General features: G+C 61.5%; 54 protein-coding genes. 25 read left to right on the plus strand and 29 right to left on the minus strand.

Annotated elements, in window-relative coordinates; genetic code table 11:
* Positions 1-153: 153 nt before the first annotated feature.
* From KEM60_RS16495 to KEM60_RS05935, 9 genes are all read right to left on the minus strand, one after another.
* Positions 154-330, minus strand: coding sequence for a transposase (locus tag KEM60_RS16495; RefSeq protein ID WP_255574364.1), 177 nt, complete (start codon positions 328-330; stop codon positions 154-156).
* Between the two features lie 284 nt (positions 331-614).
* Positions 615-1,139, minus strand: a complete 525-nt coding sequence (locus tag KEM60_RS16500; protein WP_255574315.1) for a transposase family protein — start codon at positions 1,137-1,139, stop codon at positions 615-617.
* An 11-nt stretch (positions 1,140-1,150) separates the two neighbouring features.
* On the minus strand, positions 1,151-1,540 hold the full coding sequence (locus KEM60_RS16865) for an RHS repeat-associated core domain-containing protein (RefSeq protein ID WP_219106906.1): 390 nt from the start codon (positions 1,538-1,540) through the stop codon (positions 1,151-1,153).
* Between the two features lie 309 nt (positions 1,541-1,849).
* A complete protein-coding gene (locus tag KEM60_RS05910; protein WP_219106611.1) occupies positions 1,850-2,356 on the minus strand; it encodes an RHS repeat-associated core domain-containing protein in 507 nt (168 codons plus the stop codon).
* Positions 2,357-2,423: 67 nt separating this feature from the next.
* On the minus strand, positions 2,424-2,663 hold the full coding sequence (locus tag KEM60_RS05915) for a hypothetical protein (protein ID WP_219106612.1): 240 nt from the start codon (positions 2,661-2,663) through the stop codon (positions 2,424-2,426).
* A 159-nt stretch (positions 2,664-2,822) separates the two neighbouring features.
* Positions 2,823-3,836, minus strand: a complete 1,014-nt coding sequence (locus tag KEM60_RS05920) for an IS30 family transposase (RefSeq protein WP_255574316.1) — start codon at positions 3,834-3,836, stop codon at positions 2,823-2,825.
* A gap of 690 nt (positions 3,837-4,526) precedes the next feature.
* Complete coding sequence (clpB, locus tag KEM60_RS05925; protein ID WP_219106614.1) at positions 4,527-7,160, minus strand: ATP-dependent chaperone ClpB; 2,634 nt, start codon at positions 7,158-7,160, stop codon at positions 4,527-4,529.
* 120 nt (positions 7,161-7,280) lie between these two features.
* Positions 7,281-8,351: a hypothetical protein gene (locus tag KEM60_RS05930; RefSeq protein WP_219106615.1), complete on the minus strand. Its 1,071-nt coding sequence runs from the start codon at positions 8,349-8,351 to the stop codon at positions 7,281-7,283.
* A 36-nt stretch (positions 8,352-8,387) separates the two neighbouring features.
* Positions 8,388-8,738 carry a hypothetical protein gene (locus KEM60_RS05935; RefSeq protein ID WP_219106616.1) on the minus strand — a complete coding sequence of 117 codons (351 nt, stop codon included), beginning with the start codon at positions 8,736-8,738 and terminating at the stop codon, positions 8,388-8,390.
* 601 nt (positions 8,739-9,339) lie between these two features.
* Here KEM60_RS05935 and KEM60_RS05940 point away from each other — a divergent pair.
* Positions 9,340-10,650 (plus strand): MFS transporter, encoded by a 1,311-nt coding sequence (locus KEM60_RS05940; RefSeq protein ID WP_219106617.1) that lies wholly within the window; start codon positions 9,340-9,342, stop codon positions 10,648-10,650.
* Between the two features lie 20 nt (positions 10,651-10,670).
* On the opposite strand, the gene KEM60_RS05945 is transcribed toward KEM60_RS05940, so the two are convergent.
* Entirely contained in the window at positions 10,671-11,408 is a 738-nt protein-coding gene (locus tag KEM60_RS05945) for a L,D-transpeptidase (RefSeq protein ID WP_219106618.1), read from the minus strand.
* Positions 11,409-11,534: 126 nt separating this feature from the next.
* On the opposite strand from KEM60_RS05945, the gene KEM60_RS05950 reads away from it, so the two are divergent.
* Positions 11,535-12,311, plus strand: a complete 777-nt coding sequence (locus tag KEM60_RS05950; RefSeq protein WP_219106619.1) for a carbon-nitrogen hydrolase family protein — start codon at positions 11,535-11,537, stop codon at positions 12,309-12,311.
* A gap of 94 nt (positions 12,312-12,405) precedes the next feature.
* On the plus strand, positions 12,406-13,818 hold the full coding sequence (locus tag KEM60_RS05955; RefSeq protein WP_219106620.1) for a methyl-accepting chemotaxis protein: 1,413 nt from the start codon (positions 12,406-12,408) through the stop codon (positions 13,816-13,818).
* Here KEM60_RS05955 and KEM60_RS05960 read toward each other — a convergent pair.
* Complete coding sequence (locus tag KEM60_RS05960; protein WP_219106621.1) at positions 13,808-15,538, minus strand: hypothetical protein; 1,731 nt, start codon at positions 15,536-15,538, stop codon at positions 13,808-13,810. The two genes, KEM60_RS05955 and KEM60_RS05960, sit on opposite strands and share 11 nt — an antisense overlap.
* Positions 15,539-15,732: 194 nt before the next feature.
* Here KEM60_RS05960 and KEM60_RS05965 point away from each other — a divergent pair, with 194 nt between their 5' ends.
* From KEM60_RS05965 to KEM60_RS05975, 3 genes are all read left to right on the plus strand, one after another.
* A complete protein-coding gene (locus KEM60_RS05965) occupies positions 15,733-16,929 on the plus strand; it encodes a pyridoxal phosphate-dependent aminotransferase (RefSeq protein WP_219106622.1) in 1,197 nt (398 codons plus the stop codon).
* Entirely contained in the window at positions 16,926-17,900 is a 975-nt protein-coding gene (locus KEM60_RS05970) for a D-glycerate dehydrogenase (RefSeq protein WP_219106623.1), read from the plus strand. Before KEM60_RS05965 ends, KEM60_RS05970 begins: the two co-directional genes overlap by 4 nt.
* A 154-nt stretch (positions 17,901-18,054) precedes the next feature.
* Positions 18,055-18,567, plus strand: a complete 513-nt coding sequence (locus KEM60_RS05975) for a hypothetical protein (protein WP_219106624.1) — start codon at positions 18,055-18,057, stop codon at positions 18,565-18,567.
* A 25-nt stretch (positions 18,568-18,592) separates the two neighbouring features.
* On the opposite strand, the gene KEM60_RS05980 is transcribed toward KEM60_RS05975, so the two are convergent.
* Positions 18,593-19,333: a dienelactone hydrolase family protein gene (locus KEM60_RS05980; RefSeq protein WP_219106625.1), complete on the minus strand. Its 741-nt coding sequence runs from the start codon at positions 19,331-19,333 to the stop codon at positions 18,593-18,595.
* A gap of 183 nt (positions 19,334-19,516) precedes the next feature.
* Between KEM60_RS05980 and KEM60_RS05985 the strand changes: the two genes are divergently transcribed.
* Together KEM60_RS05985 and KEM60_RS05990 are read left to right on the plus strand one after the other, a co-directional pair.
* The gene (locus KEM60_RS05985) at positions 19,517-20,248 is read left to right on the plus strand and encodes a response regulator transcription factor (RefSeq protein WP_219106626.1); all 732 of its coding nucleotides are present in this window, start codon (positions 19,517-19,519) and stop codon (positions 20,246-20,248) included.
* Positions 20,245-21,195, plus strand: a complete 951-nt coding sequence (locus KEM60_RS05990) for a HAMP domain-containing sensor histidine kinase (RefSeq protein ID WP_219106627.1) — start codon at positions 20,245-20,247, stop codon at positions 21,193-21,195. The genes KEM60_RS05985 and KEM60_RS05990 overlap by 4 nt, the downstream gene beginning before the upstream one ends.
* Here KEM60_RS05990 and KEM60_RS05995 read toward each other — a convergent pair.
* From KEM60_RS05995 to dnaK, 5 genes are all read right to left on the minus strand, one after another.
* The gene (locus tag KEM60_RS05995) at positions 21,185-21,628 is read right to left on the minus strand and encodes a hypothetical protein (protein ID WP_219106628.1); all 444 of its coding nucleotides are present in this window, start codon (positions 21,626-21,628) and stop codon (positions 21,185-21,187) included. The two genes, KEM60_RS05990 and KEM60_RS05995, sit on opposite strands and share 11 nt — an antisense overlap.
* Before the next feature lie 120 nt (positions 21,629-21,748).
* Positions 21,749-22,243, minus strand: a complete 495-nt coding sequence (locus KEM60_RS06000; protein ID WP_370626306.1) for a heat shock protein transcriptional repressor HspR — start codon at positions 22,241-22,243, stop codon at positions 21,749-21,751.
* 32 nt (positions 22,244-22,275) lie between these two features.
* Positions 22,276-23,352 (minus strand): DnaJ C-terminal domain-containing protein, encoded by a 1,077-nt coding sequence (locus tag KEM60_RS06005; protein WP_219106629.1) that lies wholly within the window; start codon positions 23,350-23,352, stop codon positions 22,276-22,278.
* A 125-nt stretch (positions 23,353-23,477) separates the two neighbouring features.
* The gene (gene grpE, locus KEM60_RS06010) at positions 23,478-24,212 is read right to left on the minus strand and encodes a nucleotide exchange factor GrpE (RefSeq protein WP_255574318.1); all 735 of its coding nucleotides are present in this window, start codon (positions 24,210-24,212) and stop codon (positions 23,478-23,480) included.
* Positions 24,213-24,291: 79 nt separating this feature from the next.
* On the minus strand, positions 24,292-26,214 hold the full coding sequence (dnaK, locus tag KEM60_RS06015) for a molecular chaperone DnaK (protein ID WP_219106630.1): 1,923 nt from the start codon (positions 26,212-26,214) through the stop codon (positions 24,292-24,294).
* A gap of 560 nt (positions 26,215-26,774) precedes the next feature.
* Between dnaK and KEM60_RS06020 the strand changes: the two genes are divergently transcribed.
* From KEM60_RS06020 to KEM60_RS06035, 4 genes are all read left to right on the plus strand, one after another.
* Positions 26,775-27,374, plus strand: a complete 600-nt coding sequence (locus KEM60_RS06020) for an AAA family ATPase (protein ID WP_219106631.1) — start codon at positions 26,775-26,777, stop codon at positions 27,372-27,374.
* Positions 27,371-27,796: a GNAT family N-acetyltransferase gene (locus tag KEM60_RS06025; RefSeq protein WP_219106632.1), complete on the plus strand. Its 426-nt coding sequence runs from the start codon at positions 27,371-27,373 to the stop codon at positions 27,794-27,796. Before KEM60_RS06020 ends, KEM60_RS06025 begins: the two co-directional genes overlap by 4 nt.
* Before the next feature lie 142 nt (positions 27,797-27,938).
* Complete coding sequence (locus tag KEM60_RS06030) at positions 27,939-28,505, plus strand: hemerythrin domain-containing protein (RefSeq protein WP_219106633.1); 567 nt, start codon at positions 27,939-27,941, stop codon at positions 28,503-28,505.
* Between the two features lie 117 nt (positions 28,506-28,622).
* The gene (locus tag KEM60_RS06035) at positions 28,623-29,297 is read left to right on the plus strand and encodes an MOSC domain-containing protein (protein WP_219106634.1); all 675 of its coding nucleotides are present in this window, start codon (positions 28,623-28,625) and stop codon (positions 29,295-29,297) included.
* Between the two features lie 40 nt (positions 29,298-29,337).
* On the opposite strand, the gene KEM60_RS06040 is transcribed toward KEM60_RS06035, so the two are convergent.
* The gene (locus tag KEM60_RS06040) at positions 29,338-29,994 is read right to left on the minus strand and encodes a hypothetical protein (protein WP_219106635.1); all 657 of its coding nucleotides are present in this window, start codon (positions 29,992-29,994) and stop codon (positions 29,338-29,340) included.
* Positions 29,995-30,180: 186 nt separating this feature from the next.
* On the minus strand, positions 30,181-31,212 hold the full coding sequence (locus KEM60_RS06045) for an ABC transporter permease (RefSeq protein WP_219106636.1): 1,032 nt from the start codon (positions 31,210-31,212) through the stop codon (positions 30,181-30,183).
* Positions 31,213-31,314: 102 nt separating this feature from the next.
* On the opposite strand from KEM60_RS06045, the gene KEM60_RS06050 reads away from it, so the two are divergent.
* The 4 genes from KEM60_RS06050 to KEM60_RS06065 all read left to right on the plus strand — a co-directional run bounded on the left by KEM60_RS06050 (position 31,315) and on the right by KEM60_RS06065 (position 34,581).
* The gene (locus KEM60_RS06050) at positions 31,315-31,914 is read left to right on the plus strand and encodes a TetR/AcrR family transcriptional regulator (RefSeq protein WP_219106637.1); all 600 of its coding nucleotides are present in this window, start codon (positions 31,315-31,317) and stop codon (positions 31,912-31,914) included.
* A gap of 137 nt (positions 31,915-32,051) precedes the next feature.
* Entirely contained in the window at positions 32,052-32,435 is a 384-nt protein-coding gene (locus tag KEM60_RS06055) for a VOC family protein (RefSeq protein ID WP_219106638.1), read from the plus strand.
* A gap of 323 nt (positions 32,436-32,758) precedes the next feature.
* Positions 32,759-33,496, plus strand: a complete 738-nt coding sequence (locus KEM60_RS06060) for a GntR family transcriptional regulator (RefSeq protein WP_219106639.1) — start codon at positions 32,759-32,761, stop codon at positions 33,494-33,496.
* A gap of 32 nt (positions 33,497-33,528) precedes the next feature.
* A complete protein-coding gene (locus KEM60_RS06065; protein WP_219106640.1) occupies positions 33,529-34,581 on the plus strand; it encodes a 1-aminocyclopropane-1-carboxylate deaminase in 1,053 nt (350 codons plus the stop codon).
* 147 nt (positions 34,582-34,728) lie between these two features.
* Here KEM60_RS06065 and KEM60_RS06070 read toward each other — a convergent pair whose 3' ends face one another.
* Positions 34,729-35,508, minus strand: coding sequence for an alpha/beta fold hydrolase (locus KEM60_RS06070; protein ID WP_255574321.1), 780 nt, complete (start codon positions 35,506-35,508; stop codon positions 34,729-34,731).
* A 131-nt stretch (positions 35,509-35,639) separates the two neighbouring features.
* On the opposite strand from KEM60_RS06070, the gene KEM60_RS06075 reads away from it, so the two are divergent.
* Together KEM60_RS06075 and KEM60_RS06080 are read left to right on the plus strand one after the other, a co-directional pair.
* A complete protein-coding gene (locus tag KEM60_RS06075) occupies positions 35,640-36,404 on the plus strand; it encodes a DUF2470 domain-containing protein (RefSeq protein WP_219106641.1) in 765 nt (254 codons plus the stop codon).
* 158 nt (positions 36,405-36,562) lie between these two features.
* Complete coding sequence (locus tag KEM60_RS06080) at positions 36,563-37,747, plus strand: PTS transporter subunit IIC (protein WP_255574322.1); 1,185 nt, start codon at positions 36,563-36,565, stop codon at positions 37,745-37,747.
* 78 nt (positions 37,748-37,825) lie between these two features.
* Here the strand turns inward: KEM60_RS06080 and KEM60_RS06085 are convergent, their stop codons facing one another.
* The 5 genes from KEM60_RS06085 to KEM60_RS06105 all read right to left on the minus strand — a co-directional run bounded on the left by KEM60_RS06085 (position 37,826) and on the right by KEM60_RS06105 (position 42,060).
* On the minus strand, positions 37,826-38,524 hold the full coding sequence (locus KEM60_RS06085) for a DUF1345 domain-containing protein (protein WP_219106642.1): 699 nt from the start codon (positions 38,522-38,524) through the stop codon (positions 37,826-37,828).
* 266 nt (positions 38,525-38,790) lie between these two features.
* Positions 38,791-39,864, minus strand: a complete 1,074-nt coding sequence (locus KEM60_RS06090) for an alkene reductase (RefSeq protein ID WP_219106643.1) — start codon at positions 39,862-39,864, stop codon at positions 38,791-38,793.
* A gap of 58 nt (positions 39,865-39,922) precedes the next feature.
* The gene (locus tag KEM60_RS06095) at positions 39,923-40,930 is read right to left on the minus strand and encodes an NADP-dependent oxidoreductase (protein ID WP_219106644.1); all 1,008 of its coding nucleotides are present in this window, start codon (positions 40,928-40,930) and stop codon (positions 39,923-39,925) included.
* 118 nt (positions 40,931-41,048) lie between these two features.
* Positions 41,049-41,471, minus strand: a complete 423-nt coding sequence (locus KEM60_RS06100) for an organic hydroperoxide resistance protein (RefSeq protein ID WP_219106645.1) — start codon at positions 41,469-41,471, stop codon at positions 41,049-41,051.
* A 130-nt stretch (positions 41,472-41,601) separates the two neighbouring features.
* Entirely contained in the window at positions 41,602-42,060 is a 459-nt protein-coding gene (locus KEM60_RS06105) for a MarR family winged helix-turn-helix transcriptional regulator (protein ID WP_219106646.1), read from the minus strand.
* A gap of 170 nt (positions 42,061-42,230) precedes the next feature.
* Here KEM60_RS06105 and KEM60_RS06110 point away from each other — a divergent pair, with 170 nt between their 5' ends.
* The 4 genes from KEM60_RS06110 (at position 42,231) to metA (ending at position 45,844) form a co-directional block, all read left to right on the plus strand.
* Positions 42,231-42,581 (plus strand): metalloregulator ArsR/SmtB family transcription factor, encoded by a 351-nt coding sequence (locus KEM60_RS06110; protein ID WP_219106647.1) that lies wholly within the window; start codon positions 42,231-42,233, stop codon positions 42,579-42,581.
* Complete coding sequence (locus KEM60_RS06115) at positions 42,578-43,546, plus strand: cation diffusion facilitator family transporter (protein WP_219106648.1); 969 nt, start codon at positions 42,578-42,580, stop codon at positions 43,544-43,546. Before KEM60_RS06110 ends, KEM60_RS06115 begins: the two co-directional genes overlap by 4 nt.
* Positions 43,547-43,607: 61 nt before the next feature.
* Positions 43,608-44,774, plus strand: coding sequence for a methyltransferase domain-containing protein (locus KEM60_RS06120; RefSeq protein WP_219106649.1), 1,167 nt, complete (start codon positions 43,608-43,610; stop codon positions 44,772-44,774).
* A 143-nt stretch (positions 44,775-44,917) separates the two neighbouring features.
* On the plus strand, positions 44,918-45,844 hold the full coding sequence (gene metA / locus KEM60_RS06125; RefSeq protein ID WP_219106911.1) for a homoserine O-succinyltransferase: 927 nt from the start codon (positions 44,918-44,920) through the stop codon (positions 45,842-45,844).
* Positions 45,845-45,876: 32 nt separating this feature from the next.
* Here metA and KEM60_RS06130 read toward each other — a convergent pair whose 3' ends face one another.
* The 4 genes from KEM60_RS06130 to KEM60_RS06145 form a co-directional block, all read right to left on the minus strand.
* A complete protein-coding gene (locus KEM60_RS06130) occupies positions 45,877-47,112 on the minus strand; it encodes a S8 family serine peptidase (protein WP_370626308.1) in 1,236 nt (411 codons plus the stop codon).
* A 3-nt stretch (positions 47,113-47,115) separates the two neighbouring features.
* The gene (locus tag KEM60_RS06135) at positions 47,116-48,351 is read right to left on the minus strand and encodes a S8 family serine peptidase (RefSeq protein WP_370626309.1); all 1,236 of its coding nucleotides are present in this window, start codon (positions 48,349-48,351) and stop codon (positions 47,116-47,118) included.
* 122 nt (positions 48,352-48,473) lie between these two features.
* Positions 48,474-48,812: a hypothetical protein gene (locus KEM60_RS06140; protein WP_219106652.1), complete on the minus strand. Its 339-nt coding sequence runs from the start codon at positions 48,810-48,812 to the stop codon at positions 48,474-48,476.
* Between the two features lie 14 nt (positions 48,813-48,826).
* Positions 48,827-50,197 (minus strand): hypothetical protein, encoded by a 1,371-nt coding sequence (locus tag KEM60_RS06145; protein ID WP_219106653.1) that lies wholly within the window; start codon positions 50,195-50,197, stop codon positions 48,827-48,829.
* A gap of 238 nt (positions 50,198-50,435) precedes the next feature.
* Between KEM60_RS06145 and KEM60_RS06150 the strand changes: the two genes are divergently transcribed.
* From KEM60_RS06150 to KEM60_RS06160, 3 genes are read left to right on the plus strand one after another with little or no spacing between them, the layout of a single operon-like run.
* The gene (locus KEM60_RS06150; protein ID WP_219106654.1) at positions 50,436-51,143 is read left to right on the plus strand and encodes a hypothetical protein; all 708 of its coding nucleotides are present in this window, start codon (positions 50,436-50,438) and stop codon (positions 51,141-51,143) included.
* 14 nt (positions 51,144-51,157) lie between these two features.
* Complete coding sequence (locus KEM60_RS06155) at positions 51,158-51,454, plus strand: hypothetical protein (RefSeq protein ID WP_219106655.1); 297 nt, start codon at positions 51,158-51,160, stop codon at positions 51,452-51,454.
* A 7-nt stretch (positions 51,455-51,461) separates the two neighbouring features.
* On the plus strand, positions 51,462-53,396 hold the full coding sequence (locus KEM60_RS06160; protein ID WP_219106656.1) for an alpha/beta hydrolase: 1,935 nt from the start codon (positions 51,462-51,464) through the stop codon (positions 53,394-53,396).
* Positions 53,397-53,769: the final 373 nt, after the last annotated feature.

Consider the following 53,769-nt stretch of genomic DNA (forward strand, 5'->3'; position numbering starts at 1 on the left):
CCGTACCCAACCCCACCACCTGGACCGACCCCTGGGGACTCACAGAATACAAACAAGCCAAGATTCTCAAACTCCCAGAGATTGGGGAATCGCCTAGAAAATTCGTAAATAGCAACATTGGGCATATTGGGCTCTTGGGACTTGAGTGTGGGTTCATGGGGTGAGTCCGTCGGCGATGAGCAGGCAGCGTAGGCGGTTGTTGTCGCGGTTGTGGAAGCCTCGGGCGATGTGGCGGTGGAGTTCGATGAGGCCGTTTACTGCTTCGGTGCCGCCGTTGGATGCGCTGTTGGTGTCGAAGTGCGCTTGGAGGGGTTCGGCCCACTGGTTCAGTGTGCGCCCGAGGCGGTTGGCTTCGGAGGGGACAGGTCGCCAGGATGGTCAGGAGCTGGCGGGTCGCGGCTTGCTCGTGTGTGGGGGTGGGTGTGTGGAAGAGGGCGCGGATGCTTGGGGTGATCTGCCACGTGATCTCGACTTCGGCATGGGCATCGTGCGTGGTGGATGCGTTGTCCAGGCGGGCGTGCACGGTGCCGTGCTCGTCGCGGGTCAGGTCGACCATCCCGGTGAGCATCCTTGGGCCGCGAACACGCTGGTCGACGTGCTGCCACACATGCTCGTCAACACCCAGCATGGCCACGCCATCGAAACGTGCCGGGGTCCGCGGCCAACTGCCCGAGCCAGGCGCGCACGGCGCGACACACGCTCTTCCAGACCAGTCCCAGCTGACGGGCCACCCCACTAATCGAGGCGTTCTCGCGGCATAGCTGCGGCACCGCCCACGAGACCGCGCGAGCCGTCAACAGCGCCCGCAGCGCCGCGACCGGCTCGTCCTGCTCGACGAACGTCCCGCCCGCACACGAAGACTCGAGACAGACATACCGCCGCTTGACCCACACCAAGGCCACCGGGCGGCCGAACGATAGCGCATCGACCAGCCTGACCTGGGCACGGTCACGGACGTAGACCACGACACCACAGACCGGGCAGCCGACCACATCCAGGACCGGATCCACCCGGACCACCAGCCGACCTTGCCCCTCGTCCTCGACAACCTCAAGCACACGCACCCCGGACAGACCCAACCAGGCGTCACACGACGAGCACGAACCAGACGCAGGGCACAGCGAAGTAGAGTCAGTCACAGTCGAGGTCCTTAGCGAACAGAGGGGGTAGAAGTCCTCTGATCCTGCCAGGGGCCTCGACCCTTACCCCCACCCGAGCACCGAGCACACCGCCGAACCCAACCCACACTCAAGTCCCAAGAGCCGGTAAGCACCGCGTCAGCCCCCCATCCTGCCAGGATCCCCATAACTGCCCCACCAAAATTGCACCCATAGTTCGTCCCGGAAGTCTCTTCAGTTGGATCGACCCGGTTGCAGGTGTTTCCGCCTGTGTAGAGGTGGTTGTTCTTCTCCTTGCCGGACGGGTCGGGGGTGTCAAACCGTCCGGTGTTGGGGTTGTACCAGCGGACCCCGAACCTAGTCAGACCTGCGCCGGTGGCGGTTTTGATCTGACCACCCGCATGAAAACGCAGGTCCCCCAGTCAGTCTGGATCCCGCATCAGTCATCTGCCTTGAGAGACCTTGTAGGCGAGAAGGGTGCCGAAACATAAAGCACTCAGCCCGCCGAAAATATAGCCGACGAACAAGTATCCAAGAATGAACCCTACAAGGCAGGCCGCCATACTCAAGATGCCACCAATTGTGCAGGATATGACTAGCCCTCGAGCGGCGCCCCACCTAAACTGCATCCGCCATTCTTCCACTTCTTCATCCCGTGACATATCGCTCATATTCAACCAAACCTTTCCAGTGCAAGTTCCCCTAAGCAACCTGCTAGCGAGGTCAAGGTATTAAGAATCAAGTGTGCAGGCCAGTCCTCCGATGCTGAGGCCCAGGCCCATGACAGACGTAATTAACCCACCCATCGTGGCTACACCTGCGGCCTCTGTACCAACCGCAGCAATGCCCGCTAGGCCCGCGACTCCCACGCCTGCGACAACGACTCCCACAACCCCGACGACGATCCCGGTAACACCGAGAGCTATCGCCTGGTCACGTGTGCATTCTTCCCCACTGGGGTCCGTCCTATTACATGCATTCCCGCTGGCGTAGAGGTAGTTGTTCTTCTCCTTCCCCGACGGGTCAGGAGTGGTAAACCGACCAGTGGCCGGGTTATACCAACGCACCCCGAACCTGGTCAGACCAGTAGCCGGTTCATAAATCCCGCCGACGTAACGATGAACATTCCGCGCAGCCAGGACACCACCCGGCCCAGGCGGCGCAGAAATCTCGTTGCCGTTCTTGTCATACGTCAAGGCACTCGCCGCGCCGCCACCGAGCTTGATCGAGGTCAGCATGGAGGCCGCGTTGTACCTATGTGCCGACGCATTGCAGGCACACCATCGTTAGACACGACGCAGCCCTTCACCGCGAATCGCCGCCAGGCGACTCCCTCTTGAAAGATACCCGCCACGGAATCACCGCCACGGCTATGAGAGAGACAGCAAAGAGCACGGAAGGCCCCTGGTCGCGCCAGAACACAGCAGCTACTACCGTCGCACCGATGCCCGCCAAGACAAGCGTCGAGGCCCTGGATATCCATTGCTTCCTGCGCACATACCTAAGAGCGAGGCCGATACAGAGCGCAGCGATCACGTCATTCATCAGTTGCACCAAGCCTGCCCCGTCGACCCGCTGACATAGCAGCCAATGCTCGGGCTCGATATATCTGAATAGCTATTTTGGTACGGAGCACCAGAGCACACGACGTCGTACCCATAAACGCCGATCAAAAAAGCAATATCCAGCCAACGACTGGCGGATTCATCCGGTCAGTGCCTCGCCTGCTTCGGTGAGTAGTTTATCGAGGCGTTCGGTGGGGGTGTCGAAGTCCAGGGTTTGACGGGGCCTGCCGTTGAGGAGGTAGGCGACGTTGTCGAGGTCGGTTTGTGAGTGGATAGACAGGTCGGTCCCTTTGGGGAAGAACTCGCGTAGGAGACCGTTGGTGTTTTCGTTGCTGCCGCGCTGCCAGGGCGAGTGGGGGTCGGCGAAGAACACCGGGATGCCGGTAGCGATGGTGAACCGGGCATGACGGGCCATCTCGCGGCCCTGGTCCCAGGTCAAGGATCGCCGCAGCAGGTGCGGTAAGCGCCCCATCGCCTGGGTGAGGAGCAAGGCGACCCGGTCGGCGTTGTGGTCGTAGGGCACTCGCTGCAAGATGACGAACCGCGTGGTCCGTTCGACCAGGGTGATGATGGCCGACCGGTTCCTAGCGCCCATGATCAGGTCACCTTCCCAATGGCCGGGCACAGCACGCTCATCGGCCTCGGGTGGGCGCTGGCTGATCATGATCTTGTCCGGGATCGCTTCGCGCTTGGCAATGATCACTGCCCGCTGCGCCCGCGACAGGCGCATGGTGCCACCCCGTCGCAGTACCCCCTTCAGCTCGGCACGCAGGGCGCCGCGGGCCTGGCAGTACAACGCCTGGTAGATCGCTTCGTGAGACACCCGTAACCATGGCTCGTGTAGGTGGTCCTTGGCCAGTCGAGCAGAAATCTGACGCGGCGACCACCGCTGCTGAAACCCCGCGTTCACCATCGCCAACAGCTGCGCGCACGACTCCAGCTTGCGCCGCTTCGGACGCGCCCGCTGCACCACCGCCCGCTCATGGGCCACGTAAGCACGGTACCCCTGGCGGCCACCACACCGAGCGATCTCGCGGTTCACCACACCATAATCACGCCCCAACCCCGCCGCGATCACCCGCCCCGAACAACCCGCCGCGATACCCCGCGAAATATCCTCACGCTCAGCCAACGTCAACCCGCGACCACGCATCAACACTCTCCCTCACCTGGAACCACACATCATCCCAAGCGAGGCACTGACCCCTTTACCCCAAGGGTCTTATCGCGGTTAACAACCTCTCCCCTCTACAGGATTATGTCACTTCCTCCATTACGGCTATATCACTTACTTTCGCAGCACTTATCTTCCTGGGTCAGGTAGTTAAATTTGCACTCCCAAAATGTTTACAGCAAAAACAAGGTGATCGATCATCCTGCCATTCTTCATCACGTGATTCTATGGTTGAGATAGACAGAGAGCGTCAGTAAGGGACGTGGCGTCCTGAAGGCATGGGTCTGTCAGACTCATGAGCCCGGGTCTTTCATCGCCGGTATGGAAGTCCCGTCCATGAGAGCAGAAAATCTCCACGACAGGGTCGTTTTAAGGTCTGCGAGGAGTTCGGTTTCGGCGGGTGGAATGTGGGCTGGGATGGTGATGACATCGCCGTTGACGTGCGTGACCGCTGCTTGCCGGGGGCCGCAAGGTGCGGATGACATGACAAGGTGTGATCGTGTCGTTGAACTGCCCGTCAGTGAAAGCGTCAGCGACCACGACGTGCGTGTGCCACCCCGGCGTTCCTTAACCCGATTCAGCAAGAGATACAGCCCAGGGCATGGCTGATCGTGACCGGACCAGGACATGGCCACGATCCGCCATGCCCTGGTCTGATCTCGCGCACGGTCAGCCTTCGAGCGCCTGCGGTTCGATGATCTCAGCGTCGACGATGTCCTCAGGTGCGCGCTCGCCGGGGCGCAAGACCGGCAGCAGCCGCAGCGCGTCTTCCTGGGGGTCGCGGTCGATGATGACGTGGTCGCCGTCCCGGACGTGCCCGGCGAGTAGCGCCGTGGCGAGTCGGTCACCGATCTGCACCTGAACGAGTCGACGTAGGGGCCGGGCGCCGTACGCCGGGTCATATCCGGTGAGCGCCAACCATTCTCGAGCGGCGTCGGTGACTTCGAGGGTGATTCGCCGGTCGGTGAGTCGGCGGGTCAGGGCAGTGACCTGAAGATCGACGATGCGAGATAGTTCGTCGAGGGTGAGTGCTTCAAAAATGACTGTCTCGTCGAGGCGGTTGAGGAATTCAGGTTTGAAAGCGGCTCGCACTGCCGTCATCACGGCGTCGCGGCGGGCATGCTCGTCCAGGGTGGGGTCGATGAGGTATGTCGATCCGAGGTTGGAGGTCATCACGAGGATGACGTTGCGGAAGTCGACGGTGCGTCCTTGACCGTCGGTGAGACGGCCGTCGTCGAGGACTTGCAGCAAAATGTCGAAGGTCTCGGGGTGTGCTTTTTCGACTTCGTCGAGCAGGACCACGGAGTAGGGGCGACGCCGGACAGCTTCGGTGAGCTGGCCCCCTTCGTCGTATCCGACATAGCCGGGAGGCGCCCCGATCAGCCGCGCGACGGCGTGTCGTTCGCTGTATTCGGACATGTCGATGCGGACCATGGCGCGTTCGTCGTCGAAGAGGAAATCAGCCAACGACTTGGCTAGCTCGGTCTTGCCCACCCCGGTGGGTCCGAGGAAGAGGAATGATCCGGTCGGCCGGTCGGGGTCGGCGATGCCCGCGCGGGTACGACGTACCGCGTCGGAAACAGCTCGTACGGCGGCGTTTTGTCCGATGAGGCGGCGGCCGAGCCATTCCTCCATGTGCAGCAGCTTCTCGGTCTCCCCTTCGAGGAGCCGACCTGCGGGGATGCCAGTCCACGAGGAGATGACATCGGCAATGTCGTCAGGTCCGACGTCTTCCTTGACCATCGCGTCAGATCGCTGGTCACCTTCGGCAGCGCTGGCTTCGGCGAGTTCACGCTCCAGGGCGGGGATCTCGCCGTACAACAGTCGAGATGCCCCCGCGAAGTCTCCTTCGCGTTGGAGCTTTTCGCTGGCGATGCGCAGCTCATCGAGGGAGGCTTTGAGATCACCGACCCGGTTGAGCCCTGCTTTTTCCATTTCCCAGCGGGCGGTGAGTTCGGCCAGCTCGGTTTCACGCAAGTGCAAGTCGTCACGCAGTCGAGCGAGACGGGCCCGAGAGGCGTCGTCGGTTTCTCGGGACAGATGGAGTTCTTCCATTTTGAGGCGGTCAACGGCGCGGCGCAGCGTGTCTATTTCCACTGGTGAGGAGTCAATTTCCATCCGCAACCGGGAAGCAGCTTCGTCGATGAGGTCGATGGCCTTGTCGGGGAGCTGCCGCGCGGGAATATACCGGTCAGACAGGGTAGCGGCGGCCACGAGAGCCGAGTCGGCGATGGCGACTTTGTGGTGAGCTTCATAGCGTTCTTTCAAGCCGCGCAGGATGGCGATGGTGTCTTCCACCGAGGGTTCACCGACGTACACCTGTTGGAAGCGGCGCTCCAATGCGGCGTCTTTCTCGACGTGTTTGCGATATTCATCGAGGGTGGTGGCGCCGACGAGACGGAGTTCACCGCGGGCGAGCATGGGTTTGATCATGTTGCCAGCGTCCATGGCACCTTCACCGCTGGCACCAGCACCGACGATGGTGTGGATCTCGTCAATGAAGGTGATGACTTTGCCATCGGATTCACGGATTTCTGTGAGGACAGCTTTGAGTCGTTCTTCAAATTCCCCGCGATATTTCGCTCCGGCAACCATCGCACCCATGTCTAAAGCAATGAGTCGTTTGTCGTGGAGAGAGGCGGGGACATCGCCAGCAACGATCCGTTGGGCGAGGCCTTCCACGACGGCCGTTTTGCCGACGCCGGGCTCACCGATGAGGACGGGGTTGTTTTTGGTGCGTCGGGAGAGGACCTGGATGACCCGGCGAATCTCGCCGTCCCGGCCGATGACGGGGTCAAGTTTGCCTTCGCGGGCGCGCAAGGTGAGGTCGGTGCCATATTTCTGCAGTGCATTGAAGGTGTCTTCGGGGTTTTCCGAGTCGACTTTGCCGCCGCCGCGCATGACGGGGATGCGCTGGTCGATGGCTTCTGGGTCCAGACCGAACGCACCGGTCCGGGCGAGCGCGAGGAGGAGATGGTCGGTGGAGATGTAGCTGTCGCCCATGGCTTCCATGACCTGGCGAGCTTGTTCGAGGACGGTGGAGAAGGTGCGGCTGGGGGTGGCTTGGGTGACGGTGGATCCGCTGATGGTGGGGAGTTTGGCGAGTTCAGCTTCGGCGGCACGGCGGGCGGCGAGCAGGGAGGAGCCGGTGGCGTCGAGGAGGGGCCCGGTGGTGGTCTCGGGTTGTTCGGTGAGGGCGAGCAGCAGGTGGGCGGGTTCGACGTGGGGGTGTCCGGAGGCGGCGGCATTACGGGCGGCGCCGGCGAATGCCTCCTGGGCCTTGGTGGTCAGTTGAAGTGCCATGCTCACTCCTTGCGTGGGCGTCGTCTGTGATGATCCGCGGGTGGCGCGGTGTTCTCCATCAGCAACATCGCAACAAGTTGAGTCTATTCCACTCAACTCTGTCGGAGCGGAGGCGGTGGGTTAGCGTGACCCGGTATACACCCGCGCCCATGCCGCTCCGATCCGTTCCAGCGCAAACATCTCCAGGTCGGGAACCTGCCCTATCAGCCGAGAGGCATCCTCCAAAGCAGACCACCACACCGGTAGATGACAGCCTGGCTTGACCGAATGCACCCACGACGGGCCGACCAGCGCGGACAAGTCTTGCGCAGGGGCCCCATCGCGCAACACCACCGGACGAGCCCACCCCAACGCAGCGGTCGCTTCGGTGCCCGGCCAGCACGGCGCGGGGATCGCCGTCAGGTCCACGACGTCGGCGGCAGCGCACCACCAGGTCATCTCGTCAGGCAGGAGCGTCCCGGTCCGAGCCAGTCCTCCAGGCAGCCGGGCGGCTCTCTCCTGGAGATGCTCCCCGTACGCCGGATGATCGTCTGCACCCAACACCACCACCATCACCCCTGCCTCTGCGAGCTCAGATGCCTGGTCGAAGAATTCCCCGACATGGTGAGGCGACCCCAGCACGGCCAGGTGCAGGAGGACCGGCGTTTCCAACGGCACATCAAGCGCCTGACGTGCGTCGTGACGCGACGGCGGCGCCATATACCAGCCGGGATGGTGAGCGGGTGGAATGACATGCTGTCGAGCACTACGAAGACCAGGGAATCTGGCAAGCGTCGGTTCCACCATGGACGGGCTGGGCACAACGACGTCAGTGGCCAGTGACGATAGAGCACGTCCAGAGTTACGCTCCGGCGGGGTGATCTCGTCGGAGCCATCGAGTTCCCACACGATGCGCACGCCACGAGCGCGGGCACGAGCCAGAGCCCACCAGGCACGCCAGCCCGGCGATGGTGCCGGATGATCGGTCGAGGACGTCGCAGGCGGCACACCGCGCACGTGGACGGCCAGACAGCCGGAGGGCACCACCCGATCGAGGTACGGCGCGGCCTGGATCCCGTGTGCGTGCAGCGCTGAAGCCAACGGGTCGGGACACAGCAGAGACTCAGCAGTGCAGGAATGGATCACGACCTGCGGTGCGTCGTCAGCACCAAGGGCCCGGCCGGGAAAGTGTTGCTGTCGCTGTTCCAGCACGCGCCCACGATATCGGGGCACACCGACAGCGGTCGGTTACGCCTCGCCCGGCGCTCGCGGACGATCCGGCGCGTCCGAATGGGTCGGCGCGCCAGGGCTCGTCGGCGTCCGGGGATCTCCCAGCGCGCCAGGGGTATCGGTGCCCTTGGTGGATCGGTGACGCCATTGCCCCCAGGATCGGCGGGTACCAGTGGTGGTGAGCCACACCCCAGCCCAGAGCAGCGCCACGGTGACCATCCCGGCGATAAAGACGGCGATCACCGACGTTGTCAAAGTCAACGGACCCATGACGAATGCCAACGAGGTGCCATTGGCTCCAGTCATCCAGATCCCACCAAGCGCGAGAAAGGCGGCGATGACGAGCAGGGCGACGCCGATCATGATCATGGTTGTTCCTCACCGATGTGGGGGGATGACGAGCAGGAACATACCGGACCGCAGGGTCGGGATGTGGTAATGGCGCGGTGGACCAGAAGCAGACATGCCCGTCAACAGATCCAACACGATCTGCGAATTGCTCCTGTCCCACGCGCCAGTCACTTTCTCGGACCGCGAAAATGCCCTGACAACGCATGTGCCTACATCACCCCCGCGGCGGCTTGGCATGTCATACGGTCAAAGACGGCACTACGACGTACGTCATGGGAAAAACCGCACCCACCTCAGTCCAGCGCCAAACTCCCACAGAAACCTCCCCCACCCACTGACGTCCTCAGCTCAACCCGCCCACGGGCGACATGCGTCACACCAAACCCGCCCACGGGCGCACTTCACGAATCACGACCTGCAGGTTCACCCCACCAAACCCGCCCACGGGCGACATGCGTCAGACCAAACCCGCCCACGGGCGCACTTCCCCCACAAAACCCCAGGACACACCCCACCAAACCCGCCCACGGGCGACATGCGTCACACCAAACCCGCCCACGGGCGGGTGGGCGGACAGTCCCTGAGCGGTGTAGCCGCATGGTCAGAGCAAAGGAGCTTCATGGCGCACGGCCCCCCATCCAGCACAGATGCTTCGCACCGCATTTTTGTCCAGCTCTGGAGTGCCCAACTGGTTTTGGTGATGTTGTCGAGTAGTAGCGGGTTGGTGCTAGCACTGACGTTGTATGAGCGCACGACGTCGGTGGCGGTGTTGGCCGCAGCGACCTCGTTGGGGCTGGTTGGGTCGATCTATGGCGCCCCTTGGATTGGCGCTGTCATTGATCGTTTCTCACGCAAAACCGCTGTTGTCGCAGCTAATTGCGGATGCGGCTTGTCGGCGTGGGTGTTGTGTTTCACGCTGGCCACAGATTTACCAACAGGTGTGGTGCTGGTCGTGGTGGGCGTTTCTGGTCTGGCAGCGGCCGCTTTATCGTTGACAATGCAAGCCACGGTCCGGTTGCTTCGCACTGAAGAGGATCTGACCCGCGTCAATGGCGTCCTCACGATCGTGGAAAATCTGCCGGTCTTTGTGGGTCCCTTGTTGGGTTCGGCGATCTATGCAACTGGCCATCAGGTCCTGATTTTTGCGGTGGAGGGGTGCGCGTCTCTGATGGTGGCCGGGTTTGTGGCGAGCCGGTCATCCTTCGCTGCGTCAGATCTCCCGCCGTCTCGTCCTCGGTCAATTTTTGCCGGCGTACGTTACGGGTTGCGGTTTATCCTGCATCATCCTGATCTGCGCGTCTTGCAGCTTACGTTCACCTTTTTCAATGTCGCTAACGGGGTGGCAGCGGCGGTTTGTACGGCGTATGTCATTGCTGGCACTGGTGAATCTGAGACGGCCGGGCACGGCGCGACCCGGTTGACGGTGTCGACGTGGTGTGGCAGCGCCGGGTTGCTGCTTGGATCTGCGTTGGTTTTTGTGCTAGCCGGTCGAGTACGTCGGAGCGCCATGGTGGTGGGCGGCATGGCGTGCGGTGCTGTGGTGGGTCGAATTTTTTTTGCGTTGTCTGCGTCGGTGGTGACGATGATTCCGACGTTGACGTGTCGTAACGCCACTGTGCAGGTGACAAATGCTCCGCTGACAGCGTTATGGCAGGAGCGCACTCCAGTGGATGTGCAGGGAAGTGTTTTTGGTGCCCGGCGTCTTTTGGGGCAGGGGCTCTATCCGGTGGCGACGTTGTGTGGTGGCTTTTTAGTCGATGTTTTGACTTCTCAGGGCTTGGGTCGGGTGCTGTCAATGCAGCTGACGATTGCTGGTTGCGGTGTCGGTGAATTGGGCTGCGCTTTGTTTTTGGCGGGGTCAGGTGTGCTGGCTCGCAGTGGTTTTGAGTCGCGCCTCGGATCTTCCGCTGAGTCGCCGCCCGGAGCGTAGGTCGCCGCCCGGGGCATCGGTCATAGCGTGACGATCATGTGTGGGTGGGCGTCCGGGGTGAGCCATTGCATGATGCGTTTGAGGTCGGTTTCACCTATCGCCACACAGCCTAAGGTGGGTCGTCCATCGCTGACGTGCAGGAAAAAACCGCTGCCGCCGTACGGCACTCGTCGGGGGTTGACGCCCATCACCACGGCGTAGTTGTAGACGAAGCCGCTGTCGCCGAGACTTTCTCCGCGGGGGCGTTTCGGGTCGTAGACGTGGGTGTTATAGGTCGGGGAATCTGAGTCGTCGTCCCAGTAGTCGTGAGGTCCGGCGATGAAGTACGGCATGCGGGTTCCTGGATTGTCTTTGATTCCAAAGGTTTCGGTGAGAGCCCAGGTCCCGAGGGGGGTGAGCAGTGATCCTTCGTACGCCGCTCCGACACCTCGTTCTCCTACCTTGGCACGTAGCTGGGGTGAGCTGGGGAGGCCTCGTCCGGGCGCGGTGACATTCCATGCTTGCAGGCTCGCGGAGGTGCAGCTGCGGCAGTCAGCTCGCACCACGATGAGTTGTCGGGCAGTTCCGGTGTAGGGGACGGGAAGCGCCAGGTCGAATGGTGTGTCCACCGATTCGCGGGGGGCAGCCCAGTCGGATACGGCGGGCGCTCCGTCCGGCCCGGGTGGTGGGGCAAGCGCGTGGGAGGTGCCGACGGGCAGGGCCAATGCCAGTGCCAGTCCGGCGAGGACGGGCGCGATACGGCGGGAGAGGGACACCATGTGTGCTCATCGGCTGCGGCGACGCGGAGTGAAGGGCGAAGGGTTGAGGCACTGTCTGGCCGTTTGAGGCGCCGTCGTACGATCCGAATGTTGTCCCCTGTCGTGTCGTCGGTGAGGAGCATCGTGATGGGTTCGTCGATTTTTCGGGTCGCTGCGGCCCAGTTGTCGTCTACCGGTGACCCGGTGGAAAACCTGGCTGCAGTGGAGGAATGGACCCAGCGCGCCGCGGATGACGGGGCCCAGTTGGTGGTCTTCCCGGAAGCGACGATGGCGTGTTTTGGGACCCGGTTGGCTCAGGTCGCTGAGGACCTCGACGGTCCGTTTGCGTCGGGGGTGCGGGGGGTGGCGCGCCGTTGCGGGGTGACCGTGGCGGTGGGGATGTTCACGCCGGCGTCGCAGGGTCGGGTGCACAACACGGTGATGGTGAGCGGCCCGGCCGGGGAGTGGCGTTACGACAAGGTGCATTTGTACGACGCCTTCGGGTCTCGGGAGTCTGACTATGTCGCGCCGGGCCGGGAGGTGGTGACAGCTCAGGTGGGGGATGTCACGGTGGGGGTGGCGACCTGTTACGACGTCCGATTCGCTGACCAGTTCACGGCGTTGGGGCGGGCGGGCGCTCAGGTGGTGGTGCTGCCGGCGTCGTGGAGCGATGGGCCGGGCAAGGCTGAGCAGTGGGATCTGTTGACGCGGGCGCGAGCGATGGATGCGCAGGCTTACCTGGTGGCCTGCGATCAGGCGTGGCGTCCATCGAAAGGTGATGATGCGTTGGGGATTGGGCGCTCAGTGGTGGCTGACCCGGTGGGTGGGGTGCGGGCCAGATTGGGACATGAGTCGGGGTTGTTAGTCACTGACGTTGATCTGACTCTGGTGGAGCAGGTACGTCGACGAATCCCCATCCTGTGATCCGAACCCTCTCGGAGAATCCTTGAGTAGCAATCCTTTCCGACGATGAGTCCGGGTGAGGGAGTTCCCTCCCCGACGGCATCGGAGGACCGACGTGAGTGTTCAGGCACTGGGGCAGGACGAGGACACGATCTCGTTGCGGCATGGCCGCGGCGTCCTCGGGAAAATCATGACAGTGGGATTGGTGGGTCTACTCGGGGCCGTTCTGGTCGGGGTAGTTGCCGCCTACGAGCTGCGGATCTTGTCTGGGCTGTCCCAAGAGCAAGCTGCTCTCAACACGCTGCAGAAAACAGCTCAACAGCTGCGGTATGGCAACGCTGAGGTCAGTGGGTGGGAGCTGGGCGTCGTCGGGGACGTCTATCGGTTGGGGACCGAGAAAGGACTCACCGGTGAGACCGCAGCAAACCGCAACGGGTTTATTAAGTCCCGGGAACGCATCAAAGGACAGCTGAGCTCTTTCCCGGTCGGTGATCTCGTCGACTCCGAAAAAGCAACTTTCGAGAAGGTCCAAAAGCTGTACGACGCTTACTTTGCCGCTGACGATGCCGCTATTCAGCTCTATCAGAAGGGCGACGAGGCGTCACGGAAAAAGGCTGACGCAAGCATCAATGGAGGCGATGCGGGGTCGGCCTTTAATGCTCTCGACGAGTCAACCACCAATCTGGTCAACTCGATCAGCTCACGGGTGGCGGCGAAAGCGGAGGACTCGCAAGACGCCACGAACCGCACCACATGGTTGCTGGTGGGCACGGTGACTGTCCTCGCTGCTGTCATCATCGTCGCTGCTCGGCTGATTGCGTCCCCCATCCGAGCGGCTTTGGTGTCGGTGCGCAACTGTTTGCACGCGATGGGCCGTGGCGACATGACAGTGCCTGCTCAGGTCACCACCCGCGACGAGGTCGGTCAGATGGCAGCCGCTGCGGAGCAGACCCGCACCTCGATCCGCGCGTTGATCGGAGAGCTCACTGAGTCAAGCATTTCCGTTGCAGAGGGGTCGGGGAAGGTGTCCTCCGTCTCTGAGTCCATCGGACGGGATGCCGCTCACGCGGCGGAACAGCTCACCGCTGTCTCCACGGCCGCGGACGATGTCTCCCGCAATGTGCAGACCGTGGCCGCTGGCACCGAAGAAATGACCGCCTCCATCCGCGAAATCTCCAAAAACACCACCGACGCCGCCGGCGTCGCCGCCTCCGCCGTCCAAGTCGCCGACCGCACCGAAGCCGCCGTCGCCGCCATCAGCGAAATCGCCGCCATCATCTCCCAAATCAACGACACCCAAGCCACCATCGCCTCCGCCGTCGAAGAACAAACCGCCACCACCAACGAAATGAGTCGGAATGTCTCCGAAGCCGCTTCTGGGGCGCAACATATCGCCACGAATGTCTTAAACGCCGCCGCTCAAGCCCGGCAGAGCCGAGACGCCGCCGATTCACTCATGGGTTCCACCGACGAACTCGCGGGGCAGGCCGGTCAGCTTCGGTCCCTGGTGAACCGCTTCACCTGTTGACCTGGTCAGTGCGTTGCAGCACCAGGATGCGCTCGTCTGCGTCGACCTGGCGGTATGACCGCGACAGGTAGGCCATCAGCGGGTCCCGGTCTGCGTCCCCCTGGATTGACCCGCTGCGGAGGCGTTCCCGGTCCACCATCACGATCTGCGGGGCGTCTCCGGAGGTGCGTAACCACTGGACGGTGGTCTCGTTCGCTGGACCGTACTCTTCCATCCACAGGATCGGGGTCGCTGGGATGGCGTCGCCGATCAGGTACGCCCCGGGGCTGCCGATCAGCATCAATCGGGATCCCGGGGTCACCCACCGCCGGAGAAGTCGCAGACGTTCGTCGTACGCCGTTTTTGTCCCTTGGTCGGTCCACACTCCAGCCCAGGCGCCTTGGTCAATATGGGCGGTCATCGTGGTGACGGGGGGTTGCGCAGCGACGCCCCACGTCCCTACGGCCGCTAACGGCAGGATCACCACCAACCCGGCCAGTCCCTTGGCCCATCCATGCCGGGGCCCCGCGAGGTCACGGACCATCCGCACCCAGCCCACCGACAACGCAGAGACCAACATCGAAGCCCCGACGCCGTGCACGGCCCGCATCGGGCCGGATGACGTGGTCGCTGCCACCAACGGCACCTGGATCACGGCAGCTGGTGCGGCCAACACAAAGAGCACGCCCACGGCCCGGTCCCGCCGATACCAGGCGTCCACGCATACCGGCACCACCAGGATCACCACGAGCACCATCGCGGTGGCCGTCATGGAGCCCCGAAACACTGCAGCGGCATCGCCGCGTGCCGCGGACAGCACATGCACTGCCGCCAACGCGATCACCGCCACGCTCGTCCCAGCTACCCGCCACACAGCCCACCCTGGACGTAGTGCCCCGACCAGGGCCAGACCCACTCCGAGATGCATGGGCAGATAGCGGCGGTGAAACAGGTCGGCGTACACGCTCAACGCATTGCCCAACCTGGTGGACAACGGAAGACGATCACCCTGGTAGGCGATGGTGAAGTCCACGGTGTGTTGCAAGGCACCCCATCCGGGGACGCAGAGCAGCCACACCAGGAAAGGCAGTCCCACCACCGTCCCACCCACGACGAGCGAGCGCCACGCATGGTGTCGACGTCCGATCACTGCTGTCGCCCCCAGCAGCCACACGGCGGACGGCAACATGTTGGGGAAGGTCGCACAAGCCGCCGCGGCTGAAGCAGCAGCGATGACATACCAGCGCCGAGTTCCAGTCCACACTCCAGCGGCGGCGGCAGCAATGGCCACATGCAACGCCACCACGGGCGACGAGTTATAGCTGAACTGAAACAGGTTGTAGGGCAACACCAGCAGACCGGACACTCCCCCGGCCAACGCTGCTGCAGGACCCACTCGTCGGCGTAACGCCATGAAACACACGGCTGCCGCGAGCGCCGCTGAGGTCAGGAAAAACACTCTGCAGGCCAGGACGAGGCCGGTGAGGCCGTGCCAGGACACCCAAAGTCGGACGAAGGGGACCGCTGGGGCCGCGCCGAGAGTTTGCACGTTGAGTTCGTCGATGAAGAGTTGATCGCCCAGGGAGAGTCGCCAGGCCTGGGCGATGACGTGGCCGTCGTCGTGGAAGCTCGCGCCGTATCTGATGCGCCATATCGCCCAACTGACCAGGAGGGCAGCGGTGACAGCGACTCCGAGCGTCTCCGTCCGGGGACGACGCCAGGTCTCGGAGCGGAAAGACATGAAGGGCATCCTGCCATGTCGACTTCGGGGGCTGCCGCGTCGATTCTGCTGCGAGGTGACCCTGACCAGGCGTATTGTGCGCTTCGGCTGGGGTCTCGTTGTGCCGGTGGGGCCCTCGTGAAATTTTTCTCGAACTGCCGTTCCGGCAAACTCTTCACAGAGTTACGCTGGCCACGGCGAAAGGAGCCTTGACTATGGCACTTGCACAGCGACTGGCGAACCTCGGGACAGAAACAGCGTTCGCCGTCTCGGCCACAGCGGCGGACTGGGCGGCTCGCGGCAACACCGTGTACCCCTTCCACCTCGGTGATATCGACCTGGCGACTCCCGCGAACATCGTGGAGGCCATGAACAAGGCGATTGCCGACGGCAAGACAGGGTACTGCCCCGGCGCCGGGATCCCCCAGCTTCGAGAAGCTCTCGCCGCTGACATCAACTCCCTGCGCGGCACCGACTACACCGCGAACAACGTCATCGTGCAGCCTGGCGGCAAGCCGGTCATCACCAAATTCCTTCAGGCTGTCATGGACCCAGGTGATGAGGTCCTCTTCCCCAACCCAGGTTTCCCGATCTACGAATCGCAGATCGAATACCTCGGCGGTGTCGGCCTGCCCTACGGGTACGTCCCGACGGAGACTGGCTTCAAGCTGGACTTCGACCGGATCCGCGCCATGGTGACCCCCAAGACCAAGGCGATCATCTATAACGACCTGCAAAACCCGATCAGCGCTGAATCCACGGACGCCGAACGGGAAGAGGTCGCCCGGTTCGCCCAAGAGCACGACCTGTGGGTGCTCTCTGATGAGGCCTACTTTGAGACCCGCTACTCAGGGCAGAGCACGTCCATCACCAGCATCGACGGGATGAAGGACCGCACGGTCATCCTCTACACCTTCTCCAAGAAGTTCGCGATGACCGGGTGGCGACTCGGCGCGGCGATCGTCCCTGACGCCCTCTCCCAGGTGTTCTCCACCCTAAACACCAACAACGAGTCATGCACTGCGCACTTCGTGCAGTACGGCGGAGTGGCCGGTCTCACCGAAGACCAGGGCGAAGTGAAGCGCATCCTGGAAGTCCTCAAGGGTCGCCGCGACGCTGCCTTTGACGCTTTGACTGCGATCCCCGGGGTGAAACTCGCCAAACCTGAATCGACGTTCTATCTCTTCCCTGATGTCACCGAAACGATGGCTCGCGTCGGCATTGAGGACCTTGGCGAATTCGCTGAAGCCGCTTTGCACCACACCGGTTGCTCCTTCTGCACCCGCAACCACTTCGGGCGTCCGTTGCCCGGGGAGGACCGTCAGTTCATCCGCATCGCCTACTCCGGGATTTCCGCCGAACGGATCACCGAGGGTCTGGGCAACCTCAAGGAATGGGTGGAGTCCAAGTGAGCAAGGTCGTCATCACCAACCGCATCCCCGAATCGGCTGTCGCAGCGCTACGCGCCGTACACGACATCGACTATTACGACGCCGAGGAGACCATTTCCCGCGAGGAACTGCTCCGTCGCGCCGCTGGCGCCGACGTCCTCGTCACTCTGCTCACTGAAAAGGTCGACGACGAACTTCTCGACGCTGCTGGTGAGCAGCTCAAAATCGTCGCGAATGTCGCGGTGGGCTACAACAACATCGACGTACCAGCCTGTGACGCTCGTGGCATCGTGGCAACGAACACCCCGAAGGTGCTCACGGAAACCACCGCCGACACCGCCTTCGGCTTGATGTTGATGGCTACCCGCCGCTTCGGTGAAGGCGAACGAGTCATCCGCTCCGGCACCCCGTGGCAGTGGGGCATGTTCTACATGCTCGGTATGGGATTGCAGGGCAAAACTCTCGGCATCGTCGGCATGGGCCAGATCGGGCAGGCCATGGCCCGCCGAGCGGTGGCCTTCGGGATGGACATCGTCTACACCGACGAGTTCGAGCTGGACGCGGCCACCGCCGAAGCGTTGCACGCCCGCAAAGTCGACATGGACGAGTTGCTGTCCACCTCTGACGTGGTCAGCCTGCACTGCCCACTGATGGATTCCACCAAACATCTCATCAACGCCGAATCGTTGAAGAAGATGAAGAAGACCGCGTACGTCGTGAACTCGGCGCGAGGCCCGGTCATCGACGAGGCAGCGCTGGTCGACGCGCTGAAGAACGGCGACATCGCTGGCGCTGGACTGGACGTGTTTGAAAACGAACCAGCAGTGCACCCCGGCCTCCTCGAATGCGACAACGCGGTCCTGCTGCCCCACTTGGGTTCGGCGACCGTCGAGACTCGCACCGCCATGGCCGAACTCGCTGCGCAGAACGTGCTGGATCTGCTCTCGGGTCAGCCTGCGCTCACCCCAGTCACCCAGAAAACCAGTCTGTAACCATCCGCTGATCCTGACCGATCAGCACTCCTCGTCCCCGTCGTGGCTGCCGCGGCGGGGACGACCCCTATCCCGACACGATGACGCGTAGTGCCACCAGATCCCTGTCCTGTCAAGTAGATCCGGGCCATACTGACAGTGACGAGGAGGTCCCATGACCCTACTGTGGGTAGTCGTGGCATGGTGCGCAGGCATCATCGTCCATACGTGTGGCCACTACATCGCTTTCCGCGCCGTCGGGGTCCCTGCTGCAGAGGTCAGGGTGCGATACGGCCTCAACGGCGGGCACATCGAACTCAGAGACGGAGACACCTGGGTTGTCCCCGGCAATCCCACCTACGTTCCCATCTTCATCCGGCTCGTCCCGCACCGGCGACATACCTTCCTCACCATCGCCGCCGGACAAGGAACGGAACTCCTCGTCGCGGCAGCAGCCGTCCTCGCCCTCGTCCACGCCGAGCAGAACGGCCTTGCCAGCGTGGTCGCCGGAGTCTCTGCGGCTTTGTTCCTCGTAGACCTCGCCATTGGCCTGGCCACCACCCTTTCGTGGCGACGCCCCACCTGTGACGCCGCCTCCTTATGGGTGCTCGCCCCAGACCGGGCGCTCGGCTTCCTCATCATTTCCGCGCTGGCCCGTCTCGCACTGGTTTTCTTGGCTAACGTGTGATCTGCGCCAGTGATCCTGGCCGGGCTCACTGGCCTAGGGTGCGCGCCAAGAGATCCTCCAGCTCAGCAAACATGCGTTCGGTGCCCACTTCCTGGTACGACGACGTATCGGCCATGGTGAAGCCGTGCGGTGCCTCCGGATAGATCGCACTGGTCGCGGTCAAACCTGCGGCGGTCAGGGAATCTTCCAGCGTGGTGATCGCCTCAGCCGGGTTGAACGTGTCGTGGTCGGCGTGGCCAAACAGATATTCGGCGTGAGTACGGGCCACCAACCGGTGACAGCTGGTCGGGGTGTCGTCGACAAGGTTCGCGCCATGGAATCCGCCGACAGCGACAATCTGGTCCGGGTGCAGCGCCGCAGCACGCACCGCCAGCCGAGCCCCCATGCAGTAGCCGGTCGTGGCATACGGTCCAGTTGCGTGCCGCGAGAGGACCTCGACCCAGGTGTGGGTGTCCGCGTCAGAGAGTTCCGCGGTGTAACGCTGGACTCGCGGCAGCGACTCCTGCCCAAACGCAGCGCGATTCTCCGGGACCCGCAAATCCATAGTGGGCGCCAGATCAGCAACGGTGCCTTCCCGGTAAAACACGTGGGGCATGAGGACGACGTACCCCCACGACGCGATCCGGTCGGCCATCTGTCGGGTGCGATCTCGAAGACCGATGGCGTCGACGAAAAACAACACCCCGGGGTGTGGTGCCTCGTCGGGGCGAGCAAGGTAAGCCTCGGTCGATCCGGCCGGGGCGTCAATCTGGATCATCTGTGACATACCTGCCTGACTAGTCCACCACACCCGTTGATGCAAGAGGCCACTCGGAAGAACTGGCCACCAAATTCACACCGAGTTGAGGTCTTGAGTCCCTGACGTCCCGGCGTGCCGCGTGATGTCATGTCAAGGGCCCAGGCTCCCGGCAGCTGGGCCAGACGGCGGACAGCTTCACGCCGTACGGTCGTGACCTGGAGGACAGAGTTAGCCGTGCACACCGATGTGCTGATGATCGACGACGACACCGACCTGGCCGACAGCACGCTCGAATACTTGGGAGCTTTCGGGGTGAGCACCCATCACGTCCGCAGCGGTGAAGAAGCCCTCACCTGGCTTGAAAAACACAGTGCGTCAACGTTGCTGCTTGACGTGAACCTGCCTGGCATGTCTGGCTATGCGACCTGCCGAGAAATCCGTCACCGTCAGGTGATCCCGACACTATTCCTGTCAGGTCGCACCAGCGAAGATGACCAAGTCCTCGCGTTGAGCGTCGGCGGCGACGACTTCCTCTGCAAGCCCTACCCCATGTCGGTGCTCCTAGCGAAGGTCCAACGGGCACTGGCCCGGGCACGCACGTCAGCATCAGCCTCAACCGCCCGCCCCATTGTCATCGACGACGGCTGGCTCCAGTTCGACTCCACCACGGGCCGCGTCCACGTCGACGGCCACGAAGTGCACCTGACATCCCTCGAATATCGCCTTCTCCGTCACCTGGCGAGCAGGCACGGTCAGGTCGTCACCAAAGAGGACCTCTTTACACACGTCTGGGCAGAGCCATTGACCTCGGATAGCACACTGTCGGTGCATATTCGCAGACTTCGGCGGCGTATCGAACGTGATCCCGACCATCCCGCCTACCTCCGCACCGTGTGGGGTCGCGGATACCTTTTTGAAGCTGGTGGCCAGGTCACGCGGTGAAAAATGTCCGCACAGCTGGCTTTACGCTGGCGTTGGCCCTCCTGGTCGCAGCTGCCGTGGTGAACTACGAGTTGTCACTCCCAGCACCACCGCCTGATGTCGCCACAGCGGGTGCTCCGGCGCAGCGCTATCAGAGTCCGTGGCCCGCCACGCTCGTCTTGATCGCAGCCGCCGTCATCGTGCTCGTCTACTCGCTATGGCTGCACCGGCAGATCATGTCCCACACCCAGGCCCAGGCCCAGGCCCAGGCCCAGGCCCAGGGGGCAGCCGAACAACACGTCGCTCGCAGCGCTTCGACAGCTCTAGTGGACGACCTCAGTCACGATTTGCGGTCTCTCGTCGCCACGATTAGCGCGACCACCGAACTTCTCCAACTCCAAGAGACCGACCCGGCACGAGCAGCCAAACTGGCGGTGGTGCTCCGGAAAGCCCATCAGGTTGACGCGTTAACGAGCGACCTGGCCCGAGCGGGACGTGACGAATTGATCACCCTCGATATCACGCCAAGGACGACCCCCACAGCGGACCTCATCCGGGCCATCAGGGAAAGCGCGGTGGGTATCGCCGCTCCGTACGCACTGGTGACACGCATCGACATCCCTGACTGCCTGACTGAGGTCGATCTGATCCGGTGGACGCAGATATGCGACAACATCCTCGGCAACGCTGCCAAACACGCCGGGACACCCGTCGAGGTCACTGCGGCGATCCATGACACCCATCTCGACATCACCTTCCGCGACCACGGCCCTGGAGTCCCCCAAGCCGATCTCGACCGCATCACCCGACGCGGCTACCGCTGCAGAAGCGCTGGCAACACCCCTGGTGAGGGATTAGGGCTGAGCACTGCGCTGACGCTGGCTCATGCCATGGGCGGATCATTGCACTGTTCATTACCACCAGGGGGCGGTGTCGCTGTGACAGCGCGGCTCCCCCTCACCCCATAAGGCTCGCCTGTATGGCGGTGCCGACGTGAACGTTGCCCGGGTCGGTGATGTCTCGGTTGACGACGAGGATGGTGAGGGTGATTCCCACCAGGAAGATCGACCATACTGCGGCGATCACCACAGCAACACGCTCTGCTGACGGGGGCATCAAGAGCCGTGACATGCTCAGGAGTACTGCGAGCGCCACTGGCACCACGAGGATGAACGGCACCATCACTGCGAGGAACCCGGTCAGAGAGGTGGTGCCGGTTACTTCGCCGGTGGTGAGGTTGAATTGGTTGGCGAGACGCGCAGGGAGACGGCTGTGCCATGCGGCAGCGCAGGCGAGGACAGCTGCGGTGCCGAGTAGTCCGGGGGCTGCAGTCGCGATGACCCAGCCTCGTCGGGGGGCATGCTCCGCTGGCGCGATGGTGTCATTTGTGGCGCTGTTCATGTCGCACCTTTTGTCAGAAATTGGTGAAGGTGTCTTCATGGTAGGAGTGGCGCCGTTGAAGATTCCCGACCGAATTTCTGACATTTTTTTTAACATCTCTCTGAGTTTTATGGAGATGTGTCAGCGTGGTGGCCGCCAGACCACGAGCGCTTGGGAAGCAGAGGTCGACCGTCGGGGTCGTTCGCCGGGTCGGACTGCCACGACGTCGCCGTACCTGCCAGCCGCGAACACCCGTTGACCGCTGGCCTGTCCCATGACGTGCCGAACTTGGGTGAGTTGCCGGTCGAGTTCGTCGACCTGTCGCCGTAAAGCATCGATCTCGTCAGCCATCGCCATGATGCGTTGAATCCCGGCGAGGCTGACACCTTCTTCTTGGGAAAGCCGCTGTACTTCACGGAGTTTCGCTACGTCGTAACTGCTGTAGCGGCGGCCACCGCCGCGGGTACGTCGAGGCGTGACGATCCCCAACCGGTCGTATTGACGCAAGGTCTGCGCGTGCATCCCCGCAAGTTGAGCCGCGACGGAGATCACGAACACCGGGGCGTGCTCGTCGGCGACGAAACCAGCGTCGCGGTGGGCGGTGGCAGGCGCCGGACGGGACCGGCCGTGCGACACGGACGGTTCACCCCGTCCACCGCCAGGCACGATCAGTCGCCTTTCGCTTTACGGTGCAGCTCTTCACGAGGGTCGTAGCCTGCGTCCAAGGATCGCAATGTCTCTACCGCGGCAGCAGCTTCCTCAGAGAGCCGCTGAGGGACGACGACCTGGACTTTGGCGAGCAGATCACCAGCCCCGTCTTTGCGTTGAACACCGCGCCCTTTGACGCGCAGCACCCGACCTGACGGGGTCCCCGGAGCGATCCGCACTTTGACGGTCCCGCCATCAATGGTGGGCACTGACACCGCTTCACCTAGCGCGGCTTCCGCGAAGGTCACCGGCAGATCGAGCAACAGGTTGTCGCCGTCCCGAGTGAATACCGGATGCGGGGTGACAGTGATTTTCAACAACAGGTCACCTGGTTCGCTGGAGATCCCGGTCGGCGGTTCACCCTTGCCTCGCAACCGGATCGTCGCGCCGTCGTTGACCCCGGCAGGGATACGCGCAGTGATCGACTTGCCGCCAACTCCGTTGACGATGACCGTGTCACCGGTCACAGCCTGCCGGAAAGTTAACGTTGCGGTGGCATGCAAGTCACGAGCCTTGCGGGGACCACGACGCGGACCTGCGCCGGGGAAACCTGAAGCCCCCGGATATCCGCTGGTCGTCGCGCCACCACCGAAACCGGTCCCGCCAGCACCACCAAACATTGACAACAAATCGTCAAGGTCCGGTCCGGAGGCTCCGGCCGAGCCGGCGAAGCCACCAGCGCCACGAGAGTGTCGGCCCGGCCCGGGTGCGCCACCACCGAACAAGTTGCTGAAAATGTCTTCGAACCCGGCGCCACCCGTGGCATTACCCGGCCCACCCGCTGTGAACCGGGCGCCGCCTCGGCTCATCGCCCGCACCGCGTCGTACTGCTTACGCTGCTCCGCATCAGAGAGGACGGCGTACGCCTCCCCGATCTCTTTGAACCGTTGCTCCGCGCCACTGTCCCCCGGATTCGAATCGGGATGCAGGTCACGGGCCAACTTGCGGTAACGCTTCTTAATGTCTTTGTCGTCAGCGTCGGCCGGGACGCCCAGGATCGAGTAGAAGTCCTTCTCGAACCAGTCCTGACTGGCCAATGTCGCCTCCTTCGCTGAACGCGGCGATCGATGGATGAATGGTGATCACGTCGCCACGAACCGGTGACACCACGCTGGGCCGCCCGGTCGGGTCGCAGGGACGACCCGACCGGAAAGGCACCTGTTCAGAGCGGATCAGCTACCGACACCAGTGCCGGCCGCACCACTCGCTCACCGAGGCGATACCCCGGTTGCATGATCTGTACGACGGTGGTGTCCGTGGTCCCTGGCGCTAACTCCGCCTGGACGTGCATGACGGCCTCATGCACGGTCGGATCGAAGGTCTCCCCCGGCTCGCCGTAGCGCTCCACGCCGTACCGTCCGAGGATCGTCTCGAACTTCTCGGCGATCTTCGCGAACGGACCGGTCTCCAACTCACCGTGCTGACGAGCCAAGTGGATCTCGTCCATCACCGGCAACAACGCCTCAATGACCCCGGCGATAGCTCGCTCGGACTCCACGGCGCGATCACGATCCACGCGACGCTTGTAGTTGACGTACTCCGCCTGCAAACGCTGCAAATCGACGAGACGCTCCGCCGCGAGACGCGCGTCAGAGGACTCTTCAACCGCTACCCCGTCACCGGAAAGACCCGCGAGGGAGTCTCCCTCAGCGATGTTGTCCTCACCGGGTTCAGCGGTCACCGTGTCCTCCTGTTCCTCAACGGGGTCAGCAGTCACCGGAGGCGCCATGGACGTCTCCCCGCCGGAGGTCCTGCTATCGCCCCCCGTGCTGGCCTGGACGTCCTCATAGGCGCCACGGGCAGCAGCCTGCTGCGCCGGGCTGGGCATCGCGCGGGCGCCACCCAGTGGATCGCCGTGGTCCTCATCGGCAGACCTGGTGGTCTCGTTGTCGGTCATGACCTCTCCTTGACGTGCTGACCTCCAGTGTGCCTGGTGGGGCCGCCACTGTCGTAGCGACCCCACCAGGGCAAGGACATCACTTCTTCTTGTCGTCCTCCACGACCTCAGCGTCGATGATGTCATCGGCGGCAGCGGCACCCGCGGCACCCGCAGCGGCGCCCGCCGCCGCACCGGCAGCGCCAGCCGCCCCGGCACCCGCGGCTCCGGCGCCCTCAGCACTCTCAGCCTGCGTCGCGGCGTACAACGCCGACCCCATCTTCTGGGACTCCTCGTTCAACGTGGTGACCTTCGCGTTGAGGTCTTCCACGCTAGGAGCGTCATCACCGGTCTTGGCCAAAGCAGCCTTCAGATCAGCAAGCGCGTCCTCAACGGGCTTCTTCGTCTCCGCAGGAACCTTGTCACCCGAGTCGGCGAGGAACTTCTCCGTGGAGTAGGCCAGCTGCTCCGCAGTGTTGCGAGCCTCCGCCTCCTCACGGCGCTTCTTGTCCTCCTCGGCGTGTGCCTCGGCTTCCTTGACCATGCGCTCGATCTCTTCCTTCGGCAGCGCAGAGCCACCAGAGATCGTCATCGACTGCTCCTTGCCGGTGCCGCGGTCCTTCGCGGAGACGTGCACGATGCCGTTCGCGTCGATGTCGAAGGTCACCTCGATCTGCGGGATACCGCGCGGCGCCGGGGCGATACCGGTCAACTCGAACGTGCCCAACGGCTTGTTCGCGCTCGCCAGCTCACGCTCGCCCTGGAAGACCTGGATCAGCACCGACGGCTGGTTGTCCTCTGCCGTGGTGAACACCTCGGAACGCTTCGTGGGAATAGCCGTGTTGCGCTCGATGAGCTTCGTCATCAGTCCGCCCTTGGTTTCGATACCCAAGGACAGCGGGGTGACGTCGATGAGCAGGACATCCTTGCGCTCACCCTTGAGGACACCGGCCTGCAACGACGCGCCGACCGCGACAACCTCGTCCGGGTTGACGCCCTTGTTGGGTTCCTTGCCGCCGGTGAGCTTCTTGACCAGCTCGGTCACCGCAGGCATCCGGGTCGAGCCACCGACGAGGACGATGTGGTCAATGTCGCCGACCGAGATCCCAGCGTCCTTGATGACCTGCTCGAACGGCGCTTTGCACCGGTCCAGCAAGTCTGACGTCATCTGCTCGAACTGGACGCGAGTGATGTTCTCGTCCAGGTGAATCGGACCGTTCTCCGACATCGACAGGTATTGCAAGCTGACGTTTGTGGAGGTGGAGGAAGACAGTTCCTTCTTGGCCTGCTCCGCGGCGTCCCGCAGACGCTGCATGGCGATCTTGTCATTGGCCAAGTCAACGCCGGTGGTGTTCTTCACCGTGGTCAGCAAGTGCTTGACGATCCGGTCGTCCCAGTCGTCGCCGCCGAGACGGTTGTCACCGTGGGTCGCGCGGACCTGGATGGTGGAGAAACCATCCTCCGGGTCCTTGCCAACCTCCAGCAAGGAGACGTCGAAGGTGCCGCCGCCGAGGTCGAAGACCAGGATGAGTTCGTCTTCCTTGCCCTTGTCCAGGCCGTAGGCCAGCGCGGCCGCGGTCGGCTCGTTGACGATGCGCAGCACGTTCAGGCCCGCGATCTCGCCGGCCTCCTTGGTGGCCTGGCGCTCGGCGTCATCGAAGTACGCCGGGACGGTGATGACCGCGTCGGTGACCGGTTCACCCAAGTAGGACTCGGCGTCCCGCTTGAGCTTCATGAGGGTGCGAGCGCTGATCTCCTGCGCGGTGTATTTCTTGCCGTCAATTTCCGTGGTCCAGTCGGTGCCGACGTGGCGCTTCACGGACCGGATCGTCCGGTCAACGTTGGTGACAGCCTGGCGCTTAGCGATCTCGCCGACAAGCACCTCACCGTTCTTGGAGAACGCGACCACTGAGGGGGTGGTGCGCCCACCTTCGGCGTTAGCGATGATGGTCGGCTCGTTGCCCTCCAGGACAGAGACAGCCGAGTTGGTGGTTCCGAGGTCGATGCCTACTGCACGGGCCATGGTGGTTCCTCTCCTTGGTCTGTGGGTCCAGCCGCTGAGCGGGAAGCCACCCATCCGGGGTCGACACGTCACAACTCGGACGCGGCACGTCATACGACGTACGACGTACGTCGTACCCGGCTGGGAGGCATCTCGCCCGGCTCTACCGGACGTGATGCGTCTGGATCTCAGAGTGGCGAGCCTGAATCCTGATTGTCAATTGGGAGCTCACCAAACTTGAGTTCATCTGACTCAACACCGGACCAGGCCGTCATGTTCCCACCGTCATGTGACCTCAGTCACATTAGGAGGTGCGGCGTCAAACGCAGGTCTCCGCCCCGGCCCTCCGCAACCCGCCCACGGGCGACTTTCCCCACACCACACCCGCCCACGGGCGGCTTTCCCCCACAAAACCCCAGGTCGACCTCACCAAAACCCGCCCATGGGCGACTTTCCCCCACACAACCCCAGGCCGACCTCACCAAAACCCGCCCATGGGCGACTTTCCCCCACGCCACACCCGCCCACGGGCGGATCGGCGTACGACCCACCACCGACCGCATCCTGAGCAGACTGGAGACATGCAGCAGCCAGTTTGTCTGACCGCGATGATGGGGTTGCCCGGCGCAGGCAAAACGACGGTGGCGCGCGCCATGGCGCAACGAGACCAGTCAGTTCTTATCTCAGTTGACCCCATCGAAGATGCGATGCACCGGGCGGGAATCCCGGCGAGTCATGAAACTGGGTTAGCGGCGTACCTTATTGCTGAAGTCATCGCCCGAGAATCTTTGATGACAGGCCTCAACGTGATCGTGGACGCCGCTAACTACGTCGAGCCAGCACGACACATGTGGCAGGCGCTCGCGACGGAATGCGCCGCCGTACTCACGTGGGTGGAGGTCGTCTGCTCTGACGAATCACTGCACCGGCGGCGACTTGCCGCACGTGACCGCGGATTTGGGCCCACGTTGGAGATTGGCTGGGCCGATGTGACCGCCCGCCGTGACGCCACCGACCCGTGGCCTGCTGGCGAGCCTGTCCGGCATGTCAGCATCGACACAGCCTGCGCCATTGAACCCCAACTGAACACCAGGATGTGTGGTGAACCTTTCAGGCACCGCGCGCGAGACCCCAACCCTTCAGTCAATCGCCCCAACACTGCGAGCACAATGCATCCATGACTCTCGCTACCGAATTTACCGTGACCACTGACCTTGACCGCATCGACCTGGACACTGTGCATCATTGGCTGTCGACAGACACCTTCTGGGCGACAGGCCGGTCCCGGGAAATAATGCAACGCGCCGCGGAAAATTCTTTAAACTTCGGTGTACTCGACACTGACGGCGCCCTCTGCGGATATGCCCGGGTCGTCACCGATCAGGCAACTTTTGCGTGGCTGTGCGATGTGTATGTCCCATCAAGCCACCGCGGCTTAGGGCTTGGTTTATTGCTTTCTCAGAAGGTCGTCGACACCCTTGCTCCGTGGCACCTGAAACGCATCATGCTCACCACCATCGACGCGCACAGCCTGTATGAAAAAGTCGGATTCACACCCTTCCCCAACCCTAAAAATCTGATGTGGATCACCGCGCCAGAATGACTGCTCAAGACCGTGTACGTCGATGATCACCGCCGACCAGAAATACGGCACAACTGCCCCTGGCAGACCCACATCCAGGCATATGAACAACAGCTGCCTCCTCCGGATGCGGCCCCACACCCCTCCTCCTAGGGTGTCGGACATGTCCGAAATCACCATTCCACGGCCCAGTTCCGGCGACATCATCACCCTCCTCCTCGACGACCATCGTTGGATGGAGTCGCTCTTGCGTGATCTGCGCGTTGGTATGCACGACCGCGACGAGACGCGAGCCGCTCTATCGGCATCACTCGTGGCCCATTCCGAAGCGGAAGAACAAACGGTGTATGGCCGCTTTGCTTCAGCAGCTGATGAGGTCGGCGCTGACGAAGTCCAGCACGGTAAAGAAGAACACGCCGAGGGAACAACAGCACTGTTGGATCTCTTGGAATGCAAAAAGACGACCACGCAGAAATTTGACGACGCGGTCGAAAAACTGTCTGCCTACTTGCACCATCACATCGCTGAGGAAGAAATCACCGTCTTGGGGCCTGCTGCGCGAGATGTCCCCGAACAGCGCCGTCATGAGATCGGTGCTGCATGGCTCACCGCCCGTAGCGCCCTGCTCGACGCCGACTGTGGCACCCTCGACAACGTCCGTGAGCTCGTGGATGCCGCTCGGGAAGAAGGTCTCGTCGAGGGAGAACTGCCCGACCAGCCTCAGGAATAAGGCGATCCGCTCCGATCCCGATACCCCCCAGATACCCTGCCACTCTGCCGCCGCGGAGTGCCGCTCCAGGTACGGCACTTCGCGGCGTCACGACTCGCCTGGTGTAGCGTCCCGCGGGTGACTCCTGCCCGTGTCCTCTCCACCAACGTCGCTGTCCCCCGCCCTGACCCGGCTGGCGCGGACCGCTATACCGGCATCAGCAAACGCCTCACCGCGCAGATCAGCGTCTTCACCCCAGGTCCGTCGTACGGCGATGGATCAGGAGTTGAAGGCGACTTCATCGGCGATCGTGACCATCACGGCGGGGAGCAGAAAGCGGTCTACGCCTACGCCCGGGAGCAACTGCACTACTGGTCCCGGGAATTCGGTCGGATCCTTGAGCCTGGTTCCTTCGGTGAGAACATCACCACCGCTGGCGTCGACCTCGAAGCCCTGCTGATTAACCAACGACTCCGAATCGGCACGGCTGTTTTTGAAGTGTCAGTGCCACGCACGCCCTGCCGGACGTTTGCGGCCCACCTGGGGGTCCCACAGTGGGTTCAGCGATTCACTGAGCACGGCCGCTGCGGCACCTATCTGCGGGTCGTCGAATCAGGGAAGGTCACCCCAGGCGACTCCATCAGCCTCGACGGCCACCCTGGACATGACATCACCATGTACACCGCCTTTGCTGCGGCGATGGGAGATGACGACGCGGCCGCTCTGGTGGTCGCCGCCGAGTGTTTGCCGCCTTACTACCACGAGCGGCTTGTCCGTCGACTTGCACCAGCAGCTGAGGACGTCTCTTCCTGACGATGGGTGGAGCGGCAGCGAGGGCTGGCGCACGATCGACTCACTTCTGCTCTCCTGCGACCTGCTCGTCGACCGGATCAGCAGCCTCGGCAGGTGGGACACTGATCAGCCGGTAGGGCCCGCGTTGAAGGACAAATGCTCCCGTCACGACACCGAGGACCACCAGCAAAACCCCGCTGGACACGTTCGAATATCTTTCTGGCCAGGGGATTTGCTGGTACGGGACGTCAAAATGTCGAAGGACAAAAGGTTCCAGGACCGCCCCAACCGGGACGATCATCCGAGCTGCGAGTCCCAGCCATCCCGCTCGCGCGGCATACCATCCGCATAAACCCAGCGGCCCGCAATACAACACGCCAGCGAAGAACCATATGTTGTTAGACCACAAAATATTCATCTCGTAGATGCCCAGTGCCACGCCAAGGAGGTAGTGCACCAGCAAGGTGCCTTCAGCAGCAGCGACTCCAGCGACCAGCGCAAGCCGCGGCCGGGGAGCCTTCCACCCGGCGTAGAGAGCCACTGCGGCCCACACCGACCCGGAACTCAACACCTTTGAAATGCTTTTACGCACAAAGGAATAGACCTGCCAGTCGCCTGACATCTCCGGCGGCACACAGATGTTGAACAATGCCGACACCACTGCGAGTGCCACACACACCTTCATCACCGGGTCCCACCTGGCGCGATTTTCACTCATGCGAATGAGGCTAGGGGTATCGCCGCCCGAATGGCGAAGGGACGGCAGGCCATGCGTGTCTTTGGCCACGTCAGCTGTCCCGTCGGACGTACACCAGTACTCAACAGCTTGGGCGTGCCGTCTCGCCACCTGGGGAAACGTCGCTCCCCCCGCGACCTATGTACGTCCGACGGGACGGCTTGCCGGTCACACTGACGCGGCAAGAGCTGCACGCTTCGACGTGTGACCAGCGTTGATCGGTACCCACATCAAGATCCATCCCGCCGCCACCCAGCAGATCAGGACGATCCAGGGCGTCATCGTGGAGGCATCTGGGAAGTAGGAGAGTGACCGCAGCAATGTCCCGGTGGCGCCGGGCACGAATAACTGGCCGATGTCACCCCATGGAGCGGGAAGAAACTCCGGTGGCATCACGGTGCTGGCGATGGGGTTGGCAATGAGCACTGTCAGTACGGCACCGAGGACAATTCCGCTTCGGCCGAGGGTGGCTTGCAGGCCGGTGATGAGGACGGTGGTAGCTGAGATGGCGAGGGTGACAGCGGCCCAGTTCGTCACGAAAGCGCCGGCGAGGAAGCCACACCAGGTATGCAGGATGAGAGTGCAGCTGAATCCGCAGACAACGGCATGCAATCCGGCGGCGAGGAGACGATGACGACGGTCGCGCAGCATGACTGTGATCACGCCGCCACCGATGACGCCGCCGATCGCCAGCGGCATCCCGAGTAAGGCGAGTCCGACGCCGCGTGGGTCGTCGACGGTGAGTGGGACGACATCGGTGATGGGGAGTGCTGTGCTGGGATCGCGGGGTGGCAGTGCGGTGGGGATTCCAGCGGCCAGTTGGGTCAGGGCTTGGCTGACAGCGGGCGAGGCTGCGCTGGCGGTGAGGACTTCTGGTGCGGGGGCGAACACGACCGCTCCATACACGTCGCGGCGGTGGATGGCGGCGATGGCGTCTTCCCGGGTAGCTCGTGACACGAAGGCGAACTGATCACCCGGCGGCGGAAGGTGTTGTCGCAGTTGGTCCACGGCGGCTGGTGGGCCGACGACAGCGATCGGCAGGTCGCGGGGTGCGGCGGTGTGGGTGGGCCAGGTGAATGCCAGCAGGATCAGGGTGACGACGGTGGCGGACACCCCGACTGCGGCAAGGACGTGGGCGATGGGCGGAGGGGTCGACGCACGGGACTCACTCGCCGCCGTGTCGGTGTTGGCGATGTTCATGACTGCACCTCCATCTTAAAACGAATATTCGTTCTTTATAGTGAACCTGCGCTCGCCTAGCCGTCAAGAACGAACATTCGTTCGCATAATTAGGATGTCGCCATGCCCAAGGTCAGCGAGGAGCACCGCGCCCACGTCAGCGAACACATCCACCAGGCCGCACTCAGAGTGTTCGCTCGCAAAGGGCTGCGCTCGACCACCATGAGCGACATCATCAAGGAATCAGGGATGTCCACCGGGGCGATCTATTCGTACTTCGCTAACAAAGAAGCTCTGACTATGTCGGTGGCCAGCGCCGTTGTCGGCGGCAGGTTGCACGTCCTTGAAGAACTCACCGCTACGGACCCGCTCCCCCGCCCCGCCGTGGCGCTCCGTCAACTACTCAGCGGAGTTGACCCAGTCCTCTTCCACGGCGGCCTGATCCTGCAGGTGTGGTCCGAGGCCTCGACCCATCCAGGGATGGCGGCCTTAGCCCGAGACATGTTGACCCAGGTTCGCACTGGTATCACCACTTACCTGACCAGCTTTTACGCCGCCCAAGGCTTACCTGCCGATGCTGCCGCAGCAAGAGCAGTAGCAGCAGCTCCTGCAGTTCTCGGCTTAGGGCAAGGCCTCATCGTTCAGTCGACGGTGTTCGAAGACTTCGATCCGGACAGCTACCTGAGGGCAGTCGACGTACTCCTCGACCCAGACCATGCCTGACTCTGGCGACGAGGAAAAGACGGTGCAGCGGCAGTGGGTGCACTACTGGCTGATGCCGCACTGGAGGGAGCGCCCATCACTGCTAAGAAGTACACAGTGACAGGATGCGGGAAGACCTGCGAGCGAGGATTGACTTGATGCCATCGATCGACCATGTGGCTGTGTATGTCCGTGATTTAGAGGCCACCCGCGACTTCTATCAGCGGTTTTTTGGCGCAACATGCAATGACGGCTATCACAATCCGCGAACGGGGCTGCGGACCTTTTTCTTGTCGTTCGATGGGGGTGTCCGGCTGGAGATCATGAGCAAGCCGGGGCATGAGGAGTCACCGGCGAAGGAGCGGGCTGGGTGGATTCATACGGCGTTCTCAGTGGGTTCGCGTGAAGAGGTGGACGCTGTGGCCGACCGCTTGCGCGAGGCGGGCCATGTCGTGACCAGCGGCCCTCGGGTCACGGGGGATGGTTGTTATGAAGCGGTGGTATTGGATCCGGAGGGAAACGAAGTCGAATTCGTGGCGTGAGGGTGGCGCTCGTGGCGTGAGGGTGGCGCTCGTGGCCACGTCGCCGTTGCTCACTGAACTCCGCTTTGTGGCACTGAACGCCGCATTGGAGCACTGAACGCCGGGAAGGACGCGGCGTGAAGTGGCTGAAACAGGAGTTCAGTGCCTCCGCGGCCACGTTGCACCAGCAGCGCCACCAGAAAGCCCCCACCAGCTGCCCGGTCGGTCGCGCGGCGAGACGTTGCGTGCGCCCCCGTGTTCTCGCGCGGCACCGCATCCGTCGGGGCCCCACTGGTTGGACCGAAACCCTTGACTTCCAATGGTTTTCGTCAGCAATATATTGCATGCCGTTTTCGAGGCCGTTGACTCCGCTCCGACGCGGGCTGCTCCGTGAGGATGTGTACGACCAGCTTCGGGACGCCATCGTGGACGGCACCCTCGCTCCCGGACAGGTGTTGCGGGACGCTGAGGTCGCGTCGTGGCTGGGGGTGAGTCGCACTCCGGTGCGGGAGGCTTTATTGCGTTTGGGCACATCAGGTTTGGTGCGCGCTACGCCGGGTCGGTCCACGGTGGTAGCGACGATTGAGCCGGGGGCGGTGCGGGACGCTCAGTGTGTGGTCGCGTCGATGCATCGGTTGGCGGTAGAGGTGGCAGTTCCGCGGTTGAGCGCCGAGGAGGTGGCTGCCATGCGGGACGCGAATGACCGTTTCGCTGCCGCGCTCACGGCTGGTGATGTGGATGCGGCATTGGCTGCTGATGACGAGTTGCATGCGGTGCCAGTTCGAGCGAGCGGCAATGATGCGGTGGCGACGGTGTTGGAGCAGTTCACTCCAGTGGTACGTCGGGTGGAGCGGTTGCGTTTTGCCTCGCTGGCGGGGCGGGAGTCGATTTTTTTGCATGCGCGGCTGGTGGATTTGTGCGCTGCAGGTGAGGTTGAGGCTGCCGCTGAGGTGTCTTTTCAGACGTGGCAGCGTTTGGCGCCGTTAATTGAGTCTCTTCCGAAGGTCGGTGGGGCTGCTCCCGCGCCGTTGGCGGATGGTTCCGCCCATGAGATGTGCCCGGAGTTTCCGGGTCGAAGGTGACCATCCCTACCGCCGAGACGACGAGGTCTTCGATGAAACTGCACGAGTTCCCCCGCTACCAGTTGACGTTCGGTCCGAGCCCGATTCATCCGTTGAATCGGTTAACTGCCCACTTGGGGGGTGCGCAGATGTGGGCGAAACGGGAGGACGTCAATTCTGGTTTGGCGTTCGGCGGAAATAAGGTCCGCAAGTTGGAGTACATCGTCCCGGATGTGTTGGCGTCGGGTGCGGACACATTGGTGTCGATTGGGGGGTATCAGTCGAATCACACCCGGCAGGTCGCTGCGGTTGCTGCCCATTTGGGGTTGAAGTGTCGTCTGGTACAAGAGAAGTGGGTGCCGTGGGAGGACCCGATCAATGACAAGGTGGGCAACATTATGTTGTCCCGCATCATGGGCGCGGATTCCCGTTTGGATGCGGCGGGGTTTGACATTGGGATCCGCGATTCGTGGCGGGCAGCGTTGCAAGATGTGGAGGAGGCGGGGGGCCGCCCGTATCCGATCCCGGCTGGTGCCAGTGAGCACCCGCTCGGTGGGTTGGGGTTTGCGAATTGGGCGTTTGAGGTCGCCCAGCAAGAGAAGTCGTTGGGGGTGTTCTTCGACACGATTGTGGTGTGCACGGTGACCGGGTCGACGCACGCCGGAATGATCGCTGGGTTCGCTGCATTGGAAGAATTAACTGGGGTACGACGGCGAGTGCTGGGAATCGACGCGTCCGCGACGATTCAGCAAACCCGAGAGCAGGTCGCCCGGATTGCGCGGCATACGGCGGCTCTCATTGAGGTGGGGCGGGAGATCCGCGATGACGAGATCACCGTATTGGAGGGGTGGGCTGGGGATCTGTACGGCGTACCAGTGGATAGCACGGTGGCGGCGATCGAGACAGGGGCCCGCCTGGAGGCGATGATCACTGACCCGGTTTATGAGGGGAAGTCTTTGGCCGGGCTGATCGATCTGGTGCGGAATCAGGAGATTCCGGCGTCAAGCACCGTGTTGTTTGTGCATTTGGGTGGGCAACCCGCGTTGGACGCGTATCACCGGCTGTGGTCTGCTCCGGCGGAAACCACGTCTGAGGTGAAGTTGTGACTGGCTGACAGTGTGCACGGCCGCTTCGCCGCCGCCGTTCAGGCCATCCAGGCCGTTCAGCGTTCAGGCCATCCAGGCCGTTCAGCGTTCAGGCCATCCAAGCCGTTCAGGCCGTTCAGCGTTCAGGCCTTTCAGCGTTCAGGCCTTTCAGACCGATCCGGTCAGTGGGGTTCGGGCTGTCTGGGCAGTAGTGACCGCTGAGCTGGCGGCGGCGAAGCGTTCAGCGTCGTACAGGGCGCGACGAAGGACAGCGGCGACCTGGTCACGATGGGTGACGGGCGCCAGATGGGAGGCACCGGGGATGACGGTGACCCGTCCGTCGTGGCAGTGCTGTAGGTAGGTGGCGAGGTCGAGGCGCATCTGGTCGTGTTGCCCTGCGATGAGGTGGACAGGGCAGCGCAGGGGGCTCAGGTGCGCAGCTCGGGCGTGGGTGACGATATCTGCCCACGCTTGGGGGGTGACGGCGTATCCGGTGGCGTCGGGGATGTCATCGTCCGTGGCGCCGAGGCGCCGCATGGTGTGATTGGCGACTCCAGCCATCCGGTCGGCACCGATGAGAGGTAGCAGTCGGGCGAATCCGGTGTACAGGCCGGTGAGGCGAGGGTGTCGGGAAGGGTCGGCCGTGGCGCCGATGAGAGCGAGCGCGTCGAGTTGGTGAGCGTGATCGTGGGCGTAGGCCGCAGCGAGGTAGCCGCCGAGGCTGTGTCCGGCGAGGACGACGGCTTGGTCGGGGGTGGCGGTGTCGATGGCAGCGCCGATGATGTCGAGCGCAGCAGTCCAGGTCCAGGGCTGCCCGGCGCGACTGCCGTGGCCGGGCAGGTCGATGGGGTGGAGTTGTGCGTCTGGGAGCAGCGTGTCGTAGTCGCGCCATTGTCGGGTGTCGAAGCGGGTGCCGGGGACGAGGACCAGGAGGGGCCGTGGAGTCACGGTGGTCACGGTAGCTGTGGAAGCTGAGATGGCGTGCTGGGCTGGTCTGGTGGTTCCCCTCGAAGCGCCCCAATGATTAGGTTAGGCTCACCTAAGCCTTTCTGAATCTCGTCATCGCCCGGGAGGATCCCGTGAACACCGCTGCTCGTCGGTCCAAGACTCTGATGGCCACGTCTACCCACGTCGAAATTGGGGTCCTCGGTCAACGGCGGCTGTTGCGCACGCACGCCTTGGAACGCAACGGCTCCGTGATCTTCTCGCTGGATGACATGCCTGCTCAGTGCGTGCCCCACGCTGCTCCAGGCCGCCCAGGACCTGCGCTGGATCTGATGGCGGTGGACGTGTCCAGCGTGTCTGGTCCGGATCGGATCCGCGGCACGGTACGGCTCACTGGGACCCTGGACATCCTTGAGGGTCCGTTTCGAGACGAGTTGTGCGAGCATCTCGATATCGCCGAGAACTCCCTGATAGGCCGCCTCTCCCCCACCTGGCTGAGCCTGGAGTGGCGGGTCGAAACCCCTGAGGGCACGCCGACGCTGCAGGAAGTGGATATTGACGACTACCACCTGGCGCCGGTTGATCCATTGGCTGGCTGGCAAGACCGATGGACAGCGCATCTGTTTGCTGATCATCAGCAGGCTCTTCGCTCAATCGCCGCAGGTCACGTCGAGATGCCCGAAGGCACCGCGGTGCGACCGATGCTGGCCGATGCTTTCGGCATGGTGCTGCGGCTCAGCGACGGCAGCGGATGGCAGGATTTGCGAGTTCCCTTCCCCCAGGCGGTCGCGTGTGGGTGTGAAGCGGTGCAAGCGTTCAATCTGCTTGTGGAGACAGCAGAAAAAGGCCGCGAGGAGGCGGCAGGGAAGGTCGTCGTACGCCGTGATGATCTTTCCTGAGCCTCGTTCTCAACCAACGGAATCGCTGGGAATAAAATCCGCCTAGCTGCAAGAACGATACAAATATCCACATATCGGACGTTTTCTGCATCACATCGTGGATCAGCGGATCATGGCGGAATTCATCGTTCCCACGATTTTTCCGACCAGGTGATCCCATGACGCAGACTTCCGACGTTGGGGTCCTCGACCGGTCCGGCACCGACCCGGAGCAGCCTCACAAGGGCAGTTCCGCGGCCACGCCGGGTGCCCAGGCAGCCGACGCGCCGACCGACCGAGAGACCTCGGCCATTCCTCCCGTACGACGCCTGACCGCGATGGCCTTCACCATGAACGTCCTCAACGGCATGGCCTTGGGAGTCATCATCTCCCTCATCCCTGGTGCGTTCCTCGGCGAACTTCTCAAGGCTGTCGTCCCCCACGCTCCCTGGTTGGCAGTCGTCCTTCAGGCAACCACCATGTCGACCTCAATGATGGCTGTCGTCATTGGTTTCCTCGTCGGATTGAATTTCTCCTTCACCCCGATCGAGTCCGCATCCATCGCCATCGCCACCCAGTTCGCTGCGGGCGCGATGGTCGTCAAAGACGGCGTGATGACCCTCAAAGGCACCGGTGATGTCATCACCATGGGGTTGACCGCGGCCTTGGCCGCCGGTCTGGTGCTGCTCATCGGCGAAAAGACCCGGACCTATTCGATTCTGGTCGTTCCCGTGACCGTTGTGGTCGTCGCGGGTGTGGCGGGCCGGATCCTCTTGCCTTATGACATGGCGATCACCGCGGCTATCGGTCGCGGCGTTGAGCACCTGCTGACCCTGCAGCCGGTGGTGATGGCGATGCTGATCGCTCTGGTCTTCTCCGTGCTGATCCTCTCCCCTGTCACCACCGTGGGTATCGCTCTGGCGATTTCCATCTCCGGCATTGGCGCTGGCGCCGCCAACCTGGGGGTCTGTGCCGCCGGGTTCGGTTTTGCGATCCTCGGCTGGCGGGTCAACGGTCCTGGGGTGAGTGTGGCGCACTTCCTGGGTTCGCCGAAGATGTCCATGGCCACGTTCTTGTCCCGCCCGAAGGTCGCCATCCCCTCCATGTGCAGCGCGATCGTGTGTGGGTTGGTCGGGGTGCTCCTCGGCATCGATGGCACTCCGATGAGCGCTGGCTTCGGGTGGGCCGGTGGGGTCGGGCCGTTGTCCTTCATGAGCTCCCACGGCTGGCAGGTCGACGCGGTCCTCAAGGGGTTGGTTGCTTTCGTCGCCGCTCCGGTCGGATTCGGGTTGCTGTTCAACCACGTGTTCAAGCGGGTTGTCCCCCTGGTCGCCGATGAGGATTACCGACTGCATCTCGACTGAACAGACAGCTTCGTACGTCGACGCGCGGTGGGCGGCTCCTTTCCCGGGGGCCGCCCACCGCGCGTCGTGGTGTCGCGGTTAGCCGCCAGTCAGCATCTTGAAGGCCACCGCGAGCACCACAGCGTTGTAGAAGAAAGCAATGACGCTGTGCCCCATGACCACCCATCGCATCCGGCGCCGGTTGACGTCGACATCTGAGGTCGCGAAGGTGGTGCCAACGGTAAATGAGAAGTACATGAAGTCGACCGTCCGGGGATGGTCGATGTGCGAGAACCCCAGCCCTGCGTCGCCGAGTTGGCGATAGAGCAGGGAGTAGCGCAACCCATAACTGGTGTGTAAGAACAGCCAGGCGAGGACCATGGTCAGGCCACCCACCACTTTGACTGCGAGGGCATCGGCGTCTTTGCCTTGGCCGAGGACGACGACGCTGACGGAGGCGCCGAGGCCAAGGACACTGGTGAGCAGGGGCATCACGGTGCGCAGGGAAGCTTGGAATCTGCTGCTGAGTCCGGCGGTACGTCGGCTGCGTCGGTCGTGTTCTCGGGGATCGTCGTCGAGGTGGTCTTGGCCGTCTCGTCGGCCTTTGTCGAGGAGCCGGACACCGATTCCGAGGTAGAGCATGGCGAGGAGATTCCAGATGAGCAGCAGGCCGAGGGCGTCGATCCAAGGAAGCTCGAGGAACACGAGGAGGCCGACAGCGGCGAGGGTGGTTTCGACGACGATGCCGACGTTCGCCCAGGCTCGTCGGTGACGACGTCTGGTGGGGGTGGGCGGCATGTCGTGTCCTTTCACTGGGATGTGCAGCCGGGGCAGTCAGCGGCCGGGGTCATTGTGTCTTGCTTGTCCGGGTGATGCGTTGCGCTGGCGTACAGGTCACGTCCAGGAGAGCAGGTGTTGTAGCTCAGATCGGCTACGGGTGGAGTGGTCCAAGGTTCAGGGCATGACGACGGCGCCGGATCCTTCGCCCCGTCTGGGGTGAGGGATCCGGCGCCGTGGAGGGTGATCAGCCGGGTGGGGCCGGTGTCACCTGGTCATCGTGAGTGTCAGGCGTTGAGGGCGGGGTAGTCGATGTAGCCCTTGGCGCCGGGGGTGTAGAAGGTGTTGGGGTCGAGGTCATTCAGGGGGGCTCCGGTGCGCCAGCGCTCGACGAGGTCGGGGTTTCCGATGAACGGGCGACCGACGGCGACGGCGTCGCCGAGGTCGCGGCCGAGCAGGTCGGCGACCTCTTCGAGGGTGGTGATGGTGGCGAAGCCGGAGTTGATGAGCACTGGACCACCGAAGCGGCGGCGCAGGTCCTGAGTGAGTTCACCATCTGGCGGGGCGAGGATGCTCAGGTAGGCCAGGCCGAGGTCGGCGATGCTGTCGACGAGGTGGCCGTAGGTGGTGGCGGTGGCGACCGGGTCGTCCTCGATGACGCCTTGGATGTTGTGGGCCGGGGAGATGCGCAATCCGACCTTGGCTGCGCCGATGGCGTCGGCGACGGCGCGGACGACCTCGATGGTGAGGCGGGCGCGGTTCTCCGGGGAGCCACCATAGTTGTCGTCGCGGTGGTTGCTGGAGGTGCCGAGGAACTGGTGCAGCAGGTAGCCGTTGGCGGAGTGGATTTCCACACCGTCGAGGCCTGCTTCGATGGCGTTGCGGGCTGCCTGCACGAACTCTTCGATGATCCCGGGGATCTCGTCGGTGTCCAGGGCGCGCGGGACAGCGTGGTCCTGCATGCCGGTGGCGGTGACGATCTGGCCGGGTGCCTGGATGGCGCTCGGCGCGACTGTCTCTAGGCCGTCCTTGTTGTCGGGGTGGGAGATGCGGCCGACATGCATCAGCTGGACGACGATGCGTCCGCCCTTGTCGTGTACGGCGTCGGCGACGAGTTTCCAGCCTGCGACCTGCTCAGCACTGTGCAGACCGGGGCTGCGCCAATAGCCTTGGCCGACGGCGCTGGGCTGGGTGCCTTCGGCGATGATCAGGCCGGCGGTGGCGCGCTGCGCGTAGTACTCGGCGTTCATCTCGTTGGGGACGCCGTGGTCACCGGCGCGGCTGCGTGTCAGCGGGGCCATCACAAAACGCTGGGGAAGGTCCCAGTTGCCGATGCGGACCGGCTCGAAGGGGGTCGACATGGTTGTCTCTCCTGTGGTCTAGGGAAGGTAACGGCGTGGGAAGGGGCGTCTAGCCAGCTCAGAGACGGACGATCATCTTGCCAGTGTTGGCGCCGCCGAGCATGTCGATGAAGGCTTGGGGGGCGTTGTCGACGCCGTCGCGGAAGGTCTCGTCGTAACGGAGCTTGCCCTCGGCGAGCCAGGGGGCGATGTCAGAGACAAACTGGTCGCGCATGTCGGCGTACTTGGAAACGACGAATCCGCGCAGGGTGAGGCGCTTGCCGATGGCCTGGACGAGGTTGCGGGGGCCAGCTGGCGCGTCGACAGAGTTGTACTGGGAGATGGCACCGCAGAGGGCGACACGACCGTCGATACGCAGTGCGGAGAGCGCCGCTTCGAGGTGTTCGCCGCCGACGTTGTCGAAGTAGACATCGATGCCCTCGGGGGCAGCTTCGTTGAGGCGGTCGAGGACGGGGCCATCGTGGTAGTTGAAGGCGGCGTCGAATCCGAGTTCGAGCAGACGGGCGACCTTCTCGGGGGTGCCGGCGCTGCCGATGACGCGGGAGGCGCCCTTCAGCTTGGCGATCTGGCCGACGAGGGCGCCGACGGCACCTGCGGCGCCGGAGACGAAAACGGTGTCACCGGGCGCGAATTCAGCGGCGGCGAGCAGACCTGCGTAGGCAGTCAGACCGGGCATGCCGAGGATGCCGAGGTACGCCGATGCGGGGGCGATGGTGGTGTCGACGACGGTGACCTGGTCGGCGCCGAGGATAGCGTGCTCGCGCCAGCCGAGGCTGTGCAGCACCGTGGTGCCGACGGGCAGCGCGTCAGCGGTGGAGGCGATGACCTCACCGACGGCGCCGCCTTCGAGGGGCGCGTCAACCTGGAATGGCGGCACGTAGGACTTGACGTCGTTCATGCGGCCACGCATATAGGGGTCGACGGACATGACGGTGTTGCGGACGAGGACCTGGTTCGCGTCGAGTTCAGGCAGGTCAGCAGTCTCGAGGCGGAAGTTTTCCGGGGTGGGCCAGCCCTGAGGGCGGGCGGCCAGCACGATCTGTCGGGTCGTGGTGGGGATGCTCATGGTTGCTCCTGAAAGTTCGTCGGCTGGGGTACGTCCGGGAGGTGCGTCCGGGAGGTGCGTCCGGAGCCTGCCGATCGATGGCTGGGGGATCGACAGGCCCCGGACGCTGGGGGGAGGGTCAGTCCTGGGCGACGGTCACAGTGACGTCGATGTTGCCGCGGACGGCGTTGGAGTACGGGCAGACCTGGTGTGCCTTGTCGGCGAGGGCCTGCGCCTGCTCCTGGGGCAGGTCAGGGATGACCACCTCAAGGGCGACGGTGAGCGCGAAACCGCCGGCACCGTTGGGGCCGATGCCGACGCGGGCACCCACGCTGGAGTCACCGAGGTCAGCCTGGGCCTGACGCGCGACGAGCTGCAGAGCTGAGTGGAAGCAAGCGGCGTATCCGGCTGCGAAAAGCTGTTCCGGGTTGGCGCCGTCCCCGGAGCCACCCATCTCTTTCGGGATGGCCAGCTGCAGGTCGACACCGCCGTCCGCGGTGCGGGTACGACCGTTACGGCCTGCTCCGGTAGCGATGGCCTCTGCGGTGTAGAGGGCGTCCATGGTGGTCCTCCTGTTGTGATGCGGTGATGTATTGACGTGTGGGAGAGGCGAGTGCCTCAGGGTGCGCGGACATCACCAGTCGTCGGTTGACGACCAGTGGTCGGCGCTGGGATAGGGAGTGCCCTGCTGGTCAGGCCCGGCAGGGCGGGGGTGTCTCGGCGGCCCGTTCCACGGCTTCGCAGAAGCGCTGCGACAGTGAGCGAAGGGTCTCGACTTCGTCGTCAGTCATGTCGAGTGAGTCATGCAGGCACCGTTGCACCCCAGACACCTGGGATCTGAGGTTGCGACCGGTGTCGGTGAGGTGGATCGTGACGCGGCGTTCGTCGTCGACGCCACGGCGACGTTCGAGGTATCCCAGGTCAGCGAGCCTTTTAAGCAGAGGAGACAGGGTGCCACTGTCGAGGTGGAGCCGTCGTCCCAGCGCCGTGACGGTGATGCCGTCCTCTTCCCAAAGGGCGAGCATCGTCACGAACTGGGTGTAGGTCAGACCAAGCTCGGACAGCGCACTGCGGTAGGCCCCCGAGGCAGCGCGGGCCGCCGAGTAGAGCGCGAAGCAGAGCTGGTTGTCCAGCGCTAGGTCTCGTTCCATGTCCCCTACTGTGCCACACCAGTGAGTGAGGCGCAATTCGATTGCACACAATTTTATTGCCCACTGCTCAGCAAGGGGTGGAGCTCACATCACGACGACCTTCCACCGAGCCAACCCACCACTCCCCGCAGCAAGGCGCATCGCCCCGCGAATCGTTTTAGAGTTTGCGTATGCATGCAACTACGCAACCACCGATATGGAGTGAGGACGTCGTCACCCTCGCCGTCGAAGTGCTCCGCGTCCTGGCCGACCCGACCCGCCTCCAGATCGCCGGCCTGCTCCTCGACGACGAATCCTCCGTCTCCGACCTCGCAGCCCGCGTCGAACGCCCCATCCCCGGCGTCTCCCAGCACCTCGCCAAAATGCGCATGGCCCGCATCGTCACCAGCCGCCGCCAAGGCAATCTCGTCCTCTACCGCGTCAACAACGACCACGTCCGCCAACTCATCGTCGACACCATCGGCCACGTCGAACACCTCCTCGACGCCGTCCCCGCCCACCACCTCACGGACCAGCCATGAGACACCGCCTCCGCCACCTGAGACACCACCTCCAGCACATCCTGTCCGCTCTGACCGGCGGCCACTCCCACGACCACGCCGACCACCTCGACGACGCCCTCGAAACTCACCACGCCGGACGACACGTCTTGACCTGGTCTCTCATCGCACTCGCTCTGACGGCGACCTTGCAGGCCGGGGTCGCGGCCCTGTCTGGATCAGTCGCTCTCCTGGGCGACACCTTGCACAATGTCGCAGACGCGTTGACCGCCGTACCGCTGTTGATTGCTTTTGCCTGGTCGCGTCGCCCTGCGAACGACCGATTCACCTATGGGTACGGCCGCGCCGAGGATCTGGCGGGTTTATTCGTTGTCGCGATGATCGCCCTGTCCGCGCTGCTCACGGGCTATGAGGCGATCAGTCGTTTCCTCCATCCCCGTCCAGTCACTCATCTGTGGGCCGTCGCTGCTGCTGGCGCCATTGGGTTCCTCGGCAACGAGTTGGTCGCCCGATACCGCATTCGGGTAGGTCGTCGTATCGGCTCGGCAGCGCTCGTCGCAGACGGGATGCATGCCCGCACTGACGGATTCACGTCATTGGCAGTCATTGTCGGTGCTGGTGGGGCGGCGTGGGGCTGGCAGTGGGCTGATCCCCTGGTGGGATTGCTGATCACCGTCGTCATCCTGGGGGTGTTGCGTACGGCGGTCACGCAGGTCGGCGCCCGGTTGATGGATGCCGTGGACCGGGACGTCGTCGACGCCGCCCGGGCAGCCGCTGACACCGTGGACGGGGTCTTGGAGGTGCTGTCCTTGCGGTTGCGGTGGATTGGTCACAGCTTGCATGCGGAGGCCGATGTGGTTGTCGCAGAGGATCTATCTCTCAAGGAGGCGCATGAGGTGGCCCATCGCGTGGAGGCACACATGACCACGTTGGTACGACGGCTGGGGTCGGCCACGATCCATGTCAGTCCGGCGCACGCCCACTAGGTCTGTCCCGCGTCCTCGCGGTCTCCCTCCGCCCCCTGACTCGTCCGGGAGAATCACCGTCGTGCATTGTGACTACGCCGAGGCCGGGACCTGCCGGTCCTGCCCGCATCTGCGGACGCCGTACCCGAGTCAATTAGCCGCTAAGCAGCAGGCGGTGCGAGCTGTGGTGGACAGCCAGGTGAGTGCGGCCTGGGAGGAACCTGTCGGGTCGGTCCCGTCGGGTTTCCGCAGCAAAGCGAAGATGGTGGTGGCGGGAACACCGCAGGAGCCGACCTTCGGAATCCTCGACTCGCAGGGGTACGGCGTGGATTTGCGCTCTTGCGCGTTACTCGGTCCGGCGGCTCGGGCGGCGCTGCCAGTGTTGGCCCAGTTTGTGTCCCGGGTGGGGTTGCGTCCGTACGACGTACCGTCGCGGTCTGGTGAGGTCAAACATGTGCAGGTGATTGAGGACGTCGGGGGCGCTGTCCTGATCCGATGGGTGTTGCGGTCGGAGGGGCAGATCCGCAAGATCCGCGTGGGGTTGCCGTGGCTGATTGAGCAGTTGCGGGGCGTCGGAGTGGCTGCGGTGGTGGTCAGTGTGAATGTGCTGCCGGAGCATAAAGCGGTCCAGGAGGGCGAGCGGGAGGTGGTGCTCACTGAGCAGCAGGTGCTGCCGTTGCGGGTCGGTCCGGTGGTGTTGGCGGTGCATCCGGGGGCGTTTGTGCAGACCAACACGGTGGTGGCGGAAGCGTTGTATGCGCAGGCTGCTCGTTGGATCGCAGAGGTGGGGGCGCGTTCTGTGCTGGATTTGTATTGCGGTGTGGGTGGCTTTGCGTTGAGGGCGGCCCATGAGGTGCCGGGGATCGCTGTCCAGGGGGTGGAGGTCAGCGAGGCTGCAATCGCTGGGGCACGGTGGGGTGCAGAGCAGTTGGGTGTTCCTGCGAGGTTCGTGGTGGGTGACGCGACGGCGTGTGCGGAGTCGATATGTGCTGGGGTGGCCGAGGGTGGTGGCGGGATGGCACCGGATGTGGTGGTGGTGAATCCGCCGCGGCGGGGGCTCGGGCCGAGGTTGGCGGGGGTGTTGGAGGCAGCGCAGGTGCGGGCGGTGGTGTATTCGAGTTGCCATCCGGGGTCGTTGGCGCGTGATGTGGCGGCGATGCCGGGGTGGCGGGTGACCCGAGCTCGACTGTTTGACATGTTTCCGCACACTGATCACGCCGAGGTGTTGACGTTGTTGGAGCGCCGCTAGGTGGCGGGTTGTCGATAGGGTGCGGCAGGCATGGGGCGGGGTGAGACGCCATGTACTGCACGGCGGGTGGCGTTTTAGTCTCGTGATTGTCGGTCGTGCAGCGGTGAGCTGTCCGTGGAATCGCACGTTGGGTGGTGACGGATGTGCCGGTAAACATTCCTCAGGGTCTGCCTGCTCGGGTCCGCTTGGAAGCGGAGAACGTGTTTACGATGCCGGAGGATCGCGCTGATCGTCAGGACATCAGGCCGTTGCAGGTGGCGATGGTGAATTTGATGCCGACGAAGGAGGACACGGAGACGCAGGTGCTGCGCCTGTTGAGCAATTCGCCGTTGCAGGTGGAGTTCACGTTGTTGCGGATGGGGTCGCACGAGTCTCGCCACACGTCTGAGGAGCATCTCCGCACTTTTTATTCAACTTTTGATGAGGTGGCGGGTGAGAATTTTGATGGGTTGATCATCACGGGGGCACCGGTGGAGTTGATGGAGTTTGATCAGGTCGATTATTGGTCTGAGTTGGTGGAGATCATGGATTGGTCGCGTGAGCACGTTTTTTCGACGTTGCACACGTGTTGGGGCGCTCAGGCAGGCTTGTTTCATCATTATGGGATCCCGAAGTATGAGTTGGGATCGAAGATGTTTGGGGTGTTTGAGCATGAGGTGTTGTTGCCTCATTCTCCGATTGTGCGGGGCTTTGATGAGGGGTTCGCGGCGCCGCATTCTCGGCATACGTCGGTGGCTCGGGAGCATGTTGATGCTGTTCCGGGGCTGGATGTGGTGGCGGTGTCGCTGGAGGCGGGGGTGTATTTGGTGACGAGCGAGGATCAGCGTCAGATTTTTGTGACGGGCCATCCTGAGTATGACCGGGATACGTTACGTACGGAGTATGAGCGTGACGTGTTGCGGGGGTTGCCGGTGTCTGTCCCGGCGCATTATTTTCCAGGCGATGACCCTGCGGGGCTTCCGCGGATGAGGTGGCGGAGTCATGCTTTTTTGCTGTATGCGAATTGGTTGAATTATTACGTGTATCAGCGCACGCCGTATGATTTGTCAATGATTTCTGGGGCGGAGTAGGCGTGTAGTTTGTCTGGGTCAGACTGGTGGCGTTAGTGCTGGCGTCGTCGGCCGAAGATCACGGCGAGGACCACTCCGATGACAGCTGCCGTGCCGAGTCCGCCGCCGATCCAGACTCGCTTGTCGTTGAGTATCCCCGCTGGTTCCGCATTCAGCCCTGTCGCTGAACACGTCGGCTTAAACTCCGGATCCCACTCCCCCATCGACCGCACTCCTTTCACATCCCGAGTACCATCCACACAGTCATCACCAAGCTGCCCTAACGGATTCGCCGCTACCGGTGGCACATCCGCAGTCAACGCCGCATACGCATCGACCACACCCCACCCGCACTGCGGAGTCGGCACCGCGCCCTCTCCCGACTTCTTCGCCGTCTTCAACACCCTATTCACCACATTCGCCGCATCCATCTGCGGATACTTCGCCCGAACAGCCGCCACCACCCCTGCAACCACAGACGTCGCAATCGACGTCCCATCAGAATTTGTATACCCCCCACCAGGAACAGCCTGAGGCACACCCACTTCCGGCTTAGCAGACTTCGCATAAGGCCCACACAGGGCAACACCCATCGTTATTTTATCTCCGTTGGCCCTTGTCACTGGAGCGCCAAAATTGGCCCGGGGATCCAACTGATTATTTTCATCTACACCAGAGACGGAAATAGTGCCAAAATTGGCGCCCCAGGATATATCACCCTCAACCCCATCATTCCCCGAAGAACCAACTACAACCACGTCTTTCTTTTGAGCATATTCGACGGCATCTATTTTATGCGTAGCCCCACCTGATCTTGATACACTAATAACTTTTGCACCTTTATCCACGCAGTGCTTGATGGCGGTTCCTTCTATTGGCTGAGAGGTTGATTTATGCTCGCTCCTACTCGGAACAGTCACACTGATAATGTCACTATTTGGTGCAGCTCCCAGCAAGCCGCTTTGGCCGTTTCCAACAATATTAACTGTCATGGCAGTTCCATGACCATCAAGAGGCTTAAGCCCATCCGGCGCCCCCTTTCCGGACAGGTCAGTACCATCAACAAACTTTACTCCAGCTAGATCTGGATGCTTTGCATCAACCCCGGTATCGACAACACAAACCCGCACCCCTTCCCCCTTAGAAATTGATAAAGATCGAGTGATCCCCATGCCCTCGGCCCACCACTGCCCCTCTTTAGGCGATGTAGCCGATGCAGGTCCACTTGCCGCCGCACCAAGACAGCAAGCCATGGCAGCAGCAGGCACATATCGGCGGTGAGAGAACATTTGTTATCCGTGCCTACGTCGACGACCAAAGATCACGGCGAGGACCACTCCGATGACAGCTGCCGTGCCGAGTCCGCCGCCGATCCAGACTCGCTTGTCGTTGAGTATCCCCGCTGGTTCCGCATTCAGACCTGTCGCTGAACACGTCGGCTTAAACTCCGGATCCCACTCCCCCATCGACCGCACCCCCTTCACACCCCGAGCATCATCCACACAGTCGCCACCAAGCTGCCCTAACGGATTCGCCGCCACCGGCGGCACATCCGCAGTCAACGCCGCATACGCATCCACCACACCCCACCCACACTGCGGAGTCGGCACCACACCCTCTCCCGACTTCTTCGCCGTCTTCAACACCCTATTCACCACATTCGCCGCATCCATCTGCGGATACTTCGCCCGAACAGCCGCCACCACCCCCGACACCACAGACGTCGCAATCGACGTCCCTGAAGTCTGTTTATATCCACCACCAGGAATAGCCATAGGCACACCGATCCTTGGTTTAGCAGACGTCGCATAAGGTCCGCATACGGCAACACCCATGTACTGCACTTTTCCTGCTGGGTTCGTCTCAGCTTCTGAGAAATTGGACTGCGGATCGAGTTGAAAATCTTGATCTACGCCAGCAACTGCAAGCATGCCGAAATTAGCCCTCCAGCTAATACCGTTCCTTACACCGTCATTACCTGCCCCCCCCACCACAACAACATCTTTTTCTTGGGCATGCTGGATTGCCTTATATTTTCGAATATACCCACCAGATTTTGAGATATTAATCACTCTAGCGCCATGATCTACGCAGTATTCGACCGCTGCATCATAAAAAGACTCATCGTGTAGCTTTTCTTCAAAATGACCAGGAATGCTGACGCTAATGATGCTACTTTTTGGCGCGGCGCCTAGCAATCCATTGGCGTTAGATCCAGCAATATTTACGGCCATTCCGGTCCCATGGTCATTTAGTGGCTTAAGTCCATTCGGCGCTCCCTGACTCGTCAGGTCAGTCCCATCCACAAAATTTACACCAGCTAGATCCGGATGCTTTGCATCAACCCCGGTATCGACGAGACAAACCCGCACCCCTTCCCCCTTGGAAATTGATAAAGAACGAGTGATCCCCATGCCCTCGGCCCACCACTGCCCCTCCTTAGGCGATAAGGCAAACGCAGAACTCCAGGAAGATACACATATGCAGTATATTATAATAGTAGCGCCGATCTTTTTTCTACGCTGCATTATCTATCCCCTAATCACAGGATTATAAACACTCATCGCATTTAATCAGCGACTAGATTGTGCACGGTCTTAAACCAAGGGTAGTCTTGTCTTTCATGTTGCATACCAAGAAAGAAATGCCATTAGGATAAAGTGGAGGTTTGCATGAATTCAATGGCGGCCTGATCGTCTTCATTGCGATAACTTTTATAGGAGTCCGCCATTCCTAAGAGGTGTAGCTTCACTTGGTTATCCACATTTTGGAGTTTTTGCTTGACACCGCGGGTCGAAATTTGGACATGATTCCAGGAATCCTGAGCTTCCGTTAGCTCTCCCCCAGCATTTTTTGGGATTGAGGAAATAAAAGAATCAATTTTCTGAATTTCTTTTTGAAGTTCCAAATGAAGATCATAGAGTTTTCCATAAGTCAACCGATATTGATCAAGGTCGATTGAAAACCCGCCTGCGTTTTGCCCACTCATGCCAATATCCTTTGTCAGTCGTTGTCGTCGAGAAGTTCGTCACCGAGCACTGCAGGTGCAGCCCACTGAGGAGCGCCCCACAGCTCGTCTGTCGGCAGCAAGTATTCTGGCCGGTGCTTCAGCTCTTGTTCTTCATCCCTATTCGCACCGCGTCCACCCATCGGCGCGTTGCTGCCACCAGTGGCGCGCCCCCCAGACTCGGTCACAGACTGGAACCTTGCGCCTTCAGACATCGCACCCCCGCCACCGGGACGGCCAAAACCAGCACCACGAGCATTAGTCCCGGTGTTTCCAGGACTTGGCTCTCCCCCAAAGGCGCCACGACCAAGACCACCTCGCGTCATTCCTTCACCGACAGGTGCGCTGCCGATGCTTCCAGGAACCCCACGGGCACCGATCCCTTGATTAGCAGCCCATCCTCCAGCTCCTGACGCAGCACCACCTGCAGAGCTCCAGCCCGCTGCCACGCCACCAGCACCTATCGCAGCAGCACCGCCCACCGCAGCAATAGCACCGGCATTGCCATGTCGAGTGACACCCCCCGAAACCTCCCCAGAACTTCCTGCAACAGAACCGCTGCCAGATACACCATCAGCATTGCTTGATGGAGCCCAGCCCGCCGACCCAAAACTCCCACCATTATCAGGAATAGCACCAGCTCCCTGCGTACCCCAAGGACTCGTCGCACCAACACCTCCCGAACCTGCAGTGGATGCGCTCGACCCCGCTCTAGTTGAAACGTTTCCAACTCCAGTGGCGTGATGACTTCCTGCCCCCCCCAAGCTAGCGACAGGTGCGCCACCCTCGCTGCGGAAAAACATCGTGCCATCGCCTAAAATTTCCGCAGGACCTGATGGCGATGCAGGATGCGCAATGGCCTCCAAAGAAGCGGGCGGCTCATTGGCTGGACCTGATTCAATATCTTCTAAAAAAATAGCTATTTTTGAACCATAAGATGATGCATCGTTGCCCATCTTCTGCACCTCGGCGAGAATGGCCTTTCGCTCATTCTCAGCTTGTTGCCTCTGGGCCCAATAATTTGCAGCAGTCCCACCCAGTAAAGCTATAGGACTGATACCACCAAACGCGGAACTAGTTTTCATGGCATCGACGATGCTGGGATCAGAGACCGGCATCGCGCTGATCTTGTCGCGCGCGCTACTCATCGAAGTACCGAAGTCACCGACAGTGCCACCAAAGGACTTGCTGGTGTCTGCGGTCTTCGTGCCCACCTCACGCGCCTTGGTGTTGCTGATCATCGCCTGATCAGCAGCTTTACCGCTCCAGCCTTCTGCAGCGAATCGCGCCATCTGGTCATGGAACTGGTTGCTCAGCTCATCCAGACGTTTTGCGGACTCCTGGAACTGCTTCATCACAGACGCCATGGGTCCTGGGTCGACGCTACGGGCGATCGCCTGCAGCTTTCTCGCATCGAGTCCGTCATAAGATCCCACGAAGCCTCCCCTGTCACTGAGTAACTGGTGCCGCAACTACCACATCTGTCACAGAACCCCTAGTGAGGGCTACCCTACACTGTCTTGCCACTGTGCGGCCTAGGATCGTCCACACCTGAGAAATTGAGATAGCTTCTCACGTGATGAGACTTCACATCCCTCCCACCTGATGACCCTGCAACCCCTGGAGAAAGCCATCAGATCTACAAGACTGGCTACCGGAATTTGCATACTTTCTTTGGTCGCAATGATCACCAGATGCAGCGCTGGGGTGCCCCACGGCGCAGGAATCGACCCTGGGAAGACACTTCACACCGAATCATTAGACCCTAACAGGCCACCGGAACCCCTGACAGATGTTCCCATCAATCCATATAAAGCATATCCGATAATTCATAAACGAATGATAAATGACCTTGATGCGATTTTAAGTCAGGCGCGATTTACTATTCATGAAGCGGAATTGACTCAATATAATTACCAGGAAATTGAGCAACCATATTTGCGCACCGCGTTTTATGGGAAAGACTCCCTCGATGTCCATGGAATAAGTGAAAATCTTACTCGAGCTGCCAGCGCTCTCGGCTGGCAACAAATGGGAGAAAAGAATTCACTGAGATTCAGGAAGGGATCCTTCTTCCTGATCGGGACATTCTCTTTAATGAAATCTAGCAAGATTGAAATAGATACTAAGTGGTATCCATTTTTTTCAGTTTCGCTATACACGGCATATTGGCCGCATTATTCAAATAAAACTTCCGGCCGAGGAATAATACCTGTAGGTTGCCAAATGTTCGGCCTGGAAAAACATATTGTGAAACTTCCCGGCGAAATAAAAGTTAGCATTTGTCACTCCTACAAAAATTATTTTTCATGATAAAGGAGCTCAATGTGAATTCTTTTTTTACGGATACCGAGGGTATGCGACACTCCGCTAAAGCTGCGGATAGCGCCGCGGAGAAAGTCAGGCAGGTCAAAGTTTCTTCATCATTATCAAAAATACAGTCAGGCCTCATAGGAGCAGCTAGTGCTAGTACTGCTTTAACTTTAGGTGAGCACCTCGACAAGAGGTTAACTACGTGGTCAAATTCCACCAAAGACTTTGCTAAAAAAATCGAAGATTCGGTACGTGAATATGAGAATATCGAGTCTCTGACACAAGGACAGTTCAATCAACTTAGGCGGTAAAAAGCTGATGCAAAGTAAAGCCACACCGACTGGCAGCAATCTTTCGTGGAAAGACGTCAAGACCTGGAAAAAATCCCTGCTCGAAGAATTTGGAAATGGAATTAAATCTGACATAGATCGACTTCTGCGTTGCCAGGATGACCTTACGGCAATTAAAGCTGATGGAAAATGGGCGGGAGCAGCAGCCAATAAGGCACGAGAAGAAAGCGGTAAAATTGACGACCAACTTAAAGATATTGTAGCCACTTTGAGTGCCATGCAGAAAGGAATATATCGGGCTAGCGACGAGTTGGGGGGCTTAGAAGATTCCATAAAGAACGTTCTGTCATTTTGCGACTCTCACCAATTCAGCGTTTCAGATCATGGCCAGGTTTCTGACACATCCGCCTCGCGCACATTTCCTTCTGCACAAAGTGCCAATGACTGGAAGAAAGACAGACAAGATCGAGCTCGCACCCTCCAAAATGATGTCGACCGTATCATTAAGCGAGCCCACGAGATTGATTCTGGTCTTGATTACATCTTCAATGAAGTTTTCAAAGGTATCGATGATAAAGGAAAAACTACTCTTTCAGATGCCAGAGCCGAAGGTAACAGAGCTGTCCGGAGTTCAGCTTTACAGGAAGCTCTTGCAGCCTCGAAGCGGAGCGAAATTCCTTCAGATCCACGTGAAGTACGCGATTTTTGGAACAATCTCAGTGAAGAGTTGAAAGCACGCCTTATCGCTGAAGATCCCCGCAAAATTGGCAATCTCAATGGAATACCAACCGTTGATCGAGACGCAGCCAACCGTAAATACCATGAAACAAGGCGCGAGCATTATCGACAACTTTTCACACGGGCAGGCCTTCCTGTCGAATATACATTCAAGGGCCCAGGGGACCTGGAGCGGTTCAAAGAAGGGACATCCCGGGACAAAAACGCTAAAAAATGGGACGATCTCAATTTTCCAGAGGGCACGAATCGTGATACCATCTACAATGAATTCTTATCCTGCTTAAAAGTGGAAGAATCGCTAAATAACCCCGGGAAAGATTTAAAATCTAAGGCTCCGAGATATCTATTGGCATACGACCTCGAGGCCTACGGATCCAAGGGCCGTTGTGCTATTGCATATGGTAATCCAGACACAGCCAAGAATGTAGCTGTGTGCATACCAGGACTCAACTCATCTGTGACTAAAATGAATGAAATTTGTGCTGATGCAGACGCTCTCCAGGCTGGTGCAACATATGTAGCGCCTTCAGAAAGTACTGCGGTTATCGCGTGGCAGGGTTACCAAACCCCTGGCCTGGGGACGGTGGCCTCTCAACATAGAGCGGAAGCTGGAGCGAAACTCCTTAGTCAAGATGTGGCAGCGCTTCGAGTCAATTCTGCTCCCGACGCGCGATTCACTGTCATCGGACATTCCTATGGGAGCACCACAACGGGTTTAGCATTGCACCAAGAAGGCCTAGCAAAACATGTAGATAATGCGGTCCTCCTCGGTAGTCCAGGTGCCGGCAGTGGTGTTAACAACGTCAAAGATCTTCACATGAGCTCTGACCATGTCTTTATTGGTTCAGCGAGTAATGACCCCGTCACTAACATGAATCAAACTTTGGGTAGTGACCCCGCTACCAAAGACTTCGGTGCAACTAGAATTAAAGCCGAAAACACTACTTTGAAGGAGGGGTTGGATCGTATCCATGGCTGGAGCAATCACTCTTTGTACTACGATTATGACAAAGGCATGCACGGCGAAGATTTTCAAATTAATAAGAACAAAGGTGAAGCATTAAGGTCCGTCGAAAGAATAGTCACCGGTCGTAGTGGTGATCTTGGTCGGGAAGACTTATTGGCACCCCACCGTGAAGAATTATCTCCTCCGGTAGGAACCACTGAGTTCCCCCACAAACCAACCAAATTTGATCCAGAAGCGCACCGGCACCTCAATCGTTAATCATCACCGTTCATGGAAGGCGACAAGTCATTGATGCGCCACCTAAAATTCCCGAACAAATATGTGATCACTACGGCGGCACTCGCTGTGGCACTATTGGCATTCAGCTTCCCCTTTCCAGTGATTCCCAAGTCGGAACCATCACCGACCATCACCATCAACGGAAAACCTGAGCCTAACCTATATTACAGACCTGAATCATACAGCTGGCTTCCCGACGAACAGTTCCAGGCTTTTAATATAGTTAGGGCGTTATTCACGAGGCATTTCCAGGTCATTCTTGGCTACCAGCCAAGTCGATAGAGCTCGAGTCGGGTAATGACGGCAATGATATCGGGGAGTTCTGTGAGTCTGCCTCGATAGCCAGTGGCGA

The organism is Austwickia sp. TVS 96-490-7B (assembly GCF_019331795.1).
Taxonomy (GTDB): domain Bacteria; phylum Actinomycetota; class Actinomycetes; order Actinomycetales; family Dermatophilaceae; genus Austwickia.

Excerpts from the sequence above, each read along its gene's own strand:
- KEM60_RS05910 (WP_219106611.1), bottom strand. The coding sequence starts at position 2,356 with ATGCTGACCTCGATCAAGCTCGGTGGCGGCGCGGCGAGTGCCTTGACG.
- KEM60_RS05915 (WP_219106612.1), bottom strand. The coding sequence starts at position 2,663 with ATGAATGACGTGATCGCTGCGCTCTGTATCGGCCTCGCTCTTAGGTAT.
- KEM60_RS05920 (WP_255574316.1), bottom strand. The coding sequence starts at position 3,836 with ATGCGTGGTCGCGGGTTGACGTTGGCTGAGCGTGAGGATATTTCGCGG.
- clpB (WP_219106614.1), bottom strand. The coding sequence starts at position 7,160 with ATGGCACTTCAACTGACCACCAAGGCCCAGGAGGCATTCGCCGGCGCC.
- KEM60_RS05935 (WP_219106616.1), bottom strand. The coding sequence starts at position 8,738 with ATGATCATGATCGGCGTCGCCCTGCTCGTCATCGCCGCCTTTCTCGCG.
- KEM60_RS05940 (WP_219106617.1), top strand. The coding sequence starts at position 9,340 with ATGGCGCACGGCCCCCCATCCAGCACAGATGCTTCGCACCGCATTTTT.
- KEM60_RS05945 (WP_219106618.1), bottom strand. The coding sequence starts at position 11,408 with ATGGTGTCCCTCTCCCGCCGTATCGCGCCCGTCCTCGCCGGACTGGCA.
- KEM60_RS05950 (WP_219106619.1), top strand. The coding sequence starts at position 11,535 with ATGGGTTCGTCGATTTTTCGGGTCGCTGCGGCCCAGTTGTCGTCTACC.
- KEM60_RS05960 (WP_219106621.1), bottom strand. The coding sequence starts at position 15,538 with ATGTCTTTCCGCTCCGAGACCTGGCGTCGTCCCCGGACGGAGACGCTC.
- KEM60_RS05965 (WP_219106622.1), top strand. The coding sequence starts at position 15,733 with ATGGCACTTGCACAGCGACTGGCGAACCTCGGGACAGAAACAGCGTTC.
- KEM60_RS05975 (WP_219106624.1), top strand. The coding sequence starts at position 18,055 with ATGACCCTACTGTGGGTAGTCGTGGCATGGTGCGCAGGCATCATCGTC.
- KEM60_RS05980 (WP_219106625.1), bottom strand. The coding sequence starts at position 19,333 with ATGTCACAGATGATCCAGATTGACGCCCCGGCCGGATCGACCGAGGCT.
- KEM60_RS05995 (WP_219106628.1), bottom strand. The coding sequence starts at position 21,628 with ATGAACAGCGCCACAAATGACACCATCGCGCCAGCGGAGCATGCCCCC.
- grpE (WP_255574318.1), bottom strand. The coding sequence starts at position 24,212 with ATGACCGACAACGAGACCACCAGGTCTGCCGATGAGGACCACGGCGAT.
- dnaK (WP_219106630.1), bottom strand. The coding sequence starts at position 26,214 with ATGGCCCGTGCAGTAGGCATCGACCTCGGAACCACCAACTCGGCTGTC.
- KEM60_RS06020 (WP_219106631.1), top strand. The coding sequence starts at position 26,775 with ATGCAGCAGCCAGTTTGTCTGACCGCGATGATGGGGTTGCCCGGCGCA.
- KEM60_RS06025 (WP_219106632.1), top strand. The coding sequence starts at position 27,371 with ATGACTCTCGCTACCGAATTTACCGTGACCACTGACCTTGACCGCATC.
- KEM60_RS06030 (WP_219106633.1), top strand. The coding sequence starts at position 27,939 with ATGTCCGAAATCACCATTCCACGGCCCAGTTCCGGCGACATCATCACC.
- KEM60_RS06040 (WP_219106635.1), bottom strand. The coding sequence starts at position 29,994 with ATGAGTGAAAATCGCGCCAGGTGGGACCCGGTGATGAAGGTGTGTGTG.
- KEM60_RS06045 (WP_219106636.1), bottom strand. The coding sequence starts at position 31,212 with ATGAACATCGCCAACACCGACACGGCGGCGAGTGAGTCCCGTGCGTCG.
- KEM60_RS06050 (WP_219106637.1), top strand. The coding sequence starts at position 31,315 with ATGCCCAAGGTCAGCGAGGAGCACCGCGCCCACGTCAGCGAACACATC.
- KEM60_RS06055 (WP_219106638.1), top strand. The coding sequence starts at position 32,052 with ATGCCATCGATCGACCATGTGGCTGTGTATGTCCGTGATTTAGAGGCC.
- KEM60_RS06060 (WP_219106639.1), top strand. The coding sequence starts at position 32,759 with ATGCCGTTTTCGAGGCCGTTGACTCCGCTCCGACGCGGGCTGCTCCGT.
- KEM60_RS06065 (WP_219106640.1), top strand. The coding sequence starts at position 33,529 with ATGAAACTGCACGAGTTCCCCCGCTACCAGTTGACGTTCGGTCCGAGC.
- KEM60_RS06080 (WP_255574322.1), top strand. The coding sequence starts at position 36,563 with ATGACGCAGACTTCCGACGTTGGGGTCCTCGACCGGTCCGGCACCGAC.
- KEM60_RS06085 (WP_219106642.1), bottom strand. The coding sequence starts at position 38,524 with ATGCCGCCCACCCCCACCAGACGTCGTCACCGACGAGCCTGGGCGAAC.
- KEM60_RS06090 (WP_219106643.1), bottom strand. The coding sequence starts at position 39,864 with ATGTCGACCCCCTTCGAGCCGGTCCGCATCGGCAACTGGGACCTTCCC.
- KEM60_RS06095 (WP_219106644.1), bottom strand. The coding sequence starts at position 40,930 with ATGAGCATCCCCACCACGACCCGACAGATCGTGCTGGCCGCCCGCCCT.
- KEM60_RS06100 (WP_219106645.1), bottom strand. The coding sequence starts at position 41,471 with ATGGACGCCCTCTACACCGCAGAGGCCATCGCTACCGGAGCAGGCCGT.
- KEM60_RS06105 (WP_219106646.1), bottom strand. The coding sequence starts at position 42,060 with ATGGAACGAGACCTAGCGCTGGACAACCAGCTCTGCTTCGCGCTCTAC.
- KEM60_RS06110 (WP_219106647.1), top strand. The coding sequence starts at position 42,231 with ATGCATGCAACTACGCAACCACCGATATGGAGTGAGGACGTCGTCACC.
- KEM60_RS06115 (WP_219106648.1), top strand. The coding sequence starts at position 42,578 with ATGAGACACCGCCTCCGCCACCTGAGACACCACCTCCAGCACATCCTG.
- KEM60_RS06130 (WP_370626308.1), bottom strand. The coding sequence starts at position 47,112 with ATGTTCTCTCACCGCCGATATGTGCCTGCTGCTGCCATGGCTTGCTGT.
- KEM60_RS06135 (WP_370626309.1), bottom strand. The coding sequence starts at position 48,351 with ATGCAGCGTAGAAAAAAGATCGGCGCTACTATTATAATATACTGCATA.
- KEM60_RS06140 (WP_219106652.1), bottom strand. The coding sequence starts at position 48,812 with ATGAGTGGGCAAAACGCAGGCGGGTTTTCAATCGACCTTGATCAATAT.
- KEM60_RS06145 (WP_219106653.1), bottom strand. The coding sequence starts at position 50,197 with ATGGCGTCTGTGATGAAGCAGTTCCAGGAGTCCGCAAAACGTCTGGAT.
- KEM60_RS06150 (WP_219106654.1), top strand. The coding sequence starts at position 50,436 with ATGACCCTGCAACCCCTGGAGAAAGCCATCAGATCTACAAGACTGGCT.
- KEM60_RS06160 (WP_219106656.1), top strand. The coding sequence starts at position 51,462 with ATGCAAAGTAAAGCCACACCGACTGGCAGCAATCTTTCGTGGAAAGAC.